This window comes from Deltaproteobacteria bacterium (assembly GCA_029860075.1).
Taxonomy (GTDB): Bacteria; Desulfobacterota; JADFVX01; order JADFVX01; family JADFVX01; genus JAOUBX01.
The window spans coordinates 1-44,646 of sequence record JAOUBX010000033.1 but is presented as its reverse complement, the minus strand read 5'-3'; the positions used below and the strand labels follow the sequence as shown (position 1 = coordinate 44,646).

General features: G+C 44.8%; 37 protein-coding genes. 27 read left to right on the top strand and 10 right to left on the bottom strand.

Annotation, left to right across the window (positions count from 1 at the left end; genetic code table 11):
• The 9 genes from OEV42_11365 to OEV42_11325 all read left to right on the top strand — a co-directional run.
• Positions 1-1,834: ATP-binding protein (locus tag OEV42_11365; protein ID MDH3974868.1), on the top strand; the 1,834-nt coding region annotated here is incomplete at its 5' end.
• Between the two features lie 17 nt (positions 1,835-1,851).
• Positions 1,852-3,237, top strand: coding sequence for a sigma-54 dependent transcriptional regulator (locus OEV42_11360; protein MDH3974867.1), 1,386 nt, complete (start codon positions 1,852-1,854; stop codon positions 3,235-3,237).
• Positions 3,238-3,577: 340 nt separating this feature from the next.
• Positions 3,578-4,633, top strand: a complete 1,056-nt coding sequence (locus tag OEV42_11355) for a cytochrome C (protein ID MDH3974866.1) — start codon at positions 3,578-3,580, stop codon at positions 4,631-4,633.
• Positions 4,634-4,700: 67 nt separating this feature from the next.
• Complete coding sequence (locus tag OEV42_11350; GenBank protein MDH3974865.1) at positions 4,701-5,498, top strand: hypothetical protein; 798 nt, start codon at positions 4,701-4,703, stop codon at positions 5,496-5,498.
• A 20-nt stretch (positions 5,499-5,518) separates the two neighbouring features.
• A complete protein-coding gene (locus tag OEV42_11345; protein ID MDH3974864.1) occupies positions 5,519-6,406 on the top strand; it encodes a cytochrome C in 888 nt (295 codons plus the stop codon).
• Positions 6,396-7,541, top strand: coding sequence for a hypothetical protein (locus tag OEV42_11340; protein MDH3974863.1), 1,146 nt, complete (start codon positions 6,396-6,398; stop codon positions 7,539-7,541). The genes OEV42_11345 and OEV42_11340 overlap by 11 nt, the downstream gene beginning before the upstream one ends.
• Before the next feature lie 105 nt (positions 7,542-7,646).
• On the top strand, positions 7,647-8,588 hold the full coding sequence (locus OEV42_11335; GenBank protein MDH3974862.1) for an NHL repeat-containing protein: 942 nt from the start codon (positions 7,647-7,649) through the stop codon (positions 8,586-8,588).
• A complete protein-coding gene (locus tag OEV42_11330) occupies positions 8,585-12,112 on the top strand; it encodes a cytochrome c3 family protein (protein ID MDH3974861.1) in 3,528 nt (1,175 codons plus the stop codon). The genes OEV42_11335 and OEV42_11330 overlap by 4 nt, the downstream gene beginning before the upstream one ends.
• 22 nt (positions 12,113-12,134) lie before the next feature.
• A complete protein-coding gene (locus tag OEV42_11325) occupies positions 12,135-13,070 on the top strand; it encodes an energy transducer TonB (GenBank protein MDH3974860.1) in 936 nt (311 codons plus the stop codon).
• 177 nt (positions 13,071-13,247) lie between these two features.
• Here the strand turns inward: OEV42_11325 and gcvPB are convergent, their stop codons facing one another.
• Genes gcvPB through gcvT form a run of 4 tightly spaced genes read right to left on the bottom strand, consistent with a single transcriptional unit; the run spans position 13,248 to position 17,578 of the window.
• Entirely contained in the window at positions 13,248-14,732 is a 1,485-nt protein-coding gene (gene gcvPB / locus OEV42_11320; protein ID MDH3974859.1) for an aminomethyl-transferring glycine dehydrogenase subunit GcvPB, read from the bottom strand.
• Positions 14,719-16,068 carry an aminomethyl-transferring glycine dehydrogenase subunit GcvPA gene (gcvPA, locus tag OEV42_11315; GenBank protein MDH3974858.1) on the bottom strand — a complete coding sequence of 450 codons (1,350 nt, stop codon included), beginning with the start codon at positions 16,066-16,068 and terminating at the stop codon, positions 14,719-14,721. The genes gcvPB and gcvPA overlap by 14 nt, the downstream gene beginning before the upstream one ends.
• Before the next feature lie 2 nt (positions 16,069-16,070).
• Positions 16,071-16,457 (bottom strand): glycine cleavage system protein GcvH, encoded by a 387-nt coding sequence (gene gcvH / locus OEV42_11310; protein ID MDH3974857.1) that lies wholly within the window; start codon positions 16,455-16,457, stop codon positions 16,071-16,073.
• 26 nt (positions 16,458-16,483) lie between these two features.
• A complete protein-coding gene (gene gcvT / locus OEV42_11305) occupies positions 16,484-17,578 on the bottom strand; it encodes a glycine cleavage system aminomethyltransferase GcvT (protein MDH3974856.1) in 1,095 nt (364 codons plus the stop codon).
• A 500-nt stretch (positions 17,579-18,078) separates the two neighbouring features.
• Here gcvT and OEV42_11300 point away from each other — a divergent pair, with 500 nt between their 5' ends.
• From OEV42_11300 to OEV42_11270, 7 genes are all read left to right on the top strand, one after another.
• Positions 18,079-19,218 carry a hypothetical protein gene (locus tag OEV42_11300; GenBank protein MDH3974855.1) on the top strand — a complete coding sequence of 380 codons (1,140 nt, stop codon included), beginning with the start codon at positions 18,079-18,081 and terminating at the stop codon, positions 19,216-19,218.
• A 60-nt stretch (positions 19,219-19,278) separates the two neighbouring features.
• Positions 19,279-19,563: a hypothetical protein gene (locus OEV42_11295; protein ID MDH3974854.1), complete on the top strand. Its 285-nt coding sequence runs from the start codon at positions 19,279-19,281 to the stop codon at positions 19,561-19,563.
• Positions 19,564-19,581: 18 nt separating this feature from the next.
• Complete coding sequence (locus OEV42_11290; protein MDH3974853.1) at positions 19,582-20,295, top strand: arginyltransferase; 714 nt, start codon at positions 19,582-19,584, stop codon at positions 20,293-20,295.
• A gap of 222 nt (positions 20,296-20,517) precedes the next feature.
• Positions 20,518-20,643, top strand: a complete 126-nt coding sequence (locus tag OEV42_11285; protein MDH3974852.1) for a hypothetical protein — start codon at positions 20,518-20,520, stop codon at positions 20,641-20,643.
• Positions 20,644-20,692: 49 nt separating this feature from the next.
• Positions 20,693-21,367: a PspA/IM30 family protein gene (locus OEV42_11280; protein ID MDH3974851.1), complete on the top strand. Its 675-nt coding sequence runs from the start codon at positions 20,693-20,695 to the stop codon at positions 21,365-21,367.
• A 102-nt stretch (positions 21,368-21,469) separates the two neighbouring features.
• Positions 21,470-27,010, top strand: a complete 5,541-nt coding sequence (locus tag OEV42_11275) for a hypothetical protein (protein MDH3974850.1) — start codon at positions 21,470-21,472, stop codon at positions 27,008-27,010.
• 344 nt (positions 27,011-27,354) lie between these two features.
• Positions 27,355-28,032 (top strand): response regulator transcription factor, encoded by a 678-nt coding sequence (locus tag OEV42_11270; protein MDH3974849.1) that lies wholly within the window; start codon positions 27,355-27,357, stop codon positions 28,030-28,032.
• On the opposite strand, the gene OEV42_11265 is transcribed toward OEV42_11270, so the two are convergent.
• Entirely contained in the window at positions 28,021-28,149 is a 129-nt protein-coding gene (locus tag OEV42_11265; protein MDH3974848.1) for a hypothetical protein, read from the bottom strand. The two genes, OEV42_11270 and OEV42_11265, sit on opposite strands and share 12 nt — an antisense overlap.
• A gap of 668 nt (positions 28,150-28,817) precedes the next feature.
• Here OEV42_11265 and OEV42_11260 point away from each other — a divergent pair.
• The gene (locus tag OEV42_11260) at positions 28,818-31,049 is read left to right on the top strand and encodes a PKD domain-containing protein (protein MDH3974847.1); all 2,232 of its coding nucleotides are present in this window, start codon (positions 28,818-28,820) and stop codon (positions 31,047-31,049) included.
• Positions 31,050-31,308: 259 nt separating this feature from the next.
• On the top strand, positions 31,309-31,449 hold the full coding sequence (locus OEV42_11255) for a hypothetical protein (protein MDH3974846.1): 141 nt from the start codon (positions 31,309-31,311) through the stop codon (positions 31,447-31,449).
• Positions 31,450-31,611: 162 nt separating this feature from the next.
• Here OEV42_11255 and OEV42_11250 read toward each other — a convergent pair whose 3' ends face one another.
• A complete protein-coding gene (locus tag OEV42_11250; protein ID MDH3974845.1) occupies positions 31,612-32,079 on the bottom strand; it encodes a hypothetical protein in 468 nt (155 codons plus the stop codon).
• Positions 32,080-32,287: 208 nt separating this feature from the next.
• Between OEV42_11250 and OEV42_11245 the strand changes: the two genes are divergently transcribed.
• The 4 genes from OEV42_11245 (at position 32,288) to creC (ending at position 36,307) form a co-directional block, all read left to right on the top strand.
• The gene (locus tag OEV42_11245; protein ID MDH3974844.1) at positions 32,288-33,205 is read left to right on the top strand and encodes a cation diffusion facilitator family transporter; all 918 of its coding nucleotides are present in this window, start codon (positions 32,288-32,290) and stop codon (positions 33,203-33,205) included.
• A gap of 52 nt (positions 33,206-33,257) precedes the next feature.
• The gene (zupT, locus tag OEV42_11240; GenBank protein MDH3974843.1) at positions 33,258-34,079 is read left to right on the top strand and encodes a zinc transporter ZupT; all 822 of its coding nucleotides are present in this window, start codon (positions 33,258-33,260) and stop codon (positions 34,077-34,079) included.
• Between the two features lie 18 nt (positions 34,080-34,097).
• Positions 34,098-34,787: a two-component system response regulator CreB gene (creB, locus tag OEV42_11235; GenBank protein ID MDH3974842.1), complete on the top strand. Its 690-nt coding sequence runs from the start codon at positions 34,098-34,100 to the stop codon at positions 34,785-34,787.
• Between the two features lie 68 nt (positions 34,788-34,855).
• Positions 34,856-36,307 carry a two-component system sensor histidine kinase CreC gene (gene creC, locus OEV42_11230; GenBank protein MDH3974841.1) on the top strand — a complete coding sequence of 484 codons (1,452 nt, stop codon included), beginning with the start codon at positions 34,856-34,858 and terminating at the stop codon, positions 36,305-36,307.
• Between the two features lie 95 nt (positions 36,308-36,402).
• On the opposite strand, the gene OEV42_11225 is transcribed toward creC, so the two are convergent.
• Both OEV42_11225 and OEV42_11220 read right to left on the bottom strand, forming a co-directional pair.
• Positions 36,403-37,323 (bottom strand): nucleotidyl transferase AbiEii/AbiGii toxin family protein, encoded by a 921-nt coding sequence (locus OEV42_11225; protein ID MDH3974840.1) that lies wholly within the window; start codon positions 37,321-37,323, stop codon positions 36,403-36,405.
• Entirely contained in the window at positions 37,316-38,095 is a 780-nt protein-coding gene (locus OEV42_11220) for a type IV toxin-antitoxin system AbiEi family antitoxin (GenBank protein ID MDH3974839.1), read from the bottom strand. Before OEV42_11220 ends, OEV42_11225 begins: the two co-directional genes overlap by 8 nt.
• 635 nt (positions 38,096-38,730) lie before the next feature.
• Here OEV42_11220 and OEV42_11215 point away from each other — a divergent pair.
• From OEV42_11215 to OEV42_11195, 5 genes are all read left to right on the top strand, one after another.
• Positions 38,731-39,177, top strand: a complete 447-nt coding sequence (locus tag OEV42_11215; protein ID MDH3974838.1) for a DUF3817 domain-containing protein — start codon at positions 38,731-38,733, stop codon at positions 39,175-39,177.
• Between the two features lie 26 nt (positions 39,178-39,203).
• The gene (locus OEV42_11210; protein MDH3974837.1) at positions 39,204-39,809 is read left to right on the top strand and encodes a hypothetical protein; all 606 of its coding nucleotides are present in this window, start codon (positions 39,204-39,206) and stop codon (positions 39,807-39,809) included.
• Positions 39,810-40,071: 262 nt separating this feature from the next.
• Positions 40,072-40,392, top strand: a complete 321-nt coding sequence (locus OEV42_11205; GenBank protein ID MDH3974836.1) for a hypothetical protein — start codon at positions 40,072-40,074, stop codon at positions 40,390-40,392.
• A gap of 128 nt (positions 40,393-40,520) precedes the next feature.
• Positions 40,521-41,510 (top strand): alpha/beta hydrolase, encoded by a 990-nt coding sequence (locus OEV42_11200; protein MDH3974835.1) that lies wholly within the window; start codon positions 40,521-40,523, stop codon positions 41,508-41,510.
• 77 nt (positions 41,511-41,587) lie between these two features.
• Positions 41,588-42,037, top strand: a complete 450-nt coding sequence (locus OEV42_11195) for a hypothetical protein (GenBank protein MDH3974834.1) — start codon at positions 41,588-41,590, stop codon at positions 42,035-42,037.
• A gap of 217 nt (positions 42,038-42,254) precedes the next feature.
• Here OEV42_11195 and OEV42_11190 read toward each other — a convergent pair whose 3' ends face one another.
• Together OEV42_11190 and OEV42_11185 are read right to left on the bottom strand one after the other, a co-directional pair.
• Positions 42,255-42,875, bottom strand: a complete 621-nt coding sequence (locus OEV42_11190; protein MDH3974833.1) for an RloB family protein — start codon at positions 42,873-42,875, stop codon at positions 42,255-42,257.
• Positions 42,872-44,263 carry an ATP-binding protein gene (locus OEV42_11185; GenBank protein MDH3974832.1) on the bottom strand — a complete coding sequence of 464 codons (1,392 nt, stop codon included), beginning with the start codon at positions 44,261-44,263 and terminating at the stop codon, positions 42,872-42,874. The genes OEV42_11190 and OEV42_11185 overlap by 4 nt, the downstream gene beginning before the upstream one ends.
• Between the last annotated feature and the right edge of the window lie 383 nt (positions 44,264-44,646).

Genomic DNA, 44,646 nt, shown 5'->3' with positions numbered 1-44,646 from the left:
AAGACGAAGTGAAGATTCACACCTTCAGGGCTATGATGAACTTCTGGAAATCTATGTTCCCATTAAGGAGGGGCGTGATACGGTCGGAGTTATTGCTGCTTACAAATCGTCCGCCACTTTTTTTGACAATCTCAAAAGAGGGAAAACCCTGATCTGGCAAATGTCGGCAGCAGGAGGCCTCATCTTCTACCTTTCTTTTTTCGGCTTTTTCTTCAGGGCCTATAAAGAGCAAAAGTCGATGACCGAAGGGATTGAGAAACTTAATGAAGAACTTTCCGCCATGAATGCCGTTGCCCTGACGGTGAGTCAATCCTTAAACCTGGAGCTAATCCTCAAAAATGCACTCATGAAAGTTATTGAACTTTTGGGTGCCCGGGCAGGTATCATCTTTCTTGTCAGTAAAGAGAATAAGGAACTTCGTTATTCAGTTTATGAAGGGATGTCCGATAGTATTGCTGAAAAGATTATTGCTGCAGGGGAAAAAGAGCGCATTAATGTAATTGCGGGAGGATATACGGAGCCAATGTCTTTCAGCTTTTATGGTGAAGACCAGGCGTCGGCCGGTGCCTGTGTACGCATCCCCATCGTTTCAAGGAACGAAGTTATTGGCCTTATTGAGCTTATCTACCCCGATAATAAACGCTACTTTCCCCAGGATGAGAAAGATCTTCTCTCATCTATTGGCCACCAGATAGGTGTAGCTGTTGAAAAGGCTCAGCTCTATAAAGAGGTCAAGGAATTTGGTAAAGACCTTGAAAAGATGGTCGAAGAGAGAACACTGGAACTTAAAAGGAGCCGCGATGAAATCCAGGCTATCTTTGATGCCGTTACGGATATAATCATTGTGAGAGACCTCGATCACCTGGTCATAATGGCAAACCGGGCAGCCCTGAAAGTTTTCAAGCTTAGCCAGGAAAGGATTATTAATGAAAAATGCCATCAACTTTTTAAGGGAATCCATGACCCCTGCCGGGAATGCGTTGCCCATGAGACGGCACTCACTCATAAATCGGCCTCCATCGAGATTAAAAATTCACTCAACGAAGAGATCTTCCATATATCAACATTCCCCATGCTTGATGATGACGGCAATGTAAGAGGTTTTATTGAGTATGCCAAAGTTGTTACAGAACAGAAAAAAATGGAGGAGCAGGTCATTCAGATGGAAAAGCTCTCCACGCTGGGAGAGCTGCTTGGAGAAATAGCGCACCAGATTAATAATCCTCTTGTCGGTGTTGTTAACTATGCGCAGCTTGCACTGAAACAGCTCGGTAAGGAAAATCCCGTTCGTGAAGAACTGGAGATCATCGAAAAGGCCGGCCTTACATGCAAAGCAACCATAAAAAAACTGCTTGAATTTACAAGGCCCTCTGCATTCGAATGGAAGGTAGTCGATTGCAATGAGCTGATTGATGACAGCCTTCTTCTCATCGAACAGCAGATGGGACTGAGTGAAATAGAACTGATAAAGAACTATACTGAAAATCTGCCCCCTGTTAAGGTAGATTCAACGCTCATGATACAGGTCTTTTTTAATATCATCAATAATGCCCGTGAAGCAATGAATAAAGAGGGCACCCTTGCTATTAAAACTTTGCTTAATGAAAATGGACTCGTCAAGATTACCTTTAAAGATACCGGTCCCGGTATTGAGCAGGAAAACCTGCCTCATATTTTTTCTCCATTTTTTACAACGAAAAGAGATAAAGGAGGGACAGGGCTCGGTCTTAGTGTTGTATCTAACATTGTTGTAAGGCATAATGGTAAGATCTGGGCAAGCAGCAAGGCCGGTGATGGGACGACATTTTCCATCACCCTGCCTGCGGCAGAATAAATCAGGGATAATATTTTATGGATAATAGAAATAAAACCATTCTCATTGTCGATGATGAAGACTATACCTGCACACTGATCAGGAAACTTCTCGGAGGTAAAGGTTATAATGTGATCGTTGCAAAAAACGGTAATGAAGCCATTGAGACTTTTCAGGAAACGGCTGCCGATGTGGTTCTTCTGGACCAGAGAATGCCGGGACTTAGCGGCCTTCAGGTGCTGGAAAAGTTAAAATCACTGGAAAGCAATGTTGCCGTCATTATGATGACGGGATTTGGAACTGTTGAAGAAGCGGTTACTGCAATGCGGCTGGGCGCTTTTCATTACATTACGAAACCCTTTAATAATCTTGACGAGGTAGAGCTTCTCATTGAGCGTGCTCTCAAGGAGAAGCTTCTGGAAGATGAAAACCGATATTTGCGGGACAGGCTTGACAGGGGTCTTTCCTTTGAAGGGGTTGTGGGCAAAAGCAAGGCAATGGTCGAAATAATGGATCTCGTCAAAAAGGTGGCCCCCCTTCATTCAACGATACTTGTTCATGGTGAAACCGGGACGGGAAAGGAGCTTCTTGCCAAAACAATCCATCAAAACAGCGAGCGGGCAGACAAAAAATTTATTGCCATTAATTGCGGGGCCCTTACGGAAAGCCTTCTTGAAAGTTCTCTTTTCGGGTTTGAAAAAGGTGCTTTTACTGGGGCCGTTAAGACGACACCGGGTTATTTCGAAGAAGCTGATGGAGGAACCATTTTCCTTGATGAAATCACAGGAACCAGCCTTAAGCTGCAAACGAGCCTGCTTCGTGTGCTCCAGGAGAAGGAGTTTTCAAGAATTGGGGAGACGGCCCGGCGAAAGACCGATTTTAGACTCATCGCCGCCAGTAATGACGACATGGAAAAAGAGGTCGCAGAGGGTCGCTTTAGAGAAGATCTCTTTTATAGGATTAATGTTATTCCTCTTAATCTGCCCCCTCTCAGGGAAAGAAAGGATGATATTCCTTTTCTCGCTAATTACTTCCTCAAGCAAATGAATAATAAGCTTGGCAAGTCTGTTGGTCCCTTTTCCCTCGAAACGATAGAGTTGATGGAAGAGTATGACTGGAAAGGAAATGTGAGAGAGATGGAAAATCTTGTCGAAAGGGTTGTTGCACTAAAGCAGGGTGATAAAATAGAGCCCTATGATCTTCCGCCCCATCTTTTTAAAGAGCGAATTCAATCTATTCCGGCCTCTATTCATTCCGATCTACCTTTTCAGGAGGCTAAAGATCACTTCGAAAAACTCTATCTTGAGGAAATACTTAAGAAAACCAATGGTAATATCAGTAAGGCTTCAGAGATTACCGGTATTAAACGGCAAAACCTTTATATAAAAATAAACCGGCATGGATTAAGAAGAAATGAAGCTTAGTCCTTCCAGGATTGTCATAATTTTATGACACCTGTCTCTTTTTTGTGTTGCCATCTTTAAGTCGTTGAAATTTAAACATTAATGCTGTTCTGCAATTTTTTTGTCATTTATTTATGACAAAAAAGCCTTTCTTCGACATTTTCAACACCAGCCCCGCCTTTGTAAATAGTTCTTTTCTTTCCGATAGTTAGGCGCCGATTTTAGTTGTTTGCGATACTTGGCATAACTATTGCTCATTATGTGCATCGATTTTAGTGTGTCCTCCTTTAGGATTCACTTCGTTTTATAAGTCAGCAATAATCTAACAAAATATTATAGACAGCAAGAAAGAGGCGAACAAGTGGGAAAATCAGTCATTATAAAAGCACTACTTATTTTCTTGGTCATCTTTGGCTCATTGTCGGTTTCTGGCGAAGTCAAGGCGGCAGACGAGCTTAACTGTATTCTTTGTCACAAATACAGGGGGTTAAGCAGGATTGATGAAACAGGTAAATTCAGACTCTTCTTTATCAATCACAACATGTTTTCCCTCAGTCCTCATGGTAAAGTCAAATGTAATGACTGTCACCGCGACATTAACGTTGTCCCTCATGAGCCTGCCCAGAAGGTTAACTGTACCATCGAATGCCACATTATCGAGCCATCAGGCCAGAGAAGGTTTTCTCATCAATCGATTGAAGATAATTTATTTCAGAGCGCCCACTCAAAGTATGATAAGGACGGTAATCTAAAAGAACTCGCCGAAGACTATCCTCACTGTAAGGATTGTCATGAACAGCCCATTTACAGGCCTCTCTCATTTTTTAAGGGAAGTAAGCCCGGTGTTTCCGAAAGAGCTATTGCCCGCTGTAAGACCTGCCACAGGACGGGCAGATTTGCCGATATATTCTATACCCACGTAACTTCAAGGCTCCAGAAAACAAGAACGCCCCGTGAGATTGTTTCCGTGTGTGCCAGATGTCATGGAGACAAGGCATTTCAGAAGCGGCACAATCTTGACGATGTGGTTTCATCCTATTTTGAAACCTTCCATGGCAAGGCTGTTAATCATGGTTCGGAAAGAACGCCTGACTGTGTAGATTGTCATATCAGGCCGGGAGATAACGTGCACCTCATCGAATCCAAGTCATCGCCTACTGCTGCTGTTAATAAAGAGAACAGGAGTATGACTTGCAGGGTTAAGGATTGTCATGTTAATGCCGGAGAAAACCTGGCCGGTTACCATGTTCATGTAACCTACGATGATCCGGAAAAGTATCCCATCGAGTATTACCTGCTTTTATTCTTTACCTTCCTCACGGGGGGCACCATGTATTTTTTCCTGAGTGTCATCTTCCTGGAACTTGTGAGGAGGTTTTTCCCGCATGCCTCTCTCTTTAAGAGTAAGGATCACTAGCGGGAAAGAAAAGAAATAATAACTTTAGGAAGCGTACTATTAGGGACGGACATAGGGAGGATAAATAATGTCATCACGGAAGTATCCAAGAATTATTGAGAGAAACGGAAAGAGGTATTTTTTCCGCTTTTCCTTGCATCAAAGGCTTCAGCATATTGTCTTGTTTTCAACAGTGATTACCCTGTCTTTAACGGGATTTCCGCTGAAATTTCATGACAAATGGTGGGCAAAGCCGCTCTACAATTTTTTTGGTGGTATAGAAGTTGCGCCGACTATACACCGTACGGCCGGCACAATACTGCTTATGCTCTTTGTTTATCACACCCTCTATTGGATGAGTCACTTTTATAAAAACAGGGTAAAAAAGCTGCTTGCCGAAAGAAGATTGAACCCCGTCTCCTTTTTACATGCGCTCCTGACACAGGAAATGCTGCCCAATTTGCAGGACGGCAAAGATCTGGTTCAGCACCTCAAGTACCTCTTCTATATTACGAACAAGCCGGTAAAGTACGACAGAATGTCATGGAAAGAGAAGTTTGATTATATTGCTCCTTACTGGGGTATTCCTGTTCTCGGTCCTGCCGGCGTAATTCTCTGGCAGAGGGATTTTTTCAGCCATTACCTGCCCGGTGTCGCATTTAACATAAGTTACATCATGCACACCGATGAGGCCCTGTTGGCTGCCCTGTTTCTTTTCTTTGTTCACTGGTATAACGTTCATTATTCACCAGAAAAATTCCCCATGGGAACCGTTTTTTTAACGGGCTATCTTACGGAAGCCGATATGATGCATGAGCACTATGCCGAGTATGAAAGGACCATGAAAGAAGAAGGCCTTGAAGACCAGATAAAACCACAGCACTAACGGAGGATTTATTTAATATCATGGATATTTTTAAGAAAATAATTTTTAAACTCTACACGGTAGCCCTGATGGCATTTACCATCTGGTATGGGACCTTTATATTCCCTGTTATCTTCGGCCATTACCTGCATGATGATCATGATGCAGCTCATGAAGAGCAGCTTGACGACGGCACTTCGGAAGAGGAAAAACTCTTTCAGAAAATGCTTTCAGAGCAGTCACAGACGGCGGAAACTGATCTTGGATACCGGGTTATCAAAGAGCAGTATGTAAAGGGTCATTTCCACCATACCGGATTTTCAGTAGAGTTCGATACGCAAAGTGTATGTATCAGGTGTCATGGTGATGTTCCCCATGACAAGGCCAAGGCCATCCGTGCCTTCCTGAATATGCATGCCTTTTATCTTGCCTGTGAAACCTGCCATATTCAGCCTCCTGAAGGGAAAGAGGCATGGACTTTCCGCTGGTATGATAAAAAGACAGGAAAGGCAATTGGTAATCCTCCGGGGCTGGTTGCTACTGAAATTGACAGGTATGGTAACTATGGTGCCAAGATTGCTCCCGGTACTGTAAAAGGAGAAAAATTCCGGTTCCTTAACGGGGAAAAGGAGAAGGAATTTGCCGAAGAATATTTGAAGAAAAAAGACCTTCTCGCACCGACACAGCAATCTAAAATGAAGAAGGTTATACACAGAATAGTTAATGACCAGCCGCTTCTCTGTGACGGCTGTCACCAGCCTGATGAACCTTATCTACCCTTTGCCAGGCTTGGCTATCCCCGTCACCGTGTTAATGATCTGACAGGAACGGAGGTTGTCGGAATGGTTCAGAAGTACAAAGCTTTTTATATACCTAAATTCTTAATGCCGGGGGAAACAGGTAATGTGCCACAGAGTGATGATTTCTAGGCCTATCGTCAAATTAACATTTATTTTTCTCCTCTTCCTTGCTTTGCCTTTGCAGGCGTCTGCATCGAGGATGGTTGTTCTCATGGATTCATCGGGTTGGATGACTGATGAAGAAGTAAATGGATACAGTAAACTCGATTTTGCCTCTAGAGAAGTGGGGAAATTTCTGAAGAAGAACAGGGGAATGTTTGATGATCTCAAGGTCTATTTTTACGATGGAGATTCCTGCGAGGATCCTGCAAGAAGTGCTTTTAAAGTGGAAGAAGCAAGGAAAAATGCCCTTGAACTGATGAAGATTGTTCCTGCAGAAGTTATTTTTAAAAAATCTCTTGGTGATGCCATAAAGGGACTAAATGCAGATAATGACAAGGTTTTCTATATTAGCGGAAGAAAGGCCTGCAAATCTGACCCCTGCGTTAAGTATCGCATGTTGAGAGCGAGGGGGAAGTCCGCCCGGTTTCATGTGCTCGGTTTTATGCTCCCCGATCTTGAATCTATGGAAAAACTCAAATGCCTCGCCTCGCAATCGGGGGGGCAATTTTACGGTGCAGCCAAGGCGACGGATTTTAAAAAAGCACTTAATCGCATAGAGGGAAACGTGGCCTATAATATGGAGATCAAAGTACTCGGTCCGACAGGAGAAGAGGTCAGGGAGTATATGCAGACCAGGTACGGATATTTATGGGGTGCAAGAGTTTTCAGGGCGGGCGATGAACTGCTCCTGGAAAGTACACATAATTTTCCTGCTCAATTTCATTTGCCTGCCGGCATATATGACGTAAAATTGAAATATGGTAATGCTGAACGCCTGCTTAAAAACGTGAGAATTAAAGAGGGAAAGCGTCATAAGGAAACGGTTAGTTTTGCGAAAGGTTCAATGATTGTTAAGACATTTAGTGGCAAAAAGCAGATTTTTGGCAAAAAGAGAAAATTAAAAAAGCCTCAATGGTGGTGTGAAATATATAATGCAAGTACCGGCGAAAAGATCGATATGACGGAAACATTTCCTGCTGAGATGGATCTTTTTTCCGGAAAGTATGACGTAAAAATACACTATATGGGCCAGGAAAAATGGCTGAGGGGTGTTGAGGTTCAGGAAGACAAGACATTGAGGCTGGAAGTTAAATTCAAGTGACCTTGTTTTAAGACCCACCGGTAATAAGAAGCGCTCCATTTTCTTGACTAGTCCTGAACAAAGCTCTATTATATGAAGCAAACGTTCTGTTAGGCAGTCAACCTCATGAAAATAAAACCTTTATTTGCTATTGTACTTTTATCCGTTCTCCTTTTCCCTGATATAAGGTTAAGCTATGCAAAACCTAAATATCAGGAACTCAAGTATCTTTTTACCATTGAAAAGAAGGAAGACCGCTTTAAACATCCGAGCGATGTAGCTATCTCGGAAGATGGCCTTGCTTACGTCCTTGACGGGGTCAATAACCGGGTTGTCGTTTTCGACGGCCAGGGTGAATATCTCTATGAATTTGGAAAAGGAGGTAGCGGCGAGGGAGAATTCGATATGCCTCTTGGCCTCAGCCTGGACAGGAAAGGAAACGTCTATGTTGCTGACAGTGGAAACCACAGGATAGTGGCCCTCTCTCCCAAAGGTGATTTTCTCTATGAGATCCAGGTTCCGCCTGAAGGAACAAAAAATCCGGACCCTACCGATACTGTTGTCGATAAGAGAAGGAAACTCCTGTACATGGTGGATAATGAAAACCATGTCATCTATACCTATAATCTCAGAAGAAAACGCTTTGTTCGATCCATCGGTGAAATGGGGCTGGGAAAGATAAAAGTCGATCTCAGATGGCCCTTTACGCTTGATATTGACAGGAAGGGTAACGTCTATGTCGTTGATGTTATCAACACGAGGGTAAGGGTGTTGAGCCCGGAGGGACGCTTCACCGTTGATGTGGGCGAGTGGGGAGTTGATAGCGGTCAGTATTTCAGGCCAAAGGGTGTTGCCGTCGATTCTAAAGGAAGGATCTATGTAAGTGACAGCTTTCTCGGCGTTATCCAGGCATTTGATAGCGATGGTAACTTTCTTGCTCTAATCGGAGATGAAAAAAATGGTATTAAGAAATTTATCACTCCCATAAGAATTTCCTTTGACAAAGATGATCGTCTTTATGTTGTTGAGCAGTTTGCCCATAAGGTAAGTGTCTTCGAGTTAAAATGAAAGAAACTGCAGACTTAAAATTCAAATCTAAATACTCCTCGAACAGTCTCTTTTCTGTTTTAAAGCTTCCTGTCCTCTTATTATTGTTTCTATCTCCATTGCCGGCATTTGCGGAAACCGGCGGTGGCGTTAACTCCGCTAAAGAGTGTGCCATGTGCCATATTAACTGGATCGATGTCTTCTATCGTCAGGGGCAATCGACGGATTTAACGGACTATCCAAAAGAAAAGCTTGTTGCTAACGAGATGATGTGTTACAGCTGCCATGATGGTTCCGTTGGCGATTCGAGGCTGAAAGTCTGGGAAACGAGCAGACATAAAACGGGTGTCAAGCCTTCTGCCAATGTTTCCGTTCCTGAAGAGTACCCCCTTGACAAGGAAGGAAGGATCCAGTGCGCAACCTGCCATTCAGCCCATGGTGTTAATACGAAACCGGGAATGGCGGAAACCATCTTCCTCCGTGAGGCAAATGTTAATTCACTAATGTGTAAAAGGTGCCACAGAAACAAAAAAGGTGGTCCCAAGATGGGCAACCATCCCATTGATGTCAAGCTCAAAAAGATTCCCCGTAAAATTGTAAACAACGGTGGAAAACTGGGCAGCAATGATACGGTTATCTGCCAGACCTGCCATACGCCTCATGGCAGTACAAACGAGCATTTTCTTGTTATACCCAACAGTAAAGGAAGCCTTACTCATTCCCAGCTATGTGAGACCTGTCATACAAAAAAACCTGCCCTTGCCGAGGAAGATTCCAAAAGAAGGTTTAGCCATCCCGTTGATGTTCCTCTAATGGAAGAGGCCAGACTTCCTGAAAAATGGGATAACGGGAAAAAGCCTTACCTGAGTTATGACGGCAGGATTAACTGTATAACCTGCCATACGCCGCATAACGGGACTAAGGACAATCATCTTCTTCAGAATGCTAACGTAAAAGGAGCCCTTTGTGTTACCTGTCATACCTCGAAGAAGACAATTTATGAGACGAAGCACGATATTGCAAAGTTTTACCCCGACGAAGAAAACAGTGATGCCGTAAAGGCCGGTGAGAAAGGAACATGCAGCGCCTGCCATCATATGCACAAGGGGAATTCATTCAAAATGTGGTCCCGGGCTGTGACCGGCAATAAGATGGAAGACCTCTGTTTTAGCTGTCATGATAAAGAAAAGGTTGCTAAAAAGGCTCTCACCGGAGAAATAACTCACCCCGTAGATGTAGCTATTAGCGGGAACTATACTTCCCTTTCTCTTCCGCTTTATACGAAGACCGGCGCGAAGAGCGTCAAAGGTAAAGTGACCTGTCCAAGCTGTCATAACGTCCACCGCTGGTCTCCTGATTCTGATGAGAGGGGAGAAAAGGATGTTGCCGGTGACGGAGAGAACAGTTTCCTCAGGAAGTCCGCCGGTGGCGACAGCTTGCTATGCCGTACATGTCACACCGATAAAGAGACTCTGCTGGAAACAAAACATGATATGAATGAAGTGGTTCCCGATGCTATCAATATAAAAGGTCAAAACCTTAAAAAGTCAGGTACCTGCGGCGCTTGCCATACGCCGCACAATGCCGTTGCAGGGAAGCTTTGGGTTAGGGAACCCGGCAGTGGTGATGGTAATGTTGAAGTGCTTTGCACCTCCTGTCATGCCGATGATAAAGAGGCCGGGGAAAAGACGACGGGTGTTGAAACTCATCCTCTCGGCGTTATTCCAAAAGTTGTTGATGAGGAAGAGATTGACCTTCCCCTTTATGCCGGTGACGGCAGTCTCTGGAAAAAAGGGGCCGTTGATTGTTCAAGCTGCCATGATGTTCACCGCTGGTCTCCTTCAAATAATGATAAGGGGGGGAAGAAAGTTGAAGGCGATGGTAACAATAGTTTCTTAAGGAAGAAAATAGGCAAGACAGATGAGCTTTGTAACGTTTGTCATAAAGATAAGTTTACCGTCAAGGAAACAAAGCATGACCTTGGTCTTACGGCGCCTTCATCGAAGAATGCCAACAGGGAGACGGTCAGTGAGTCTGGTACCTGTGGTGCCTGTCATACGCCCCACAATGGACGTTCTAAAAAACTCTGGTCAAGAAATCTTGCCGGTGAGGGGGATGTTATTGAAGTGCTTTGTTCTTCATGTCATTCCGATAAGAATGTTGCCGAAGATAAAAAGACAGGTTTTGTCAGTCATCCCTTAGGCAAACGTCCCAATATTATTCCCACGATGAAGAATATGCTCCCGCTTTTTAATGGAGAGGGGAGAAAAAATGATTCGGGATTTGTAACCTGCTCTACCTGTCATAATGTCCATAAATGGGAACCGGAAAAGGAAAAAGGCCCGGGAAAACGAAAGATAGAAGGGGACAGGTTCAATAGTTTCCTCCGGGTGCCCTATGATGATTCCGTTACTCTCTGTGCCGCCTGCCATAAGGAAAAATCGCTTATTGTCGGTACTGATCATGATCTGAACGTAACGGCGCCCAAAGTTAAAAATATGTCACGTGAAAAGGTGGCGGATTCAGGGATTTGCGGCGCCTGTCATAAAGTCCATAATGCCTGGGGGAACAAGCTCTGGGGACGTGGAGTCGGCCCGGGTGAGAATCGGATTGAGGCCTTGTGTACGGGCTGTCATTCTCCCAGAAAAGCAGCCCGTAAAAAGATTATCAGCACGGTAACCAATCATCCCATGAATAAAAAGGTTTCTGATGCCAAAGCGACGCTTAAGAGGGAGACATCACGCTTTTATAAGGAGGGTGTTGATTATCATATAGAAACCAAATTCCCGCTTTATGACAAACTGGGAACGAAAACAAGCAGTGGTGACATTACCTGTTCCACTTGTCACGATGTTCATAGATGGGACCCCTCCAGGGCCGAGCCGGGAACGGGTAAAAAAATAGAAGGCAATGGTGGAAACAGTTTCCTTAGAAAGTCGAACCTGCCCGAATCTTCACTTTGTACTACCTGTCATACCGAAAAACGCTATGTTTCAAAAACAGATCACGATATGTCTGTCACTGCTCCGGAGCAGAAAAACAAACGGGGAGAGACTGTTGCCGACAGCGGGGTTTGCAGCGCTTGCCATGTGCCTCATGGCGGAGCCAAGAGTGGTTATAAACTCTGGGCCAGAGATTTTAGCTCACAAAGTGAGTTGATAGCGGAGCAGACCTGTCTTGGTTGCCATTCCAGTCAGGGGATTGCGGCCCAAAAGGGGATAAAGCGATTCAGACATCCCCGGGATATCGTTGTCAGCGAAGTTACCAAACCTGAGGATTCAAACTACGCGCCTCTTTATGATATTTCGGGCCGTGAAGTGCAAACGGGCATTATAGCTTGTCCTACCTGCCATAATCCCCATTTATGGCAGACGGGAAGCCTTGTGAAGGGGAGTGGTAAAGGGGCGGAAGGAAACAACAGGAATAGTTTCCTGAGGCTGAAAAGCGCATCTAATGTATGCAAGGACTGTCACGGTTTTGAAGGGCTTATGAGGTATAAATACTTCCATGGAAATCCCTTCCTTGGCAAGCAGAGAAGGGATTGATTTATAACTTTCGTCGAGATAGATGAGTATTCTCAGTGTAGATAGAGACCATGACATCAGGCAGGATAAACTGCTTACCGCTTTAATCGTCTCTATTATCGTACACATATTTCTCTTTATTTTCTTTTCGCAACTTGCTCCCCTCTATCGAACGCCGGGCATAATAAAGAAAAACTACGAGGTTTTGCTTCTTGGAAAGGCTGACAGGGAATCAAAAGGTGAAGAACTTACAAAGGAAAAAGAGGATAAAGAGAAGAAAGAAGAAGAGCTTTTAAAGGTCAGGGAGGAAGCTGAAATCGAAGAAACTCCTTCTCCCCCTCCGCCACCTCCCAAAGAGATCGTTAAGGAAGAACCACCGGCGCCTCCCGTTGCAGAGCCCCTTCCCCCTTCTGTTGAGGCTGCGCCGGAGCCTGTCAAAAAAGTCGTAACAAGTGAACCCTCTCCGGTAAAAGCAAAAAGTATCCCCCCCAAAGAAAAAACTTCCAGGGAAAAGGTTGTTGAAAAGAAGGCACAGAAGCCGGAAAAAACGGTTTATTCAAGTACCTCTGACGATGCTGAAAAAAAAGCGCCCGCAAAAGCTGTGAACAATACAACAGGAGGGGCTAAGGCGGGAGCGCCTGTGCCGGCCGGACAATCCTACATGGAGCTTATAAAAGCTCTTGTAGTCAAGAACCTGAAATATCCGCCTGCCGCCAAAATAAACCGCATAGAAGGAAATGTTTCTGTTTCTTTTCTTATATCCAAAGATGGAGATTCTATGGATGTTAATATAAAGCGTTCTTCGGGTTATCCCATTCTTGATGACGGCGCCCTGAGGGCAATAAGAAAATCCGAGCCCTTTCCCTCATTTGATAATGCGGAAGATGTTTTAATTGTTCATATGGGGGGGGAGCAATATGCCTCGGTGAGCTTTAAAATCAGCTTTACTCTCGACTATATCTCAATGGGGGCGGAATGATAATTGAGCCAGGGGCCTGTCGGGTTTAGGGCAAATCTGCTGTGAAAGTCCCCCTTTGGGCCAGCTTATCCGATTAAATTCGTTAAATACATTCAATATCCGCCTCATTTAATCAAATAATCTGACTAAAAAGGGCTTTTTCTTGCTGCAATTTTCCAGGTACGACAGGTTCCTGATCTAACCTTCTTTTGACCAGCGAAGTTTAGGCGACCTTGCCGCCTTCACTTCATCCAACCTTCTGAAATTCACATTTTGCGGGGCCATTTTAAGGATTTCAGGATTTTCCCTGGCTTCATTGGCAATGCCTATCATGGCATCACAAAAATTATCAATGGCTCTCCTCGGTTCCGTTTCTGTTGGTTCGATCATAATGGCGCCTTGAACAACGAGCGGGAAATAGATTGTCGGCGGATGAAATCCGTAATCGATAAGTCTTTTTGCAATATCAAGCGTTTTTACCGAATAAGGTGTCTGTTTTTTATCGCTTAAGACACATTCATGCATGCAGGGACGGTCATAGGGAATATCAAAATGGTGGCGCAATCTTTCCTTAATATAGTTTGCATTGACGAGCGCTGTCTTGCTGACCCTCTCCAGTCCCTCGCCACCCATGGATTTGATATAGGCATAGGCCCTTACCAGTATGCCGAAGTTTCCATAGAAGCTTTTAATCTTGCCGATAGAGTCAGGCCTGTTATGGTTAAGATTATAGAGCCCCTCTTTTTCTTCTGCCAGGGGAAAAGGAAGATAGGGTGCCAGCTCTTCAGTTACGCAGACAGGACCGGAGCCCGGTCCTCCACCGCCATGAGGCGTGGAAAAGGTTTTATGAAGATTAATGTGCAGCACATCGACACCCATGTCTCCCGGCCTGGCAATTCCCATGAGGGCATTCATATTTGCTCCGTCACAATAAATAAGCCCGCCCTTGTTGTGAACGACATTGGCAACTTCAAGAATATTCTCCTCGAAGAGGCCGAGCGTATTCGGATTGGTCAACATTAAGGCCGCCACTTCTTCATCCATAAGCCTTTCTATCTCACCGGCGTCAATAACGCCCCGTTCGTTTGATTTAACGGGAATAACATGGTATCCGCAAAGCGCTGATGTGGCGGGATTGGTTCCGTGGGCCGTATCGGGGATGAGGACCTTTGATCTGGCGTTGCCCCTTGCCTCATGGCAGGCTCTAATCATCATCATACCTGCCATTTCGCCGTGGGCTCCGGCAGCAGGCTGAAGGGTAACGTAGGGCAGACCGCTTATTTCTCCCAGCATTTCCTGCAACTCATACATGAGTTGCAGGTTACCCTGTGATAGTTCCTGAGGCTGATAGGGGTGTGAAGAAGTGAAGCCTGATAGTTTTGCCGCTTCTTCGTTGACCTTGGGATTGTATTTCATGGTGCATGAGCCGAGGGGATAAAATCCGCCGTCAACACTGTAGTTAAGGCGGGAAAGACGGGTAAAGTGTCTTACAACCTCAACTTCACTGACCTGGGGGATATCTTCAATTTCACCCCTCATAAAGTCCTGGGGAAATATATTTGTTGCGTCGATCCTGTCAAGACCTGATGGAGGAAGCATAACGCCTGTTTTTCCCTCTGAGCTTCTTTCGAAGATCAGTGGCTCTGTCTGAGAAGATTCATTAAAATTATTATGAGATGTCACCGAGTGCCTCCGCCAGCCTTTCTATCTCTTCCCTGCCTGTTTTTTCCGTAACGCAAAAGAGGAGAGTGTTTTTAAGTTCGGGATAGAATCCTTGCAAGGGTAAGCCTCCGATGATTTTTCGCTTGAGCAATTTCCTGTTTAGCTCAATAACATCCTTGTCGGACTGGATAACAAATTCATTAAAAGTAGGGGAATTAAACCTTATTGAAAATCCCGGAAGAGATGCGATTTTTTCTTTGGCATAGTGAGCCAGTTCGAGATTGGTTTGGGCCAGTTCTTTGAATCCTCTTTTGCCCAGCAGCGAAAGGTGGATGGTAAAAGCAAGAGCACAAAGTGACTGATTTGAGCATATATTGGACGTTGCCTTTTCTCTCCTGATGTGCTGCTCCCTTGTAGAGAGGGTAAGAACATAACCCCGTTTTCCATCGAGGTCTTCCGTTTCACCGACAAGCCTTCCGGGCATATTCCTGAGATAGGTTGTTTTGGTGGCAAAAAGACCGACATGGGGGCCGCCAAAATTAACAGCATTACCTAATGATTGTCCTTCGGCAACGGCAATGTCCACTCCAAATTCAGCAGGCGCTTTAAGAAGGCCCAGGGCGACGATTTCTGTCGTCGCAGATATAAACAGGGCCTCTTTAGCTGAAACTATTTTCGATATGGCATTCATGTCATCGACGGTACCGAAAAAATTCGGATATTGCAGGGCAACGGCTGCCGTGTCCTCGTCTATGTTTTTTTCAAGCCAGTCAATGTCCGTCTTTCCTTCATCGGTATAAGGTATTTCAACAATCGTTATTTGCAGGTCCCCTGTATAGGTCTTTACTGTTTCCCTGTATTCGGGATGGACGGCGCTGGAGATAAACACTTTTTGGCGTTTCCTTTTTATTCGCACCGCCATAAGGACCGCTTCAGCCAGGGCGCTTGCACCGTCATACATGGAGGCATTGGCAACATCCATGCCTGTCAGGAGGGTTACATAGGTCTGGAACTCATAAATGGCCTGAAGTGTTCCCTGGCTTATCTCGGGCTGGTAGGGCGTGTAGGCTGTAAAAAATTCCGCTCTTGACAATATATGGCCTACGGCTGCCGGTATAAAATGGTTATACGCGCCGGCGCCCAGAAATGTCGGAGTATCGTCCATTTGGGCATTTTTATCGCTTAGAGATTTCATGTGTCTCATGAGCGACAGTTCGTCAAGTTCGGGAGGGAGCTTCAGTTTTGCCTTGTCTCTTATTTCTTTTGGGACCTGGCTGATGATTTCTTCAAAGGCGCCTGCGCCGGAATCGGCCAGCATGGCCTCCAGGTCTTTATCGGTAGCGGGAATATACCTCAATTTCAGGAAATCTCCTTTACGTAGGCTTCATATTGAGCTGCATCCATGAGATCGTCCTGTTCCGTCGGGTTACTGACTTTGATCGTTATCATCCAGCTCTTCTCATAGGGGTCTTCATTGATCGCTTCGGGTTCATCGACGAGAGGCTCATGGGTTTTGATTACTGTGCCGCTTAGCGGCGCATAAAGGTCGGATACGGCTTTTACAGACTCTACAACACCGAAGGTGTCTCCCCTGGAAAATTCAGAATCTTTTTCAGGGAGTTCGAGAAAAACGATGTCTCCAAGCGCATCCTGCGCATAGTCGGTAATACCCACAGTGACCGTATCGCCGTCGATTTTTATCCATTCATGATCTTTTGTGTATTTCAGTTCAGAGGGGAAATTCATAACTAAAGCCTCCTAATCCATTGATTTTATTTTTTATAAAAGGGAGGAGAAACGACTACACTTTCAATCGTCTTGCCTCTTACCATTATATCTACTGCCGTTCCCGGTGTTGCGTAAGCCCTATCTACATAACCGATGGCGACGCCTATGCCCAGAGAGGGCGACATGGTGCCGCTTGTTACGATGCCGACGGTTTTACCCTCTGCATAAACTTCATAACCCTGCCTCGGTATGCCTTTACCCCTTACCTGCATGCAGATCAGCTTTCTTTTGACGCCTTCCTCTTTTTGCCTGACAATCGCTTCCCTTCCTATGAAGTCCCCCTTGTCCACTTTGACGGCCCAGCCGAGATTGGCTTCAAGCGGTGATGTGGTAGAATCGATGTCATTGCCGTAGAGTGTATATTTCATTTCAAGGCGAAGCGTATCTCTTGCGCCGAGTCCGGCAGGCTTGAGGCCATAAGCGCCTCCCGCTTCCATGAGAGCTTCCCAGAGAGCTGCCGCCTTGTCCGGATCGACAAATATCTCGAAACCGTCTTCTCCCGTATAGCCTGTTTTGGAGACGATGGTTTTTATTCCATTGAGGATAATAAAATCAAAATGAAAACTTTTTAGTGTTGAAAGGTTTGTTTGGGTAAGGTTTGTCAATATGTCAGGCGCTTTGGGGCCTTGTAATGCAATAAGGGCGTAATTACCGCTTATGTCTTTTATCACTGCATGGAAGTTGTCCTTGTCCTGCTCAATGAGCCAGTGTAAATCCTTTTTCACATTTGATGCATTAACGCATAGCATGTAGCGCTCGTCACCAAATTTGTAAACGATCGTGTCATCAACAATGCCGCCATGGGGATAACAGATAAGAGAGTACTGGGCCTGTCCGGCAGAAAGAAGAGAGGCATCGTTGCTTGTTACCTTTTGCACAAACCGGAGGGCCTCTTTCCCTTTTATCTCGATTTCCCCCATGTGGCTTACGTCAAAAATTCCGGCCTTGGTCCTGACCGCTTTATGCTCATCCATAACACCGCTGTACTGTACAGGCATTTCCCAACCGGCAAAAGGAACCAGTCTGGCTCCAAGCGATTTGTGTATTTCATATAAGGGTGTTTTTTTCAGTTCAGACATGTTATGCCTCGGATTTTACCGTTATCTCATTGGTATTAAAAATAATGATGGAACCCATTTTATTAATGCACTTGAAACCCCCTATAATAGGGTTTCAAGTGCATTAATGTCAACTTCATTCTTTCATGAAAAAGCCCTTATTTTTGAGGTTTCATGATGGTTTTTATAAAAAATCTCTCCCTTGATAGGGGATAGTCCATATGGTAAAGTTAATTCTTGTCAGAGGGGGTATCCATAAGGTGATTAAAGATCAATCAAAAGAAAGCATTGCTTACGGCGCTGCCTTTATTTATAGACTAAAAAATCTTTAGCAAGCATATTTATGAGCCACAACTTGATGGCGCTTTCTAAAAAATACTCCCTTTATTTGCTTTTTCATGGCCCATCTGTGGCATAAAATTAGCATGTTATTTGATAGAACGAGGTCCAGGTAAAATTACCCCTCTATCGCAATCTGCGGGGAAGGCATTCGCCGGAAATACAACTTGGAGGCCCATATTATGAATAGAAACAAATACAGCCCTTTATGGTTATTGTTAGTGGCTGCCCTTATTATGCCGGACCCTTTGCCTTCTTATGCCGCTCAAGGCAATGCCGGCAAAGAGTGTGTCATTATCCTTCACGGTCTGGCCAGAACGAAGTTTTCCATGCGGGCCATGGAAAGGGCCTTTCAGGAAAGGGGCTATAAAACCGTTAACAGGGGATATCCGTCGACAAGCAAATCGATTGGAGAGATAGCGTCAGAGGAAGTGCCGGCGGCTGTGGAAAGCTGCACCAAAGTGCTTTCTGAAAAAATTCACTTTGTGACTCACTCCATGGGCGGTATCATTGTTCGCTACTACCTTCAAAATCAGGGGCTGCCCGAGGGGAGCAGGGTTGTTATGCTGGCGCCGCCCAACCAGGGGAGTGAACTGGCAGACAAGATGAAAGACCTCCTTCCCTATCAATGGCTGAATGGTCCGGCAGGGCAGGAACTGGGCACCGGTCCCTTAAGCACTCCCAACAGGCTGAAGCCGGTAGACATCGAGGTAGGTGTAATTGCCGGAAAGAGCAGCCTCAATCCCCTCTATTCATCCATGATTCCTGGAGATGATGATGGTAAAGTTGCCGTGGAGAAGGCGAAACTCGAGGAGATGACAGACTTCCTCGTCGTTCCCAACAGCCACTCCTTTATGATGAACGATGCCGAGGTCATCAGACAGGCCGTCCACTTTATAGAAAGAGGCCGTTTTGACCCCGCCGGCGTCCCTGTCGATGACGTAAGTATTGCACCTTTTCGAAGTGACGGATGCACCCTCTTTCCTGACGGAACGATGAAAAATCAAAATCTTTGGTGTGATTGCTGCCTGCAGCATGATATTGCCTACTGGCGTGGCGGCAGGGAAGAGGAACGGCTGAAAGCCGATGAGACATTGAGGGATTGCGTAAAGGCTAAAACAGGAAACAGGGAACTGGCTGAACTCATGTACAGGGGGGTTCGTCTTGGCGGTTCGCCCGTTTTTCTTACCTGGTACCGCTGGGGTTATGGCTGGCCTTACGGCAGAGGTTATGAGCCCTTAAGTGAGAGAGAGCTTGAAAGTATTAAGGAAAGGCTGAGTGAGTACCGGCAGGGTGGGCATCCCTATCGTTGCAGTGATTAAACCTTGATTGCCGGCCGGCTTCGTAATAACATGAAAGCATCAACATAAAAAGGAGCAAAAATGAAAGCCTGTTTTTCCTGTGGAAAAGCGCTGGATGTAAATGATAAACCGGGAAGAAAAGAGGAGTGCCCCTCCTGTGGGGCTGACGTCAGGGTCTGCCTTAATTGCCGATTTTATGATGCCGGGGCCTATAATGAATGCAGGGAATCCTCGGCTGATAGGGTAGTTGACAAGGAAAAGGCGAATTTCTGTGATTATTTCGTGCCCGGTAATTCTAGTGGGCAAAGTGAGGATAATAAGGGTAAGGCAAAGAAAGATCTCGATGATCTTTTTGGCGGCCTCTAATTTCTTAGCAACGATGAAATGATCCTTTTACAGCCTCCCAAATTTGATGATCTTTCCCCCTGCCCCTATCTCCCCGAAAGAGAAAAGCAGTATGAATATTTTTTTGCCCATGAACTGAATGAAGAAGAGACGGATGTACTCCTTGCACAGGGGTGGAGAAAGTTCGGTATCCATTTCTTCCGCCCTTCCTGTCCGGAGTGCAGCCAATGTATTCCTGTCAGGGTCTTGACAAAGGACTTTAAATTCTCCAGAAGCCAGCGAAGAAACCTGAAGAAAAATGCTAATATTGAAGTCAGGTTCGGACCTCTCTCCTTTACGCCTAAAATATATGAAATCTACTCTGCCCACTCTGAAGGTCGTTTCGCACAGAAGGCAGATCTCGAAAATTTTCTTGTCGGTTTTTATACCCCCTCCTGCCCCTCACTTCAGTCGGAATATTATCTTGATGGTGAATTGATCGGTGCAGGTTTTCTCGATATAGGCCATAATTGTCTCAGCAGTATTTACTTCTTTTTTGATCCTGCTTACTCGAAGCTGGGCATTGGAACCTTCAGCGTTCTAAAGGAAATAGAATACGCTGCGTCTGTAGGACTTTCCTACTATTATCTCGGTTATTACGTTCCCGGTTGCAGCAAAATGTCCTACAAGGACAGTTTTCACCCCAGAGAGCACTATAGCTGGGATAGGCTTTTCTGGTATAAAACAGAGTCCGAAAAAGAGAAAGATCGATAGACCCCTCCCGAAGCAAAAAAATCCTTTCCATACTAAAATACCACCCTTGAAGTGCAATTAATGTACACGACAGGTACATTAATTGGTCGCAGCTGCCTTTTTGTTCAATAAAAACATCTCAACCTTATTCATCTTACTATTAAATAACAAGTACTTACAGTTCTATCCTTCTTTTGGCACCTCACATGCTCTATTAGAGAGTAAAAAGAAAGGAGGTCAGTCATGAAAAGGAAATCCAATGAACTTGGAATTATGGGCCAGTTTGAGACCTGTATTTTGAGCCTCGTTGCAACAACAGGTTTCATAGTGGTCATTGCCATACCCTTAATGACATGTATTGCCGGTTAAGCGCAATTTATTAGGAATCAAAATAAACTCAAAATTAATGGAGGAGATAATGGCAAATATATTTGTACGGATAAGTGACGTAGTTAGTGCAAACATTAATGATCTTATCGATAAAGTTGAAGACCCGGAAAGAATGATCAGACAGATCATCAGGGAGATGGAAGAAAATATCATGGGCGCTAAAGAGAGCATTGTTGAAGCCATAGCCGGCGAAAAGCAGCTTGCCCGTGAAGTGGAACATCACAGAAAGCAGCTTGCAAACTGGCAAAGCAAAGCGGAAGCCGCTCTTCGGGCGGGAAAGGAAGAACTTGCAAGGGAGGCTTTATCAAGAAAACAAGATCATGAGCGTATTGCAAATGAAGTGGAATCGTCCTGGAAAAAAGCAAAAGAAACGAGCAGGAAGCTCAAAAACCAGCTTAGGGCCATGGAAGATAAACTTGCCGAAGCGCGCAGGAAGCGGGGCACTCTGGTGGCTCGCCAGCGGGCGGCAGAGGCAAGAAAGTACGTAGATAGCACGCAAAACAAGTTCAGGCGCGGACTTGAGGTGGAAAACAGGTTCGTTAGAATGGAAGGCCGTGTACTCCAGATGGAGGCTGAAGCCGAGGCCATTGCCGAACTGAATGATGAAGAGGGCTCTTTCGACAAAGAGATGGAAAGTTTAGAAAAAGAGAAGGAAATCGAAAGTGACCTGGAGGCCCTTAAGGAAAAGATAAAAAATGAATAGATAAGAGCTTTAAAGTCAAGCTAATCAACTAGCCCGCCGTAAGGAGCGGGCCATGCGTGGGAGATATGTACACGCCGGGGATATAAAGAGAAGGAGGAGCCAGTGAGTGATTTATTAAATAAGACTTTCATGTCTGAAAAAACGGTGAAGTACGGTAATGAGATATTCAGCATAGAAGAGGAGGGGCAGGATAAAAGAACGGCTGCTCTGGAAATTCTGCGCCAAAAGCTGACAGGCTGGTCAAAACTGCTGGCTCCCTTTCTCATACAGAATATGGGCTGGTTTATCAGTACGTTCCTTTTTGTCGCCGGTTCTGTTTTTGTCGTTGCATGTACTGAAGGTCTTGTAAAGACCCTCATCATAGCCATATCGCTTTTTGCCTACACCATTATACTTGCCTTCGGGGCCTACCAGATGCAAAGGCGAAGGCCCGATTTACATACAACAGCTGAGGTGCTTGCCACACTTGCCATGCTCCTCATTCCCCTAAGTATCCTTTCTTCATCGCGCCTCTTTGCGGGAACGGTGGAAAGTGGCCTTTTTGCCGGATTCATAATGGCGGGGTTAAACCTCACATTTTTCCATGTTACTGCAAAAATCCTCTCGGGAATAATGGATCCGTCTCTTGGCGGCAGACATGCGAAAATCTTTTTGATCTTTAGTGCTACGCAACTGGGAGCGCCCTTTATAGCTCACTACCGGATCTGGCCTCTCCTTGCATTGTTTCATTCTTCGTTACTGGCTTTACTTGGCTTCGTGCTTATCAGGCAAAGTGGGGAGTGGTTTACCCGTTTATTTGTTGAACGCCGCAGGATGGCCTTTTATGCTATGGGAACGATTGTTTACTCGGCATTCGTTTCTTTCATGCATATGACATGGCTTTATGAGGGCGATCTCCCGTCAGGCTACTACGGCCCATTTCTCATGGTGCTGACGGGTCTTCTCTTTTATATCGATTCATCATTCAAAGAATTAACAAAACGCTACACTTTCCTGTCAAAGCTTAACTTTGTGCTTTATGGTCTTTCAATCGTCGCCATTGCAATGACCATAGGAAGCGCAGGGGCGAAAATAATAACCCTTGCAATAGGTGCTATCCTTTATGGAATGGTACTCAGGAACTACCTGACAGCGGTACCGCTTTATTTGATGCTTGGCTGCCTGGGCTGGCTCTACGGTATTCTTGTCCTGGAGGACATTCCCAAAGCCGTTCATTTCATAGCATCCCTGCCGGCAATGGCAGGGCTCTTCGAACTTCACAGGAGACTGTCGCTGCGAGGTGCCCATACCCTCGCCGGAAACAGTTTTTGCCTGCTTTTAGTATCTTTCTTTGTTCTGGCAGCTTGGAGCCTCATTGGCATAACACCCTCTCTCATAACCTTTACAACGGCCTCGCTCATAAGTGGACTCACATATGGCATCGTTAGGTTTGCTCCCTTGTACGTCTTTAATGCTCTCCCTTTAAAAGCAGACTTTCTGTTAAAAATCCTTGATACGGAGCAGGACCCAAGGGACACGGTTCTCTTTTACCTGGTACCGTTTTCACTCTTATTAACACTCATATACACACCACTTGTACTGAAAGCAGGATCAGGCTGGCAATTCGCTATGGGGCTCCTGCTTCTTGCAAACCTGTGGGCTGCTATGGGAATGAAGGCTTTTAACAGGAGATGCAATATCATAAGCCCAAGAGCCATATACCTTACAAATAGCGCTCTTACGGGGATTGCAATTTCGCTGGCAATTGTTCTATTTCAGGGACCTGCGGCAGGAAATCCTTATCTGCATCTTGCCCTCTTGATTTCAGGAGGAATCATCATATCCATAGCCATACTATTCGGCATGAGAGCACTTCTTTATGGAGGAATGTTTCTCGCCACCGCCGGTATAGTTTTACTAAGGCGTACCTATATTCCATGGCCGTCGACAGGTATGCTGGAGATGGTGGCGGTTATTTGCACGTGGGGAGGCCTGAAATACCTGGAACAAAGCAAATCAGCTAAATTGCACAGACACATTTGCCTTGAAAAAAATCAAAATCTTAAGCTCGTCTGGTTTCTGCCCCTTAAAGGACTCTCTCCTTATGAAACGATTCGTCCTACCCTCAGGCAGGTAGTACCGGTTCTCTCTCTTATCTCAATAACTCTCACGTGCAGATACCTTCTTCTTCATGGCTTTACCATGCCCTGGGTAGTGTCAGCCGGATTGGCAACATTATCGGTAATGATCCTTCTTGCCTATTACAAACAACTCAGGTTCTGGCCAGTTCCCCTTGTTATGGGTCTCGGCACAGTGATTGGCTTTAGCCACAGCCTCGGTTTTACATCAGTCATGCAAACGAGCAGCGTGGCTGCAATTTATGCCTTATTTACCTGGATGGTGGCATCGCAACTATCAAAGCACCCTCTTTTAAAATGGTTTGCAGGACCTGCAGTTACAGGAACTAAACCTGAATTTTGCAGAAAGTTAATAGAGAAAACAAGCTATAGAACAAGTTATGCTCTATCCCTTATCGCTATCTGTATGTCATTTCTTTCCTGGGCAATAAGTACAGATGCCACTGCAATAATAACTATCCTGACAGGCACAGCATTTTTCCAGCTATCAGGAAGGAGGTACAGACAGAGAATTAACAGCTACATCGTACTTTTTGGAGGGATAACAACAGCAATCATAATTTACTGCAAGCTCTTAATTCTTCAGCCGGAAGCTCTGTTTATTGATGCCCCGGCAGGGATTATCTGGCCTGTTCTTGCACTCTCCCTCCGGGTCATTGCAAAAGCAATCAATCCGGGAAGCCTTGGAGAAAGACTCTATGCAAAGCCCATGAGAGAGGCAGCTATCGTGTTGGCGCTCATAGGCCCTGTCTTTCAGATAATCCCCATAAATACGGAAGCCATCAGGGTTTCAGATATCATTATTCTTGCCCTTTCTTCGTTGGTAATTATACTTGCCGGTCACAGGCCGGCTAATGCCGTCATCAACCTTGCTGGGATGGCGATAGCCACTCTGACCATATTGAATCTCCAGTCTTTCCTCTTTGAAGAGGGGCTTAGGCTAAACCTATGGCCTGATAGTGGAGGGCCATGGCTGACAGCATCGCTTCTTGCGCTCACAGGAGCGGTGGCCTCTGCAAAATTGGACAACAATGAGAGACGCAAGCTGCTTTACGGCAGGTCTCTCAGGCTCATTGCCGGAGCCTGCTATGTCTGGGTGTGCTTCAGGCTCATGCCTCTAATTGGCGCAGGGCTGGCGGCGCACAGTGTTCCCGCCTATAGTCCACTGCTTTTCCTCATCCAGGGAGTAACTCTTTTTCCTCTTCTTCGCAACTTTTCTGAAGGCAAAACAATTCGAGGTGCCGGACTTTCCTTTCTCCTTACAGGTTTTGCAGCGACAGCTCTCCCTTTCATGGGGATTCCATGGAACGGCGCCACCATCTATCTCTGGGCACTTGTGCTTTGGGCAACGTCAAGCTATGCCATTCCTCTCTTTAACAGGCCTTATCCTCAACTGGCCCTGTCGCCCTCCCTCTGGCCTTGCGTGGGGCTTGCACTGGTTGCGGTTATATACCCTACCATGATTGCAAGGGGCGACCTTATACTTAACTGGCTCTATTGGTTTGGTACTTCTGTATACCTTTTCATGTTTCTTGGAAAGAAGGGCTCTTTTATTATTTACCGCTTTGCCGTCGCCTTCCTCGTATTCTCCGGCATATCCCTGGCAGGCAACTTTAACTTGCGCGCTGAAGAGTTCCTTGCTGCGTCATTGCTCTGGACGAACCTTTTATTCTTTATCAGCAGGGGGATTAAAAGGTTTGATCATCAAATTACCGAACATTTCAATTGGCAAAGTGGCAGGGTGTCTTCCCCCTTCCTGGGGTGGGGAAAACTCCTCACATCCATGGCAATTGCCACTCTCATTTTCATTGATCTGCTTCTCCTCATTGTTGGCAGTGTCTCCATGAATGACTTAAGAGATATCTTTCCCTTTGTTGGACTCCTTATTTTTGCTTCCATTCAGCTCTATGCCCTGGAAAAAACACGATGGAATGCTCAAAGAATGCTTCTGGCAATATTTTTAACAACCCTCCTGGTACTGACGGTTCTATATGTACCGCTCACTCACCTGTCTCTTCTTTTGGCTGCCTGGGGTGCATTGCCGGCGATAGCCGGGTACCTCCTCTCAAAAGATGTAAACAGGGGAAATCAGCTATCGAGCCTGCTTAAAGCAATGAATGACTGGACAAAGTATCTCCCCTGGCTTTCACTTATAGCGCTTCTCGCATTTCCCATTGCCTCTCTCAGGGAGAGTATTCTTATCCTTACATTAGTTACAGTAACTGTTGCTGCCCATGGATGGAAAAAAGGGAGTGAAAAAGTAATCTTCAGGGCACGTATTCTCGGTCTCCTGCTCCTCCACACATGGCCCCTGCTTTTTCTGCCTCCCGGTAAAGCAAGCGGCCTTTATCTCTACCAGGTCTGGCCCATCGTCTGCGCCCAGTTTGAGCGACTGCAGGTGCTTTTTCCCTGGTATGCATTGCAGCTTACCATTGTAATGCTTGTTTTGATCAGAGTCAGAACCAGGCTTTCAGACAGTGCAAAAGAGACATGGCCTCAACTTGCAGGCCTGCTTGGTAAGCCCTCAATCGAGATTTCTCTGGCACTCTCTTTCCTGGCTCTTCATTTTGCCACCTTTATCCAGAGTCTCAATCCTATGCCTCAAGCTAATGCATGGATTCACGGTATTGCAGCCTTTCTTTCGGGGGCGATTCTCATTGCCACAGGTTTGAAAAAAACTATCGGCAGGGGGGAAAGCCGGTATGTTTATGGATTATTCCTCATAGCAGGAGTAATGGGCCTCTATGTGAGATTACTTATTATGGGCCTTACTCCTTTAACTCTATGGGATACAGCTGCCCTTGTTGCCCTTGCATATGGTTTCTTTTTTCTTGAAGAGGTGGTAAAACTGCCCATCCTTTCAAAAGCGCTGGGACAGGCGTCGGTATTTCTGCCTCTTCTTGCCCTCTTTACCGTTCCTATGCAAACGGCGTCACCCTCTGCGGCCTCGGTCCTTCTTGCTGCAGGGACACTCTATCTGACGAGGCATTTTGTTAGTGGGGAAAAGCTCATGCTCTACATGGGTGTTGCCACCATCAATGCAGCTATCTATCTCTGGATACCGGTCTGGGCGGCAAAGAGCAATGCCATGCAGCTCTATACCGTTCCGGCTGCTCTCAGTGTCCTCGTTCTTTTGCAATTGCACCGGGGAGAGCTGAAAGCTTCAATTCTAAACAATGTACGACTTGCCGCCCTTTGCGTTCTTTATGCAAGTTCCTCCGTCGATATATTCTTAAGACCTGAATTCTGGATTTTCGCTCTTTTTCTCTTTCTTGCATTAAGCGGTGTGGCCGCAGGGATCATGTTTCGTATCAAGGTCTTTCTTTATAGCAGCGTTGCCTTCCTCGTGATTAATGTTCTGGCCCAACTCCTCAGGTTCTATCCCGAAGAGGGTCTTGGAAAAGGGATCCTGCTCATGGTTTGTGGTTCAGTTATTATGGGAGGAATGGTCTGGTTTAATGTAAAACGTGAATCGATTATGAAAAAGGTAAGAATCTACAGGGCAGATCTTGCCCGGTGGGAGTAAAAGAATAAGGGAGGAGAAGTTAAAATGAAAAACACATTAATTAGTGTCCATCCAGAAACTATAATAAATGAAACTTTGTTTTCAATTCGGAAAGGAGGGGTTTTTTGCAAGTTCAAGGAAGTCAAGGGTTTCGCCGAGTTGTACTACTGTACATGGCACAAGCAAATCTGAATATTGATGCAGAGATTGCGAAAAAGCACCCTTGACCGATGAAAACCAGTTATGAATATTCTGGACTGTCAAATATTATCCTGATAATCTAGTACTCATTCAATGTAATAAATTGAAGAAGTGCCAGGATCAAAATATTAATAGATCATGACTGTGGTCGAGGGGGAACGATTATGGATGAATCAAAAACAAAACTGTTAATTGCCTGTCCTTCTACACTTTCTTTTCTAGGCCTCTCTCAACTGATTTCCCGTCAAAAAGATTTTACCATTATAAAAAAAACGACAACCTTGAAAGAGTTATTTTTCTTTCTGAATAAAGAAGCGCCTCATATCATTCTCATTTCCTCCCTGCAACTGCTTGAGGCGGGCATAGATATGATTACAAGGATAAAAGACCTCCGGGAAAGCGCAAAAATTGTGATATTTGACAGCACTTTCACAGCGAACCAGGAATTAATGCTCGTCAGGGACGGCGTTCTCGGCATAATAGACGCCGATGCTGAACCGGAGGCTTTCATCGGTGCACTAAAAAAAGTCCAAAGGGGAAAGTTCTGGATAAAAAGAGAATTGATCCGGCCATTAGTTGACTCTTTTGTAGATACAAAAAATTCGAAGATTACAAATAGCCCCATTGACGGCCTGACGAAAAGAGAGAATGAAATTCTTTCCCTCATTGCTGCGGGTCATAAAAACCAGGAAATTTCATCCAAACTTTACATTTCTGAATTGACCGTCAAGACGCATATCAACAATATCTATAAAAAACTGGGAATTACCAGCCGCATGGAAGCCATTCTTTACTCAAAAAAAAACTTAGAACTTTCTTCAAACGCCCTATCAATCGACTGACAGGGAACTTTCCATCAAAAGCAACAGGACTTTGATCTGCTTTTTCTCCCTTTTTTTACAAAGGGGATGATGGGCCGCTGAAAAAACGATATTATCATCATTTGCAGGTTCTGACATGGGCGGGTCGAAGCAATCCTCTATCGAGACAGATCAGAAAAACCGGAGATTACCACAGAAAGTGATGGCCTCCGTTCACCGCCCCGGGCACTATGGCAACCGATTTTATCTGCACCGGCAGTATTAATTATTTACCGGAAAACCTCCACCCTTTTTCCTGAAAAACTCCACCTTAAAATCCATCCCGAGTCGTATTGTATATGGATTCCCATATAGTATCCTATAACTTAACAAGCTCGTTTCGGGAATACTTTCATGTTGGATTTACCTGAAGGGAGCATTTATTAATTTCAGAAAAATCTGCGCTTAGCACAAAAAAACATCTTTCATAAGGAATAGGCCGGTGCAAGAACAGGTAAATTGCAGAACGCATAAAAGGGGACGGTTTATCTCTCTCATTCGGCAGTGAAAAAGCAGTCTGTAAACAGGAGAGACCTGAAAAAGAGAAAAGAGAACCGTCTCCTTTTTGAGGAGTTTGCAAATCATTTATTGGGGTAGACCTTAATTTAGGGAAGGGGGTGAATTGTAAGGTTGTATTCCCGGAATTAGCCGGGGAAAACAAAGAAGTGTCTTTGTTAAAGTAAAAGTTCATCAGGTGCATTCACTTTATGTGCATGCGCCAAATCCCGCATTTTATAGGGGAAATATCAATAACAAGGAGAAGAACAATGAAACCAAAAAATCTACGATTACAACGGGCACGCAGAGTGCTAATTTATGTGCTTGCATTACTGGTAATGCTTGCCGCAACGCCATCGGCTCATGCCTTTAACAGTATCCTCAGCAGCTGGCGGGCAACGTATCCTAATTCTGCTTCCGATGAGAATGCCGCAGCATCAGGATCCGCTTGTTTGCTCTGCCATTCTCCCAACAGTTACAGTCAATTCAATGCCTATGGATGGGAACTCTTATTGAACGGGCGTGATTTCATGGCTATCGAATCCTTGAATTCTGACGGTGACCCAACGGGTGCTTCAAACCTGGATGAGATTATGGCTAACACCCAGCCCGGCTGGACACCTGGCGCTAATAACTCAATCAACGGGGGAAGTGTTACAAACAGCGCTCTCCCACCTGCCGGCATCGCCGGCAGCCTTGATCCGCCGCTTGCAAATCAACCGCCAACGGCCAATGCCAATGGTCCCTATAATGGAACCGTAGGCATACCGGTGGCTTTTAGCAGCGCCGGTTCTGCAGATCCTGATGGAACCATTGTTGCCTATGACTGGAATTTCGGTGACGGCAGCATCGGTACAGGTCCTTCACCATCCCATACTTATGTTAACGGTGGCACATTCAATGTATCCCTGACAGTAACCGATGACGCCGGAGGCACCGGCACAGCCGGAACGACAGCCACTATTGCTCTGGGCAACCAGCCTCCAATAGCTGATCCCAATGGGCCCTATACGGGAACATCGGGAGTTCCGGTGTCATTCGATGGCAGTGGATCTATAGATCCTGACGGCGCCATTGTTTCCTATGACTGGGATTTCGGTGATGGAACTGCCGGCACAGGCATGATGCCAAGTCACACCTATACCATGCAGGGAGTGCAGGGAACCTACAACGTAACGCTGACCGTTACAGACGACGGTGGCGCTATAGATTCAGCCACCACCTCCGTCACTATTAATGCAGCCAATCAGGCGCCGACGGCAAACCCCAACGGCCCCTATTCGGGAACGGTTAATGTTGCAGTAACATTCGACGGTACCGGTTCCACAGATCCTGACGGAATCGTCAGCAGCTATGCATGGGACTTTGGTGACGGCAGTACCGGTATGGGTCCAACACCCAGCCACAGTTACCAGGCAGAGGGCACATACAACGTTACCCTGACAGTCACTGATGATGGTGGTCTCACCGGTTCGGCTGTAACTACCGCCACCATTGGCGCTGCAATCAACGAACCACCGATAGCCAATGCCAACGGTCCTTATGGCGGAACAGTCGGCCTGCCTCTTACCTTTGACAGCGCCGGTTCTCATGATCCCGACGGGACCCTTGTTGCCTATGATTGGAACTTTGGAGACGGGACCACAGGTACGGGGCCAAACCCGACTCACACCTACACTACAGCGGGAACCTACAATGTGAGCCTGACCGTAACAGACAACAATGGCGCCATGGACTCAAGCGCTACCACGGCAATCATCGGTTTGGGTAATCAGGCTCCCATCGCCAATGCCAACGGACCCTATAACGGTACCGTTGGTAATCCCCTTCAACTCAGCAGCAACGGATCATCAGATCCTGACGGCGCCATCACTGCCTATAGCTGGGACTTTGGCGACGGTACAAGCGGCACGGGGCCAAACCCGACTCACACCTACACTGCGGCAGGAACCTACAACATAACGCTGACGGTAACCGATGACAGCGGCGCCATGGATTCAAACGCAACGAGTGCGACCATCGTTCCAATTACCTCAGGCGCGGATGTATTTCTGACCGAGTTATGGGCGCCCCGGTCTTTCAAGCTGGAACAAGGCAAAAAAGACTCAATAGAGATCAGCGCGCTCGGCAACAGTACCATCCTTCAGGGTGCTACGGTCAGGCTGCAAGTGACAGCCCCATCGGCGGGACTAACTGTCGTCGTTGAAGAAGAAGCCATTAGCGAAGAGCTTGATCCCGATAGGCATGCTGAGCAGTTTGAGTTCAAAGCCGACATTACCTGTGCAAAAGCCGGAATGTACACACTGGGATGGAGCGCTACCATTGAAGCTGATCAGAACAGTGACTTAAGCAATGACAACATGACAGGAGAGACATCCGTACTCTGTACTGATGAATCAAGTGATGACGATGATGAGCATGAAGAAGAAGACGACGACGACGACGAAGAAGAAGAAGAAGAAGAAGATGATGATGATGATAGTGAAGAGCATGACGACTAGGAAGCCGCATCTCTTTCAGTAATCTGGCAGGGGAGGAGGCAACTCCTCCCCTTTTTTTACCCCTTTATTCGCAACCTTCCGGGCTGGAAATTTCATTTCGGCGACAGGGAGAAATCCTTGGCCAACTCCCCTTTACAGGTTAAAAAATCTAAAACCTTTCTTTTGAGAGGATTGACAGGAACAGCAGGCTTTTACAATCGGGTGAATCCTGTCAAAAAAATATTTCCGGGTTTATTGTTTTTCCCTGGGGGGACTAAAAGTGAAAACAAGCCAATGGACGGCAACTCCCATAACGAGACAAGCTAACAGGGAGATAATGGTGGGAAAATGCCAGACCCAGTCAAATGCATTGATGAAGAGGCCCACTATGTGGACCGATACAAAGATTACCAAACCGTAGGTAACCGTAGTGCCTGCAGCAGGTTTGAATTGGCGGGAAGTTTCTTTTTTATGGTTTGAATTGTTCATTTGTCCGGCTGAGTTATTATCAATTTCATTTTACAGGGTGAAAGCAATTCGGCGGATTAGGCTTTGCTAATCCGTCTTGTGCGACCCGTTATCATTATTTACAGGGCTTGCTGTTCCGGGCATCGACATAGAGAAACTCCCACCCCACCAGGCCCTGAAGTTTTACATCCACATAAGGCCCGCCGAGACGGGCGTAATTATTAATATCGCCGCTGATTTCATAGTGGCCTTCATAGGTGGTGTCGCCACGTTTGTAGTAATAGTTAAGTACCGGTATTTCATCGGAGGTAATCTTTTTGATGGCGCCGCTGCCGACAATGACCTTTCCTTCAATGCAGCGCTTAATTCTCAGGAAATCTCCCTTTCTGCTGATGGTGACTCTGCCTGCATAGGTTTTTTCATTGCCCGGCTTTTTTCCGACCACATGGTAATCACCAAGAACGAAGTGAAAGGTAAAGTCATTTACGTCGTATTGTTTGCCGGCGAAAGCTGTCCATGAAATAAACAAAGACGTTAGCATGGTCAATAAAATAAGGGTTGATTTGAGTCGGGCGCATTTCATAATTATTACCTCTCGTCATTTTTTGAGAAAAGGAGATATTCTAACCGGATGGGATTAATATTGCAATGGTGGGCTCTAAAGAAATAATTTTTTATCAGCTGCCACTGATCCGCAGTTTCCGTAACTTCCCTCAAATACCTGTTTGCCACTTTAATAGATATGTGTTTAAATTAAAGAACTCACTCAACTTATAAGAGTCTGAACAGACATGCATAATGACGAACAGGGTCATCACCACCACGGTCACCACCATCATGGAACGATTAAAAATATAAAGGCCGCCTTCTTTTTAAATCTTGGATTTACCGTTGTTGAAATTATCGGTGGTTTTTTGACGAACAGCACGGCCATCCTGGCTGATGCCGTGCATGACCTGGGTGATTCATTCGCGCTGGGGCAGGCCTGGTATTTTGAGCGCCTTTCCCGGCGGCAGGGGAGCAAAGCCTACACCTATGGATTCAGGCGCTTTTCTCTCCTTGGCGCATTGATGAGCACCATTTTGCTGCTCACCAGTTCACTCTATGTTTTATCGGAAGCCATTCCCCGGCTCATTAACCCCGAGCATTCTCATGCAGAAGGTATGATGTTTCTTGCCCTTATCGGTATCGCCGTTAATGGCTATGCCATGTTCAAACTGGTTGGTGAAAAGGGGGTGAACGCCAGAACCATCGGTCTTCACCTGCTTGAAGATGTGTTGGGCTGGGCGGCCGTTCTTGTTGTCGCTATTATCCTTTATTTCAAGGATATTCATATCCTCGACCCTATTCTTGCCATATTGATTACACTTTATATTATGATGCATATTGTGAAAAATATTAAAGCGACTCTGCCCATCTTTCTTCAGGCGGCGCCGGAAGATGTCGATATCGATCTTATTAAGCGTAAAATTTCAGAAATCGAACATATTAATTCGGCCCATCATGTCCATGTCTGGTCATTAGATGGTGAAAATACGATTTTTTCGGCCCATCTCGTGGCCGACAAAAACCTGACACCCGGCCAATATGCCGAACTTAAGCAGAATGTAAAAAGTCTGATCCACCATTACGGACTCTATCATTCTACGGTAGAGATCGAGCTGCCTGAAGAGGCTTGCAGAATGACGGGAAATGCGGTTTGTAATTGAGGTTTTCAGCTTAATTGGACATTTTTTAATAGTATTGCTTCAGGTCAAATAAATGAATTACGACACAAGCGCCGTTATTTTTGCTTTTTCCCTGACTCTTTTTGCCGGACTTTCCACAGGGATAGGCAGCGCCCTCGCCTTTTTTGCAAAAACGACAAATACCCGCTTTCTTACGGCCTCTCTCGGTTTTTCAGCAGGAGTGATGATTTACGTTTCAATGATCGAAATTTTTGTAAAGGCCCGTGATGCTCTGACGGCTGCTGCCGGTCCCTCCCAGGGCTATTTAATGACGACTCTCGCTTTTTTTGCCGGTATTATGTTCATCGCTTTTATTGATAAAATGGTGCCGACTTTTGAAAATCCCCATGAAGCAAGAGGCATTGAAGAGATGTCTTTAAGCCAGCAGGAAGCTATGAAGAAAGTCAAACTGCACCGTATGGGTCTTTTTTCTGCACTGGCTATCGGCATTCATAACTTCCCCGAAGGTCTCGCCACTTTTGTAGGCGCTCTCCATGATCCGGCCCTGGGTATCAGCATTGCCGTTGCCATCGCTATTCATAATATTCCCGAAGGTATCGCCGTCTCCGTTCCCATGTACTATGCGACAGGGAGCAAAAAAAAGGCCTTTACCTTTTCTTTCCTGTCAGGTTTCACTGAACCGGTAGGCGCTATGGTGGGTTATTTCCTCCTCTTTCGTTACATGAATGATTATGTTTTCGGTCTTCTTTTCGCTTCCGTCGCCGGTATCATGGTTTTTATTTCCCTCGATGAACTTCTGCCGACGGCTGAAAAATACGGTGAACACCACATTGCCATGTACGGTGTTGTTGCCGGTATGGTTGTTATGGCGTCGAGCCTGGTTATGTTTGTGTGAGGGTGGTTGAAAGCTGATATGAAGAAAAAAATACTCATTGTTGAAGACGAACCCTCCATTGCCGATAATATTACCTACGCCCTCTCGACGGAGGGCTTTGAACCGCTCTGGTGTGGTACGGGGAGTGAAGCGCTGGATGAGTTCGAAAAATCCGGCATTGCCCTCATCATTCTCGATATCGGCCTGCCCGACATTAACGGCTTCGAACTGGCCCGGATAATCCGAAGCAATTCAGATATTCCTATTATATTCCTTACCGCCCGCTCTGACGAGATCGACCGTGTTGCCGGTCTCGAACTCGGCGCTGATGATTATGTGGTCAAACCCTTCAGCCCCCGTGAACTGGCCGCCAGGGTTCGCGCTGTCTTGAGAAGAAGTGTGGATAATGGCGCTTCTTCTCAACAAAAAAAGAGCCAAAGGCTCCCTTTTGAGATAGATGAAAAGAAATTTATTATTTCCTACTATGGAGAGTCCCTCGACTTGACGCGCTATGAATTCCGTCTGCTGCAATTGTTAATCACTAGTCCCGGCAGGGTCTACAGCCGCGACCAGCTTATGGAGCGTGTCTGGGAAGAGCCCGAAATGAGCCTTGACCGCACTGTCGATACCCACATTAAAACGATCCGGCAGAAATTGAAAAGTATAAAGCCGGATGAAGAAGTGATCATCACGCACCGTGGCGTTGGTTATTCTCTCAAGGAGTATTGACGAGGATTTAAAAATGTGGAATATGACAACTCTATTGCAACCATAACCCAAAGACCAACTTACCAAATATGAACATCCAGACCCGTATATTCGCAGGTATTCTCATCGTCGTCGTCATCGGCTTTTACGCTCTCATTTCCTGGATCACGGAAGATATCAAGCCCCAGTTTCGTAAAGTGACGGAAGAGCCCCTTGTTGATGCCTCCCGTACGCTCGCCTCCGTTGCGGCAATGACCGTAAAAGAGGGAAAGGTCGATGTGGACCTTTTCAGAAAGGCCTTTGATGATGTTTACAATCGGCCTTTTAAGGCTAAAATCTATGAGTTCGTAAAGCGTGAAGTTGATTTTCGTGTTTACATGACTGATAAAAAGGGAATGCTCATCTTTGATTCGAGAAAAAGGGGGGAGGAAGGCAAAGACTACTCCCAATGGAATGACGTTTTTTATACGCTAAAAGGGGAGCATGGCGTGAGAACGACCCGTGAAGTTCCCGGTGATCCGGGAACAAGCGTCATGTATGTGGCTTCACCCATCACGTGGGATGGTGACATTGTGGGTGTGCTTTCCGTAGGCAATCCGAGCAAAGCGGCCAACCGGTTTGTAGAAGGGGCCAGGAATAAAATTATTATAGTCGCCATTATTGTTGCCCTTGCCGTTATTGTTGTGGGCATCCCCCTTTCCCGCATGATCACTTCTCCCATCAAAAGCCTTACCACCTATGCAAGGGCCGTCCGTGAAGGGGAGCGGATAGACCTGCCGCCACTGGGCAAAAGCGAGATAAAGGAGCTTGGAGCGGCCTTCGAAGAGATGAGAACAGCCCTGGACGGCAAGCAGTACGTGGAAAACTATGTCCAGTCCCTTACCCACGAGGTAAAGGCCCCACTCTCTGCCATACAGGGCGCCGTAGAACTGCTCACTGAGGATATGCCCCCCGATCAGCAGGCCCGGTTTTTCAAAAATATCCGCACCGAGACAGACCGTATCCGGATGATCGTTGACAAGCTCCTCCTTCTTGCCTCGATAGAGAGTAAAAAAAGCATTCACGACGTTGAAAATCTGAACATGGGGGAAATCATTGAAGACATTGAAAAAAGCCTTGCTCCCCTTCTCCATGAAAAAAAATTGGTGCTGGAAATAAAAGGAGATAAAAAAGGAAGCTTCGAAGGTGATCCCTTCCTCGTCAGACAGGCCGTAGTCAACCTCATAAAAAACGCCATCGATTTTTCACCGGCCGGTGAAAAAATAGAGATGGAGATCTCCGAAAGCAGTGATGCTGGTTCAATCATACTCACCGTTTCCGACAAGGGTTCCGGCATCCCTGACTACGCGCTTAACAAGGTCTATGAACGTTTCTATTCTTTAAAACGCCCCGATAGCGGTAAAAAGAGTTCCGGCCTCGGTTTAAGCCTCGTCAAAGAGGTTACCCTGCTTCATCACGGCAAGATTGAGTTGAGGAACGGGGAGAAGAGAGGGGCCGTGGCAAAGCTGACATTGCCTGTCAGGTTTAGCCGGGCGGTTTGAATGTGGGATTGATGAACAGGTCTTAAGACTTTACAGAAAGGAAGGGATGGGGAACCTTATAGACAAAGAATTCTGTTCTTTGCGATGCAGGGTTTTTATCTGAGCCTCTCTTCCAGGGCTTTCAAAATCTTGCTATATTTCTTTGGATTGATTTGAGAGAGTTTATTCAGGTTCAACAATTTCCATCGAATGGCCGGCAGAGTATCTATTCCCGGTAATCCAAGAAGGTCCCATTCAGGCTCACAGCGATTCACTGAAAGAAGAAACCTGCGTTCAGCCTCATCGAGAGATGCAGGCAATTCCAGGAATATCTTTTCGCGAACCTCCTCAAGCTGTTTGAGCGACACCTCCACGCTGGTCATTCCAATGAAGTCACTTTCAAATTCAGTAGCTATATCTTTGGCTTTGGGTGAAAGTAGCTCGTGCATGGGCCGATTATGCCCCGCAAGATATACTGTAAAAGCGCGCCGTATCCGTGGAGTGATACCGCCATCGCTGAGCAGCAGCAGCACATCGAAGAGGTCGCGGGGATGCTGCCGATCCATGGCCGCCACGAGCTTACTTGCATACAGTTCGTCAGGATCCAGCATCGGTATGGAAAGGAAGCTCATAAATTGCGACTGGGCTTCCGGTGAAAGAGTGCCTGTAACAAGAGGATACAGGGCGCCACGAAATACATGATTTACCTCCACCTTGAGCAGTATGGCCCCTCTGGAAATAAAGAGCTTGGATTCGTGTTCGCTACCTGAAGTTGCCGGTCGCACTGTAACTCCCAGCTTGTTTTCAAGAAGTTTGGAGACATGACGCAGCTCGCTCTCGATTGCTTCCAGTGCGGAATTCCGATTTGTGTGCTCCAGGTTCGTGTAGACCAGGTCCATGTCAACGGACAGCCTCGGCATGTTTTGCTGAAAGAGATTAATCGCCGTACCGCCTTTCAGCGCAAAGCAGTTACGGGAAAAGACAAAGGGGGCCACATCAATGAGGAGTCTTACCGTTTCTATATAGTGATTATTCATCGTAGGCAGCCATAGGATGCTTCAGGATAAGCGCCCCCCCTTTTTTAGTGAGTATGTAAACAGAAGGCGCCCCGAAATCTATTCCAGATAGATCCAGATGCTTAAGAACCGGAAGTTTCAACCCGTCGGCAATAGAGAAAAAGAGCCGCTTGACTTTTATTTTCGTACACGCTTCAAGAAGCGTCTGAACTGCTTCGGGACGGAGTGTGTACAAAGGTTCCATGATCTTGTGGGCTTCGTCTGTAGTTTGTTTTTGAGGTACGCCCTCAAGCATCTCAAGGAGCGCTCTTTCCGGTTCGGAGACAAAAGGGGAGTGAGGTTCTTTTTCTTCCAGATGCCGCACATACAGCCGCTTCTCAGTAGCGTCCTCTTCCTTGAAGAGTCGGCTCCTGCGCGCTTCGCAGGGGAAGCGCCTGACAAACCACGGGGGTAGGCGTTTTTTTGTCACACCATAGAGGGACAGTCTTTCCTTTCCCTGTGCCAGGTAGTGAACAGCGCCTCTTAAAGAAAGAGCGGACTTGCCTCCTATATGCACTGCAACTCCCTGCATCTCCAGTCCGGTAACGGCGCCTGTAACTGTGAGACTATCTCCCATCCTCACATAATAACCGTACCCGAGGGACTCAAGCCAACCGCTCAGGACGTAGCGATGCGCCAATTGTCGCGATATGCCCCATTGCTCCAGGTGGCTGCTTGTGACCGGCATACCCTGCGGTAATGTAAACAATGCTTTTTTTAGGTATTGTCTTGAATGTATACTTTTAGTTGACATTAATTCATAGTTTAAAATTAATTCTTGCAAGCGCTTTTTTGCTGAGGCGCTTGTAGTATGTTTGGCTTTGAATGCAGGGACAAAATCCCAAAACATAAATGCAAGCTATAAAAATTATTATTGCCTTCCTCAAACCTCGAATGCCCCGGCCCTGCGAGGAGGGATGCAGGAAGTATAAATATATAAAAAGTATGGCTCAATGTCAACTTAAAGTATATTTGTTGCGCATGGTTTATATGTAAGAGAAAAAAACTTATTTCTCTCGATAAGATCTATGAACGTTTCTGTTCCCTAAAAGGCCCTGACAGTGGTAAAAAAAGTTCCGGTCTTGGTCTTGTTAAAGAAGTCCCCCTCTTGCATCATGTGAAGATTGAATTGAAAAACGGGGAGGAGAAAGGGGTGGTAGCGACACTGACATTGCCTGTCAGGTTTAGTCGGACGGTGGAGTGATGATGCTTCTTCCTGAAAGGTTTGTCAAAGGCTGTAATTCAAAGGCAGAAAATTACAACCCATAATCGATGGAATCTTCCTTTCTTTTTTAAAGAAAGACAAAAATGCAATATTAGCTTACGCTATTATGTTTATTTGTGATAAAAAAGAATAAATTTAATATTAATGCAGTGCAGCGATGATATATGGAAATTTATTGCAAGACATGTGACAAGGTTCTTGGCTACTACCCTGATGAAAAAATTCCGCCCAATGTTAGGGGCTATACCACCTGCAAATTATGTGGCGAACAAATAGAAATTTTCAAAAAGGTTGAGCAATCAAAGGCAGGAAAAACCATGCTGAAAATATTCAGGATGGTGAGCATTATTGAAGGGCTGTCGCTTATTGCACTCATGTGCATAGCTATCCCAGCAAAATACTACTTTAAATATTTCGATATCGTCTGGGATGTGGGTATGGCCCACGGCATCCTCTGGACGATCTACTTTATCCTGTCTCTGGTGGTGAGTCACCTGGAAAAATGGAAAGTCACTCTATGGATTGCAGCCCTCTTTGCATCAGTTATCCCCTTTGCCAGCTTCTTGCTCGAAAGGAAGCTGAAGAAGCTTATAATCCCGGCAAAGGCGTAAGGCATCAATTTAGGTTTATCTGAAAAATGTTATTTCTTCTGCCCGGTATGGGCGCCAATCATAAAATGTATTCAGAGTATGAGCCATGGAATAGTCTTGAAGAGACTACTTTTCTTGATTGGCCTGCCTATGATGGAGAAAAATCTCTTAGGAATATGGCGGAAAGGATTGTCAGGGAACATGGAATAAAGGTGGAGGATAGCATTGGCGGTTCCTCTTTGGGTGGAATGGTTGCCCTGGAAATTTATAAGATATTGGGAAACAGAAAAGTTGTTTTAATTGGCAGCGCCGTCAACAAATCTGAAATCAATCCTCTTTTGAGGACACTCTCACCCCTGGCAGAAATCACTCCACTTAAACTGATCCAGGTATTTACGGGAAAATATGATAGCAATTTATCGAACATGTTTACTGAAGCCGATTCGGAGTTCATAAAATCTATGTGTTTTGCAATCAATGATTGGCAGGGATATGAGGGGGACCAGCAGGATATCATTAGAATTCATGGCAAAAAGGATATGATTATTAAATGTCCAGAGAAATGTTTTGAAATAGCTGATGGTGGGCACTTGATTACTATGGCTCATGCAGGGGAGTGTGTTAAATATTTGGCAAATGTAAAATGGGTGTAATAGTTTGAAAAACATCATTTAGCTCTGCTTGATAGGTTCCATTTCACTTCATCCACCCTTATTTTTTTTGCTATTCAAGAGGGAAAAGGTGAACCGGCTTTGCATAAAGTTGTCCAAACTTATGATTGAATAAACTGTCAATTTTATAAAAAAATCTGTTTAACATTATGAAAATTAAAATAATCTTTTCAATAGGTTGTTTCTTGCTTGTTACTGTAGCTGGTATGCAGGCTGGTGTTATAGGTTTCACTATTCGAGATTAGTGGAAGGCGATTCGCCAGTCCTTCCCTTCAAAGTGGAATTGATTGCCGGCAATACCCTGCAACTGGAGGACGGGCGACGATTATATGTTTATGAAAAATGGGACCGGCGTTCATTGGAAGAGATATTAAAAACAGGAAAGGGCAAGATAGATATTGAGTTGAGAGATGGAAAAACTAAAGAAGTCCGCATTTGGGGCCATATGAAGAGAAGAGGATATTGCGGAACGCCATGGGCTCAGCTTATCGTAATTCCACTTATTCCCGATGACATCCCTATAAACATTAAAGGGCCAATAGGTATGGCAAAAATTGTAGAGTAGTAAATGAGGAGCGCTTAATCAAGCACTTTTAATGATGCCTCTAATAAATAATATCGTTGATGTATTCAAGGCAGAAGACGTAAATTTGGCAACACTATTACATTCTTATAAAACATTAGAGACTTTTCATGAAGCTTTTTTTAAAAAATAGAAAAAGACTAATTGCTGTTACAATATTCGTTGCAATTCTTATGCTGAATATTGTCAGTTACCTTCATGCCTATAAATTTACCCATTTTGTTACAGGCGGCCCCAAAACGGAAAAGCCGGAATCCTTATCATTTATCAAGAAAATAAGCGTTCTCATTACAGGAGTAAATGTCCCCAAAAAGCTAAATACAAAGACACCTGCCCACTATGGATATGAATTTAAATCCCTTACCATTGAAGGTTCCGATGGATTAAAAACACCTGTCTGGGAAATAAGTCCCCATAAGTCAACTTATACAGTTATTCTTTTTCATGGCTATTCTTCAAAGAAGGAAGACCTTCTTCCACTGGGCCTATATTTTGTTGATAAGTCAGCAGATGTAATCCTTGTGGACTTTCCCGGACACGGTGATTCACCCTATGACTGGTCAACACTGGGTTATCGGGAAGCTCAGGTCGTTACCTCTGTTTTCAGGCATTATCAAGCTCAAGGAAAAAAGAATATCATTCTTCATGGCCTTTCATTAGGCGCCTCTTCCATAATAACAGCGATCCATACCGACAAGATCCAGCCAAAGGCGCTCATACTGGAAATGCCTTTCGGTTCTTTATATCAAACAGTCCAAAGCCGGTTTGAGCTGATGGGTTTTCCTGTTACCTTTCCTTTTGCCGAGCTGCTTGTTTTCTGGGGAGGTGTGCAAAATGGTTATAATGCCTTTGATCTAAATCCCGTTGATTTTGCAGGTGATATTAATGTTCCAACTCTGCTTTTAGGGGGTGCCGGTGATCAGCGTGCTTCTAAATCCGTGTTGCAGGATATTTACACCAACCTGCAAGGCCATAAAGAATTGCACCTTTTCGAGGGCCTTGGTCATGTGAACCTGTTTGTTAGAGGTAAAAACAAGTATGAGGAAATTGTTGATAATTTTATGAAAGATATGGATTCAAAGGCGAACTCTTTGATCTGAGCTCAAGGTTAAAGGGCTGACTCTATAACCATCCAAACAGAAACCATTAGTTTATCCGGTAAAAAAGGAGCAAAAGTATGAAACGACCTAAGGGTGTATATTTAGTTGCCGTGTGGCTGTTCCTGGGAGCTTTCGGATTATCTATAAATCCTGTATTACGAATCTTGCTGCTAGGGATGATTGAAAATCCCAAAACAATTCAAATTATCCAGACGTTACTTTTGGTTTTTATTATTTATTTGATTATCGGGATTATAAAATTAAAACCAACACCAACACAAATAATTATTTCATCAATAATCATGAGTCTTGTCTCAATATATCAACTGTATGCAATAATAACTTTTTTAATGTTTGTAGATGTTTCAAAAAAGACACTCATCATTACATGTTGGAAATTATTTTTGATAATATCTTCTATCGCCGCAATAATCTATTTGAACAGAAAAAACTTTAGAGAATATGCAAAGGAATTTCTTGCGGAAAATAATCAAGCGGCCATGCTAAAATTTATTCAAAAGAAATAGCAAAAGTTAAGGTTGGATTGAAGAATGAAAGCCAACGAAAAAAGTATCGATAGGAAAATATGTTGGGTTTCGCTTGGGCGTTCCCAACCTACAAAACTATCAAATGTGTAGACGCGACAGGGGTACTTCTAATGGGTGACCCCGGCATGTATTCCAAAACAATCAAATGCTTAGACACGGCACCTATGTTTGTATTCCCTTTAAGTTACTTTATTCTTCATATTACAGGACTCAATAAAAAAGTGACCAGCTTATGAACGTCTGTATAGGGATTGATGTTCCACTCAGGCGTTCCTCGTGAGATGTCAAAATCTACTTGCTGTATGAGCCATTCACCGTTTTTTATAGCTGTACTGATATTCTCTTTTAATCGGTCATAACAATAATCATCCTTTTTATAACTATGATCATGCTTTGATCTTATATGGCTAACTATTTCATCACAATTTGTAAAAGGTTTTTGTGTCCGTTCGTAGTGGAGCAAAATCCATTGTTCGAAACAAACATTGGAAAAAGCAATCTCTATACCGTTTGCTCTTGCCATATCAAAAGCCTCCGGAATATGATCGTGCCCGTCCCTGTCAAAAACAGCCCAGACATGAATATCCTTTCCCTCTATTTTATCGGCAATTGCCCGACGTTTTTCCTCACATGCTGCCTTTACAATACCTAAGGGAGAATGGTCAGTTGGTTGATACGGTCTGAATACGTAATCTTTATAATGTGCAGTATTCCTAAAAAAACCGGAAAAGTAGGAAGGCTCTGTCTTTTCCCCTTCGCAGAGAATAATAATTATGGGTTTTAGAAGTCTCTTTTTTGACCGCCTTGTTTTTCTCACTGGTCAAATTCTAAATCGAGCTCATAGTCATTAATGACCGGTATTCCACCAAAGCGGCCTCTTAGATACCAGTTTTCCAGAGGTTTGACCTTGCTTATTCCTGTATAGTCGGAAAGAGGATATATTTCCGTGCAGCCGTATTCATCCTTTTCCGTCAGCCCTATCTGGTCTCGCCTGAATAGATCAACATCTATAAGTGAAACGTCGTGTGTTGCAAAAATCAACTGGGCACCCTTGGGATTATTCTTTTCGCTATGAAAAAGCTGAATCAACATTCTCGTTAACAGCGGATGTAAAGATTTGTCGAGTTCATCAATAATCATAGTAGAACCATCTTCCAGAGCATCAAGAATAAGACCACCAACAACCATCAGCTTAATAGTTCCTGTAGATTCTTCATTAAGGTCAAAGTTCATTTGGCCAATACAGTTTTTACCTTGATATGTTTTGTGTATCGTTTTGACACTATATTTATATTTTTCCGCTATCTCTTTCTTTTCCTCTTCCGACATATCTTCAGGAAGTCCAAATTCATCAAGGTTTCGTTCTCTTAAAGTGAAGTCTGTAATACCTGTATCCGCTATTTTAATCAATTTGTGCATATTTTTACGGAAACTGGAATCCTTTTTTTCCGCCCAAAAATTGGTAAATGATCTAATAACTGCTTGATCGTAATGCGTATCATGTATTATATGTACATAGAAATATTTTGAAAAATATCTGTAGGGGGCAATAAGAGATTCTATAGCGGTGGAACCAGCTTTTGAAAGCACCAACTGATTATCAAACAGTTCATGCTTTTTTGATCCTGAATAATATTCACCATAACTTATTTTTCCTCCTATTTCTCTGACAAAGAGTTTGGCAGGCTGTTTTTTTGGATAAAATACAAGCGATTCATATAAAAATGCTTTTTTATCAAATATCACTTTATAAGTATAACGAACCTTATTAGCTATAAAATCAATTTCAAACTCTATCGGCGCTTCTCTGCTTTCATCATCTAATTTGAATGGCTCGTATGTGGGAATTTCCTCGTCCAATTTAAAATCTATAGATTCTACAACCAAATACCTAAGCGCTGAAAAAGCTTTCAAAAAACTGCTTTTCCCAGATGCATTTGCGCCATAGATAATTGTCGATTTAAGCAAATTGAGATTAGCCGTTGATTCCATTTTTGAGGTAACATTATTTGGATTATCCTTGAGCGGTACTTTCCCAGCCGGGAGCATTGAGAAGGTTTGTTCTTCTTTTATCGACAAAAAATTTTTTACTTTAAATTCTATTAACATCCCAACTCTTTCTGTATATTGTCCTTGTTTTTGGATATTTTTTTCACTTTTTAATGCAATTCCAAGCTTATACTCAAATATTATCCGAAGGTTCAAGCCTAGTCAAGCTAAAATAAAGTTTTTCATAATAGTAGTAAAGAGAAAAAGAAACATTCCTACTTAAACATCATCCCCACAACATCCCCAACCACCTTATGACCTCTAGTTGTAACACTTTCTTTGCCAGTCCCTGTCAACACCTTTTCAAAAACCGGCAGCGCTTTTGAAACCTGCTTTGCCTTGATAATCCATTTCCAGATGGGCTCAAGCTTTTTCCAGCCTCCGGCATAAGCTATAGGGAGAAAACGGGATGGTTCTGAATGGCACTAAGTTAAGGGTGTTTATCATGCGCTATTAATAGCTTGTCCCTGACTGTTAACCAATTAAACATGTGTCATACCCGAAGGCTCTTATCGGGTATCTATAACAATTAAAAACCG

Excerpts from the sequence above, each read along its gene's own strand:
- OEV42_11285 (MDH3974852.1), top strand. The coding sequence starts at position 20,518 with ATGAAAAGGAAATCCAATGAACTTGGAATTATGGGCCAGTTTGAGACC.
- OEV42_11340 (MDH3974863.1), top strand. The coding sequence starts at position 6,396 with ATGATTTCTAGGCCTATCGTCAAATTAACATTTATTTTTCTCCTCTTC.
- creB (MDH3974842.1), top strand. The coding sequence starts at position 34,098 with ATGAAGAAAAAAATACTCATTGTTGAAGACGAACCCTCCATTGCCGAT.
- OEV42_11350 (MDH3974865.1), top strand. The coding sequence starts at position 4,701 with ATGTCATCACGGAAGTATCCAAGAATTATTGAGAGAAACGGAAAGAGG.
- OEV42_11245 (MDH3974844.1), top strand. The coding sequence starts at position 32,288 with ATGCATAATGACGAACAGGGTCATCACCACCACGGTCACCACCATCAT.
- OEV42_11265 (MDH3974848.1), bottom strand. The coding sequence starts at position 28,149 with ATGTCAGAACCTGCAAATGATGATAATATCGTTTTTTCAGCGGCCCAT.
- OEV42_11250 (MDH3974845.1), bottom strand. The coding sequence starts at position 32,079 with ATGAAATGCGCCCGACTCAAATCAACCCTTATTTTATTGACCATGCTA.
- gcvT (MDH3974856.1), bottom strand. The coding sequence starts at position 17,578 with ATGTCTGAACTGAAAAAAACACCCTTATATGAAATACACAAATCGCTT.
- OEV42_11220 (MDH3974839.1), bottom strand. The coding sequence starts at position 38,095 with ATGTCAACTAAAAGTATACATTCAAGACAATACCTAAAAAAAGCATTG.
- OEV42_11195 (MDH3974834.1), top strand. The coding sequence starts at position 41,588 with ATGAAACGACCTAAGGGTGTATATTTAGTTGCCGTGTGGCTGTTCCTG.
- OEV42_11225 (MDH3974840.1), bottom strand. The coding sequence starts at position 37,323 with ATGAATAATCACTATATAGAAACGGTAAGACTCCTCATTGATGTGGCC.
- OEV42_11290 (MDH3974853.1), top strand. The coding sequence starts at position 19,582 with ATGATCCTTTTACAGCCTCCCAAATTTGATGATCTTTCCCCCTGCCCC.
- gcvH (MDH3974857.1), bottom strand. The coding sequence starts at position 16,457 with ATGAATTTCCCCTCTGAACTGAAATACACAAAAGATCATGAATGGATA.
- OEV42_11360 (MDH3974867.1), top strand. The coding sequence starts at position 1,852 with ATGGATAATAGAAATAAAACCATTCTCATTGTCGATGATGAAGACTAT.
- OEV42_11325 (MDH3974860.1), top strand. The coding sequence starts at position 12,135 with ATGAGTATTCTCAGTGTAGATAGAGACCATGACATCAGGCAGGATAAA.
- creC (MDH3974841.1), top strand. The coding sequence starts at position 34,856 with ATGAACATCCAGACCCGTATATTCGCAGGTATTCTCATCGTCGTCGTC.
- OEV42_11330 (MDH3974861.1), top strand. The coding sequence starts at position 8,585 with ATGAAAGAAACTGCAGACTTAAAATTCAAATCTAAATACTCCTCGAAC.
- OEV42_11300 (MDH3974855.1), top strand. The coding sequence starts at position 18,079 with ATGAATAGAAACAAATACAGCCCTTTATGGTTATTGTTAGTGGCTGCC.
- OEV42_11335 (MDH3974862.1), top strand. The coding sequence starts at position 7,647 with ATGAAAATAAAACCTTTATTTGCTATTGTACTTTTATCCGTTCTCCTT.
- OEV42_11280 (MDH3974851.1), top strand. The coding sequence starts at position 20,693 with ATGGCAAATATATTTGTACGGATAAGTGACGTAGTTAGTGCAAACATT.
- OEV42_11260 (MDH3974847.1), top strand. The coding sequence starts at position 28,818 with ATGAAACCAAAAAATCTACGATTACAACGGGCACGCAGAGTGCTAATT.
- OEV42_11295 (MDH3974854.1), top strand. The coding sequence starts at position 19,279 with ATGAAAGCCTGTTTTTCCTGTGGAAAAGCGCTGGATGTAAATGATAAA.
- OEV42_11215 (MDH3974838.1), top strand. The coding sequence starts at position 38,731 with ATGGAAATTTATTGCAAGACATGTGACAAGGTTCTTGGCTACTACCCT.
- OEV42_11200 (MDH3974835.1), top strand. The coding sequence starts at position 40,521 with ATGAAGCTTTTTTTAAAAAATAGAAAAAGACTAATTGCTGTTACAATA.
- OEV42_11270 (MDH3974849.1), top strand. The coding sequence starts at position 27,355 with ATGGATGAATCAAAAACAAAACTGTTAATTGCCTGTCCTTCTACACTT.
- OEV42_11210 (MDH3974837.1), top strand. The coding sequence starts at position 39,204 with ATGTTATTTCTTCTGCCCGGTATGGGCGCCAATCATAAAATGTATTCA.
- OEV42_11345 (MDH3974864.1), top strand. The coding sequence starts at position 5,519 with ATGGATATTTTTAAGAAAATAATTTTTAAACTCTACACGGTAGCCCTG.
- zupT (MDH3974843.1), top strand. The coding sequence starts at position 33,258 with ATGAATTACGACACAAGCGCCGTTATTTTTGCTTTTTCCCTGACTCTT.